The organism is Bacillus sp. LLTC93 (assembly GCF_002993125.1).
Taxonomy (GTDB): domain Bacteria; phylum Bacillota; class Bacilli; order Bacillales; family Bacillaceae; genus Bacillus; species Bacillus zhangzhouensis.
On sequence record NZ_PVME01000008.1, the window covers coordinates 57,672 to 98,735 of the forward strand.

General features: G+C 40.7%; 36 protein-coding genes and 1 riboswitch (1 of these 37 cut by a window edge). Of the genes, 16 read left to right on the plus strand and 20 right to left on the minus strand.

The window, feature by feature from the left end:
• From C6W18_RS17560 to C6W18_RS17575, 4 genes are all read left to right on the plus strand, one after another.
• A protein-coding gene (locus C6W18_RS17560; RefSeq protein ID WP_105928410.1) for a sugar ABC transporter permease crosses the window boundary here: on the plus strand, positions 1–220 show its 3' portion. It extends 623 nt beyond the left edge of the window; the window shows 220 of its 843 coding nt (coding positions 624–843); the start codon falls outside the window, past its left edge; the stop codon is at positions 218–220.
• Positions 221–231: 11 nt separating this feature from the next.
• The gene (locus C6W18_RS17565; RefSeq protein ID WP_105928411.1) at positions 232–1,440 is read left to right on the plus strand and encodes a glycoside hydrolase family 53 protein; all 1,209 of its coding nucleotides are present in this window, start codon (positions 232–234) and stop codon (positions 1,438–1,440) included.
• Between the two features lie 23 nt (positions 1,441–1,463).
• A complete protein-coding gene (locus C6W18_RS17570) occupies positions 1,464–3,530 on the plus strand; it encodes a beta-galactosidase (RefSeq protein WP_105928412.1) in 2,067 nt (688 codons plus the stop codon).
• A 296-nt stretch (positions 3,531–3,826) separates the two neighbouring features.
• Positions 3,827–5,155 (plus strand): CitMHS family transporter, encoded by a 1,329-nt coding sequence (locus C6W18_RS17575; protein WP_105928413.1) that lies wholly within the window; start codon positions 3,827–3,829, stop codon positions 5,153–5,155.
• A gap of 44 nt (positions 5,156–5,199) precedes the next feature.
• Here the strand turns inward: C6W18_RS17575 and C6W18_RS17580 are convergent, their stop codons facing one another.
• The 7 genes from C6W18_RS17580 to C6W18_RS17610 form a co-directional block, all read right to left on the minus strand.
• Positions 5,200–5,628: a DUF4064 domain-containing protein gene (locus C6W18_RS17580; protein WP_105928414.1), complete on the minus strand. Its 429-nt coding sequence runs from the start codon at positions 5,626–5,628 to the stop codon at positions 5,200–5,202.
• A gap of 24 nt (positions 5,629–5,652) precedes the next feature.
• Entirely contained in the window at positions 5,653–6,603 is a 951-nt protein-coding gene (locus C6W18_RS17585; RefSeq protein ID WP_105928415.1) for an ABC transporter permease, read from the minus strand.
• Positions 6,600–7,529 carry an ABC transporter ATP-binding protein gene (locus C6W18_RS17590; protein WP_105928416.1) on the minus strand — a complete coding sequence of 310 codons (930 nt, stop codon included), beginning with the start codon at positions 7,527–7,529 and terminating at the stop codon, positions 6,600–6,602. The genes C6W18_RS17585 and C6W18_RS17590 overlap by 4 nt, the downstream gene beginning before the upstream one ends.
• A gap of 329 nt (positions 7,530–7,858) precedes the next feature.
• Positions 7,859–8,197 (minus strand): zinc ribbon domain-containing protein YjdM, encoded by a 339-nt coding sequence (locus C6W18_RS17595; RefSeq protein ID WP_034323363.1) that lies wholly within the window; start codon positions 8,195–8,197, stop codon positions 7,859–7,861.
• Positions 8,198–8,290: 93 nt separating this feature from the next.
• A complete protein-coding gene (locus C6W18_RS17600; RefSeq protein WP_105928417.1) occupies positions 8,291–9,430 on the minus strand; it encodes a glycerate kinase in 1,140 nt (379 codons plus the stop codon).
• Between the two features lie 29 nt (positions 9,431–9,459).
• Positions 9,460–10,731, minus strand: coding sequence for a GntP family permease (locus tag C6W18_RS17605; RefSeq protein WP_034323357.1), 1,272 nt, complete (start codon positions 10,729–10,731; stop codon positions 9,460–9,462).
• A gap of 117 nt (positions 10,732–10,848) precedes the next feature.
• Positions 10,849–11,961, minus strand: a complete 1,113-nt coding sequence (locus C6W18_RS17610; protein ID WP_105928418.1) for a CdaR family transcriptional regulator — start codon at positions 11,959–11,961, stop codon at positions 10,849–10,851.
• A gap of 161 nt (positions 11,962–12,122) precedes the next feature.
• Between C6W18_RS17610 and C6W18_RS17615 the strand changes: the two genes are divergently transcribed.
• The 5 genes from C6W18_RS17615 to C6W18_RS17640 all read left to right on the plus strand — a co-directional run bounded on the left by C6W18_RS17615 (position 12,123) and on the right by C6W18_RS17640 (position 19,034).
• Positions 12,123–12,773 (plus strand): TetR/AcrR family transcriptional regulator, encoded by a 651-nt coding sequence (locus tag C6W18_RS17615; protein ID WP_034323352.1) that lies wholly within the window; start codon positions 12,123–12,125, stop codon positions 12,771–12,773.
• Between the two features lie 69 nt (positions 12,774–12,842).
• Positions 12,843–14,096 carry an MFS transporter gene (locus tag C6W18_RS17620; RefSeq protein WP_105928419.1) on the plus strand — a complete coding sequence of 418 codons (1,254 nt, stop codon included), beginning with the start codon at positions 12,843–12,845 and terminating at the stop codon, positions 14,094–14,096.
• Positions 14,093–16,420, plus strand: coding sequence for an FtsX-like permease family protein (locus C6W18_RS17625; protein WP_105928420.1), 2,328 nt, complete (start codon positions 14,093–14,095; stop codon positions 16,418–16,420). The genes C6W18_RS17620 and C6W18_RS17625 overlap by 4 nt, the downstream gene beginning before the upstream one ends.
• Before the next feature lie 13 nt (positions 16,421–16,433).
• Positions 16,434–17,195: an ABC transporter ATP-binding protein gene (locus C6W18_RS17630; protein ID WP_105928421.1), complete on the plus strand. Its 762-nt coding sequence runs from the start codon at positions 16,434–16,436 to the stop codon at positions 17,193–17,195.
• A 660-nt stretch (positions 17,196–17,855) separates the two neighbouring features.
• Positions 17,856–19,034 carry a Rap family tetratricopeptide repeat protein gene (locus tag C6W18_RS17640; protein WP_105928423.1) on the plus strand — a complete coding sequence of 393 codons (1,179 nt, stop codon included), beginning with the start codon at positions 17,856–17,858 and terminating at the stop codon, positions 19,032–19,034.
• A 94-nt stretch (positions 19,035–19,128) separates the two neighbouring features.
• On the opposite strand, the gene C6W18_RS17645 is transcribed toward C6W18_RS17640, so the two are convergent.
• The 4 genes from C6W18_RS17645 to C6W18_RS17660 all read right to left on the minus strand — a co-directional run bounded on the left by C6W18_RS17645 (position 19,129) and on the right by C6W18_RS17660 (position 24,550).
• Positions 19,129–19,977 carry a PRD domain-containing protein gene (locus tag C6W18_RS17645; RefSeq protein ID WP_105928424.1) on the minus strand — a complete coding sequence of 283 codons (849 nt, stop codon included), beginning with the start codon at positions 19,975–19,977 and terminating at the stop codon, positions 19,129–19,131.
• Positions 19,978–20,008: 31 nt separating this feature from the next.
• Positions 20,009–21,475, minus strand: coding sequence for a glycoside hydrolase family 1 protein (locus C6W18_RS17650; RefSeq protein WP_105928425.1), 1,467 nt, complete (start codon positions 21,473–21,475; stop codon positions 20,009–20,011).
• 4 nt (positions 21,476–21,479) lie between these two features.
• Positions 21,480–23,339, minus strand: a complete 1,860-nt coding sequence (locus C6W18_RS17655) for a beta-glucoside-specific PTS transporter subunit IIABC (protein ID WP_105928426.1) — start codon at positions 23,337–23,339, stop codon at positions 21,480–21,482.
• A 314-nt stretch (positions 23,340–23,653) separates the two neighbouring features.
• Positions 23,654–24,550: a hypothetical protein gene (locus tag C6W18_RS17660; RefSeq protein ID WP_034323329.1), complete on the minus strand. Its 897-nt coding sequence runs from the start codon at positions 24,548–24,550 to the stop codon at positions 23,654–23,656.
• A gap of 192 nt (positions 24,551–24,742) precedes the next feature.
• Between C6W18_RS17660 and C6W18_RS17665 the strand changes: the two genes are divergently transcribed.
• Both C6W18_RS17665 and C6W18_RS17670 read left to right on the plus strand, forming a co-directional pair.
• Entirely contained in the window at positions 24,743–25,294 is a 552-nt protein-coding gene (locus C6W18_RS17665; RefSeq protein WP_105928427.1) for a PadR family transcriptional regulator, read from the plus strand.
• Between the two features lie 4 nt (positions 25,295–25,298).
• Complete coding sequence (locus tag C6W18_RS17670; protein WP_034323325.1) at positions 25,299–25,781, plus strand: DUF4188 domain-containing protein; 483 nt, start codon at positions 25,299–25,301, stop codon at positions 25,779–25,781.
• An 11-nt stretch (positions 25,782–25,792) separates the two neighbouring features.
• Here the strand turns inward: C6W18_RS17670 and C6W18_RS17675 are convergent, their stop codons facing one another.
• The gene (locus C6W18_RS17675; protein ID WP_034323323.1) at positions 25,793–26,416 is read right to left on the minus strand and encodes an NUDIX hydrolase; all 624 of its coding nucleotides are present in this window, start codon (positions 26,414–26,416) and stop codon (positions 25,793–25,795) included.
• A 170-nt stretch (positions 26,417–26,586) separates the two neighbouring features.
• Between C6W18_RS17675 and C6W18_RS17680 the strand changes: the two genes are divergently transcribed.
• Complete coding sequence (locus C6W18_RS17680) at positions 26,587–26,793, plus strand: helix-turn-helix transcriptional regulator (RefSeq protein WP_034323321.1); 207 nt, start codon at positions 26,587–26,589, stop codon at positions 26,791–26,793.
• Positions 26,790–27,470 (plus strand): DUF3169 family protein, encoded by a 681-nt coding sequence (locus tag C6W18_RS17685; protein ID WP_105928428.1) that lies wholly within the window; start codon positions 26,790–26,792, stop codon positions 27,468–27,470. Before C6W18_RS17680 ends, C6W18_RS17685 begins: the two co-directional genes overlap by 4 nt.
• A 47-nt stretch (positions 27,471–27,517) precedes the next feature.
• Here C6W18_RS17685 and C6W18_RS17690 read toward each other — a convergent pair whose 3' ends face one another.
• Complete coding sequence (locus tag C6W18_RS17690; protein WP_034323315.1) at positions 27,518–28,864, minus strand: amino acid permease; 1,347 nt, start codon at positions 28,862–28,864, stop codon at positions 27,518–27,520.
• A gap of 162 nt (positions 28,865–29,026) precedes the next feature.
• A riboswitch (glycine riboswitch) is annotated at positions 29,027–29,106 on the minus strand.
• 273 nt (positions 29,107–29,379) lie between these two features.
• Here C6W18_RS17690 and C6W18_RS17695 point away from each other — a divergent pair.
• From C6W18_RS17695 to C6W18_RS17710, 3 genes are all read left to right on the plus strand, one after another.
• Positions 29,380–30,402: a LacI family DNA-binding transcriptional regulator gene (locus C6W18_RS17695; RefSeq protein ID WP_034323312.1), complete on the plus strand. Its 1,023-nt coding sequence runs from the start codon at positions 29,380–29,382 to the stop codon at positions 30,400–30,402.
• A 440-nt stretch (positions 30,403–30,842) separates the two neighbouring features.
• Complete coding sequence (locus tag C6W18_RS17705) at positions 30,843–32,024, plus strand: MFS transporter (RefSeq protein ID WP_105928430.1); 1,182 nt, start codon at positions 30,843–30,845, stop codon at positions 32,022–32,024.
• A gap of 19 nt (positions 32,025–32,043) precedes the next feature.
• The gene (locus tag C6W18_RS17710) at positions 32,044–32,946 is read left to right on the plus strand and encodes a quinate/shikimate dehydrogenase (RefSeq protein WP_105928431.1); all 903 of its coding nucleotides are present in this window, start codon (positions 32,044–32,046) and stop codon (positions 32,944–32,946) included.
• Positions 32,947–32,987: 41 nt separating this feature from the next.
• Here the strand turns inward: C6W18_RS17710 and C6W18_RS17715 are convergent, their stop codons facing one another.
• The 7 genes from C6W18_RS17715 to C6W18_RS17750 all read right to left on the minus strand — a co-directional run.
• A complete protein-coding gene (locus tag C6W18_RS17715) occupies positions 32,988–34,181 on the minus strand; it encodes an MFS transporter (RefSeq protein ID WP_105928432.1) in 1,194 nt (397 codons plus the stop codon).
• 335 nt (positions 34,182–34,516) lie between these two features.
• Positions 34,517–35,983 carry a glycoside hydrolase family 1 protein gene (locus C6W18_RS17720; protein ID WP_105928433.1) on the minus strand — a complete coding sequence of 489 codons (1,467 nt, stop codon included), beginning with the start codon at positions 35,981–35,983 and terminating at the stop codon, positions 34,517–34,519.
• An 18-nt stretch (positions 35,984–36,001) separates the two neighbouring features.
• Entirely contained in the window at positions 36,002–36,844 is an 843-nt protein-coding gene (gene licT, locus C6W18_RS17725; RefSeq protein ID WP_105928434.1) for a BglG family transcription antiterminator LicT, read from the minus strand.
• Between the two features lie 35 nt (positions 36,845–36,879).
• Positions 36,880–38,760 carry a beta-glucoside-specific PTS transporter subunit IIABC gene (locus C6W18_RS17730; protein ID WP_105928435.1) on the minus strand — a complete coding sequence of 627 codons (1,881 nt, stop codon included), beginning with the start codon at positions 38,758–38,760 and terminating at the stop codon, positions 36,880–36,882.
• Positions 38,761–39,118: 358 nt separating this feature from the next.
• Entirely contained in the window at positions 39,119–39,454 is a 336-nt protein-coding gene (locus C6W18_RS20130; protein WP_189318117.1) for a YxiF family protein, read from the minus strand.
• Between the two features lie 187 nt (positions 39,455–39,641).
• On the minus strand, positions 39,642–40,004 hold the full coding sequence (locus tag C6W18_RS17745; protein WP_105928439.1) for a hypothetical protein: 363 nt from the start codon (positions 40,002–40,004) through the stop codon (positions 39,642–39,644).
• Between the two features lie 26 nt (positions 40,005–40,030).
• A partial coding sequence (locus C6W18_RS17750; protein ID WP_223251736.1) for a pre-toxin TG domain-containing protein occupies positions 40,031–41,064 on the minus strand: 1,034 nt, incomplete at its 5' end.

Here is a 41,064-nt window from a genome sequence, read left to right on the forward strand (position 1 = left end):
CCCACTGGGTGATTTCATCATCTCAAGTGTCATTGTTCGATCACCCGAAATGTATACGCTCCCAATCGGTCTGTACAATCTTGTTTCGGACAAAATGGGTGCCAGCTACACGACCTTTGCAGCCGGGGCTTTACTGATCGCTGTTCCAGTCGCTTTATTGTTTCTTGTTTTACAAAAACAATTTGTATCCGGCCTCACACAAGGCGGGACAAAAGGATAAGGGGAGATTTGATGAAGAAATGGATGCTTGTCACTGTTGTCGTTTTCTTTCTTATGGGGTTAGGTATTCTGCCTGAAGCAAAAGCTGATACGATTTCTGTTAAGCCGATTAATGGATTGCAAGGTGATTTCATCAAAGGAGCCGATATCTCCATGCTTGCGGAAGTGGAAAGAAGCGGAGGCAGATACTACGATCAGAACGGACAGCAGGTTGATCCGCTTAAACTATTAAAAGATAAAGGCGTCAACTATGTGCGCATCAGACTGTGGAACCATCCATACGACAACCAAGGCCGTGCCTATAACGGCGGGACAAATGATTTAAACACAGCCATCGCTTTATCAAAACGCGCAAAGGCTCAAAACATGAAAGTGATGCTTGATTTTCACTACAGTGATTTCTGGACCGATCCTGGTAAACAGTTCAAACCGAAAGCTTGGGCGTCCCTCTCACAAAGCGATTTAGAAAAGGCGGTCGGCACTTACACAAGTGATGTATTAAAAACGATGAGAACGCAAAATGCTCTGCCGAACATGGTACAGGTCGGGAATGAATTGAACTCAGGCATGCTGTGGCCAAACGGCAAAAGCTGGGGTGAAGGCGGCGGTGAATTTGACCGGCTCGCTGCTTTGCTAAAGGCTGGCACAAATGCTGTGCGCTCTGTCGATTCGAACATGAAAGTGATGCTTCACCTTGCACATGGAGGGGACAATGGCGCATCCCGCTGGTGGTTTGATGAAATCACAAAACGAGGCGTCTCGTTCGATACGATTGGTTTATCTTACTACCCGTATTGGGACGGCGGATTTAGCGGTCTTACTAACAATATGAATGATATTAGCGCCCGCTATAACAAAGACGTCATTGTCGTGGAAACAGCCTATGGATTCACGACAGCAAATGGTGACAACCTAGAGAACTCCTTTAATCAAGACTCAGTCAAAACAGCTGGTTATCCAGCTTCACCACAGGGCCAGGCATCTTTTATACGAGATGTATCAGAAAAAATTTCTCAAGTGAAAAACAATCGCGGAAAAGGGTTCTTTTATTGGGAGCCGCTTTGGATTCCAGCGAAAGGCGCTCCGTGGTCTAGTCAATACGGGCTGACTTATATTCAAACAACCGGTACGGTCGGGAATGCTTGGGAAAATCAGGCGATGTTTGATTTCAACGGAAAAGCACTGCCTTCTCTTGATGTATTTAAACAAATGACACCGTAATTAAAATGATAGGACGTGACAAAATGGGAAAGCGTTACCCACTCGTTCACCCAAATGTGAAAGGCTTTATGCATGGTGGCGACTATAATCCAGATCAATGGCTTCATATGCCGGAGATCATTGACGAAGATTTTCGATTAATGAAGCTTGCACACTGCCAAACATTCTCCATCAACATTTTCGCATGGAGTAAGCTAGAGCCAGAAGAAGGTCAGTACGATTTTGCATGGCTGGATGACATCATGGACCGCTTGGCAGCGCAGGGGGCTCACGCCATTCTCGCCACACCTAGCGGGGCAAGACCTGCTTGGCTCTCGCAAGCATATCCAGAAGTATTACGCGTCGAAGCGAACCGCCAGCGTAACTTACACGGGCTTCGCCATAATCATTGCTTCACTTCACCAGTTTATCGTGAAAAAACGAATACACTCAATCGTTTACTTGCTGAACGCTATAAGGATCATCCAGCACTGATCATGTGGCACATATCGAATGAGTACGGCGGCGAATGTCATTGCGATCTTTGCCAAGAGGCATTCCGACATTACCTGAAAGACAAATACAACCATGACCTTGAAGCATTGAATCAAGCATGGTGGACGGGATTTTGGAGCCACACCTATAGTGATTGGTCACAAATTGAGTCACCTGCACCGCATGGGGAGCACATGATTCACGGCATGAACCTAGATTGGAAGCGCTTTGTCACAGCTCAAACGATCAATTTTTATCAAAATGAAATTGAGCCGCTGCGAGAATTGACGCCTCATATCCCAGTGACCACCAACTTTATGGGCGACTATCCGCATATGCGTCCATTCCTTGGGCTGGATTATCATCAATTTGCAAAGGTCGTCGACGTGATCTCATGGGATAGCTATCCTGCGTGGCATAGCGGCAGAGAAACAACTGCCGAATTAGCGTCAAACGTCGCCTTCGTTCACGATTTGTATCGTTCGTTAAAGGACGGACAGCCGTTTCTCGTCATGGAAAGCACGCCTAGCCTCGTAAACTGGCATGATGTGAATAAAGTCAAACATAAAGGAATGGCTCATCTGTCTGCTATGCAGGCGATCGCCCACGGATCAGACTCCGTGCTGTATTTCCAGTGGAGACAGGGCCGAGGTGCCTCTGAGAAATTCCACGGCGCAGTTGTGGATCATTCAGGACATGAACATACACGTGTATTTCAAGAAGTGGCTGATCTAGGGAAACAACTACAGCAGCTGCAGCCGGTTGTGGGCACATCCGTTCAACCTGAGGTCGCGATCATATACGATTGGGAAAACCACTGGGCGATTGATGATGCTCAAGCCTTAAATAATACAAACAAACGCTATGTGGAGGCTTGTCAAACTCACTATCGCAGCTTCTGGAAAAAGGGCATCCCTGTTGACATTGTCGGAATGGAAAAGGACTTCTCATCCTATCGAGTGCTAGTTGGGCCAATGCTCTACATGATCAAACCAGGCGTCGCAGAAAAGATTGAAGCCTTTGTCAAAGAGGGCGGCATTTTTGTAGCGACATACTGGAGCGGCATGGTCGACGAAAACGATCTCTGTTTCCTCGGCGGTTTCCCGGGCCCTCTCCGCCATGTACTTGGCATTTGGGCAGAGGAAATCAACACATTGGTGCCAGATGAACACGTTTTAATGTCCACTGGGAATGGACGCACCTACCATGTCGGCCAATATTGCGAATCCATTCATCCTGAATCGGCCTCTGTGTTAGGGCATTTCGAAAATGGCTCCTATGAAGGACAGCCAGCTCTTACTGTCCACCCATTTGGAAATGGAAAAGCATACTATATGGCTTCCGAAAATGAACAGGCTTTTTACGATGAGTTTTACGAGGATATCATCGCAGGAATTGGCATACAGCCCATCTTATCCTCGCCGATCCCAGAGGGAGTCAGTGTACAAAAACGAACAGATGGCACGCAGGAATATGTGTTTATGATGAATTTTACAGAACAGCCGCAAAACATTTCACTAGATTCAGAGGAAAGCTATGAGAATATGCTGACTGGACAGCATGTACCCGAGCAGCTTCAACTTGATCCTTACGAATACATCATCTTGAAAAAATAGATTGAAAGAAGCGTCCATTCATTGGACGCTTCTTGATTTTAATGATTCTAAATACCTATATAAATTATTTTAATTGTAGATATGCACTTGAAGTGTTATTTTTTATCTAAATTTTTTGACATGTTTGACACCGCGCCCTGACTGGATTGACCATCCTTTTTTACCATTGTGTAGGTATGAAAGCGGTTGCCTAATGCTCATATTTTTGATACTCTTTTTTTCAATGCAGCTAAGGGACTGCATTGTGTTAAAAAGAGCAAACAAATGTAAACGGTTTATTGTAGGGGGAGGGTCTTATGTTAACGTTTGTTGGATTGTTGATTATTTTAACGATTGTTGTATTGCTGATTTGGGGGAAAGCAAGTCCAATTGTCGCCATGGTCATGGTGCCTTTAATAGGGGCGCTCATTGCGGGATTTGGTATCAATGACATTCAAACCTTTTTTGAAGAAGGGATTATTAAAGTATTGCCGGTGGCGACCATGTTTATCTTCGCCATTTTATTTTTTGGCATTTTACAAGATACAGGGTTCTTTGAACCTGTAATTAAAGCGTTAATTAAGCTGACCAAAGGAAATGTTGTCACAGTTGCGATGGGAACTGCTTTGATTGGGGTCATCGCGCACTTAGACGGAGCAGGGGCTACGACCTTTTTATTAACTGTTCCTGCATTGCTTCCGCTTTATAAGAAATTACATATGAGTCCTTACTTACTGCTGCTATTAATCGGGACAAGTGCCGGATTAACCAATATGATTCCATGGGCCGGACCCACTGGACGGGCAGCAAGTGTCTTGAATATGGATCCATCTGAACTCTGGGTACCGCTCATTCCGATTCAGCTGATTGGGGTCGTGCTCGTGTTAGGGATGGCGTTCATTTTAGGAAAGAGGGAAGAAAAACGAATTCGAGTGAAAATTGCTGCAAACGAAGTAGCCGCTGTTCAACTAGAAGGCGCAGATTGGGATCGTGCCATCCAATCTATTAGTGAAACAGGTGACGCCTCTCTAAAGCGTTATCACCTCATCTGGGTGAACCTCATTCTGTTTTTGGCAGTTGTTGTCCTTCTCGTGCTTAACGTAATTCCTGCTAGTTATATGTTTATGATTGGTCTTTCACTAGCACTTTTGGTTAACTATCCGAATGTGAATTTACAAATGGAAAGAATCAAGGCACACGCACCTAGTGCATTGATGATGGCGGCTGTTATTTTCTCCGCAGGCTCATTTTTAGGAATTCTTGAAGGAACCGGTATGCTGAAAGCCATTGCGGTTGACAGCATTCATATTTTACCAGCTTTCTTACTGCCATTTTTACATATCATTGTGGGGATATTTGGTGTTCCGCTTGATATGCTGACAAGTACAGACGCCTATTATTATGCACTTCTGCCAATTGTCGAATCGATCACATCTGAGGTTGGCGTCCCGGGGACATCTGCGGCATATGCCATGATGATTGGAAATATCATTGGGACCTTTGTCAGCCCCCTTGCACCTGCTGTATGGCTTGCTATCGGTCTTGCAGGGGTCGATATGGGGAAACATATCCGCTATTCCTTCTTTTGGATGTGGGGGTTCAGTATCGTTTTACTCATCATCGCCAAACTGATTGGCATTATATAAAAAAGAAAGACATGCGCATATGTGCGCATGTCTTTTTCTTTGATTTATGAAGGATATTCACTCGTGTGCACTTCTGTTTTCGGTTTTTTAATCAGTGACATCAACCCAACGATCAGCAACAAGATCATCGGAACGAAGGCAAAACCAACGGTTCCAATTAAAAGAGTCACAGCCGAAACCAAGAAAAGAATACCAGAAAGCACGGCACGGCGGTCTGTTTTCAAGACAATCACACCAACAAGTGTTAAGACAGCCGCAATTGCGGAAACGACCATAAACTGAACACCAAAGGCATGAACCGAGGCCTCAAGTGTTTCAACTGGTAAGGCACTGCCTTCCTCTTTTAACACTTCATTCAATTCTTCATAAACTGCTGGGTCCACAGAGAGCATCAACGCCCCAAAACCTACACCAATCACGTTGAGGACAATACTAATAATCCCCATAATTTTTTCACCTTTACGCTTAATCATATAGAAACCTCCTAAAAAGTTAAATTAACCTGTTTTTACTTCTCGCTTTTGGAAGACAATTAAAGCAATCGCCAAGAAGATGGCCCAATAAATGACTAGGACGGTTAATGAGAATCCTAGAGACATGCCTTCGATAAAAGTAACCTGTTCCTTAAAGTATTGGGATGGATCATTTGCGAATAACAAATATTTTGTCCAATCAAAGAAGAGCATTAAAATACCTGTAATCGTTCCACCTACAATATAAGCTAACACACTAATGGCAATGGAGATAGCTTCACTTCTGAATATCGTTGATATAGCGAACGAAAGTGTCCCTAGCACAACAAACATTGCGCAATTAGCTAAATAATAAAAAACCATATTGGCAAACTGCGAACGTTCAATCACTTCACCATTTTGATACACCAAATTCACATAATCAGTGTTGAGTCCGAAGAAAATGGCACCCAATATGAATGACAAAATAAACAGTACCACAACAAGTAAAAGAGCATACAGCTGTACCGTAATATATTTAGATATTAGGATCTTTAACCTTGATGGTGGACGAATCAATAATAATTTAATAGTACCATGCTTGTATTCGGCCGAGACAATGGTGGAAGCAATAATGATCACAAACACACCTACAAGCTGAAGTAAATTGGCGTTTGTTTTCACATAATCCCATACACTGTCGCTAAACTGATCATCTGGCGGCAAGTTATGCTTAATTCGATAATCATTAATAGCGATCTCTTTTTCAAGGCTTCTTTTAAAGTAACCATTTTCTATTTCTTTGAGTTCCTTCTTGTTCTCAGTATTCATCATCTCTAGTTGGGCTTTCCAAGCTCCGGATGATTGATCTTCGTCATTTGTTTTAAGTGCAAAGATCAACGTTGCAATCATACCTAAAACAAGAAGTCCAACCATAATCCAAGTACCAACACGATAACTGATTTTCATCCACTCGTTTTGAATGAGGCGAATCATACGTCTGCCTCCTTTTTACCTGTTAAACTTAAAAACTTATCTTCTAGTGTTTGTTTTTCTATTTTGATTTCGTACAAATGAATAGACGCACCGCTCAAATGACGAATCAATTCCGGCATTTTTTCTTCTGGCATGGAGAAGAATAAGTACTGCTCCTCTTCCCTTACAGTGACGCCTTCCTCAAATGCACCAATAAGCTTCTGCGCTTCTTCAAGTTCTTCAGATGCGACCTTCATTCGATAATTGACCAAATCATCCTGCTTCGTCTCCGCACGCTGATCCTCAATGGCAATCAGCTTGCCTGTTTGGATAATGGCAAAACGGTCACACATCAATTCCATTTCTGACATGAGGTGACTTGAGACAATAACAGCTAGCCCTTCTTCCTTCGCAAGCCTTCTCAAGTAATCTCGTATCATACGAATTCCCTCAGGATCAAGTCCATTGGTCGGCTCATCTAAAATAAGCAGTTTCGGTCTATGTATAAGTGCCTGTGCAATGCCCAAGCGCTGCTTCATTCCTAATGAGAACGTACGGACACGCTTATGTTTCACATGCTGCAAACTGACTAGCTCTAACAGCTCATCAATTCGTCCTTCATCCACTTTTCCATTCATTCTGGCAAAATGAACAAGATTTTGTCTTGCCGTTAAATGATTATACATTTCTGGATTTTCAATAATCGCACCGACATCTTGGATCGCATGCTGATAGGAGGTTTGAATACTATGTCCATTAATCAGAATGTCACCAGATGTAATCGGAGAAAGTCCGACCATCATGCGAATGGTTGTCGTTTTCCCTGCGCCATTCGGTCCTAAAAAGCCAAAGACTTCGCCCGCCTGAACAGAAAAACTCAAGTCTTGAACAATCTTTTTCCCGCGAATATGCCTAGATACATTATGCAGTTCTAAAACGTTCGTCACGTTACCTCTCCTTCTTTGTCTAAGTATCATCTATCATCTATTTCCTGATAAACACCATGATCCGTCAAAAATAGAAGAACACTTCCATATGGTACAGCAATGCCCAAAAATTGTGAAGGGAATTAGCCGAAATTTAGCGAATCATCTGCCTTTTTTAAGGTGGAGTTAAGAAAACTGCGGGTTTTTATGTGAAAAGAGGCTTGATTTTTTAAAAAATGAACCTTTTTCAACAGGTATATATGTATGGAATTCTGTTTAAGATTATTCCTTTCACCTATAAATAATGAAATGAAAAAAGAGGCCTCTTAACGACAGCCTCTTTTCATTCTTTATACCTTTTTCACAAACTCTGATTTTAGCTTCATAGCGCCAAAGCTAGGAATTTTACAATCAATGTTATGGTCGCCTTCGACTAAACGAATGCCTTTGACCTTCGTTCCTATTTTTAAGACCGAAGAAGAACCTTTCACTTTTAAATCTTTAATGACAGTGACCGTGTCGCCATCGCTTAACAGGTTCCCATTCGCATCTTTGACAACAAGCTGCTCCTCAGCCGCTTGTTCTTGTTCTAGTGACCATTCATGCGCACATTCAGGGCAGATAAGCAGACTGCCGTCCTCGTAAGTATAGGATGAACTGCACGAAGGACAATTCGGTAGATTAGACATTTGTGTTTCCCCCAACTTTCTATTTCATTTAATACGATTTTACCACATTTCTATAGAAAGGAATGTGATAGAAAAGGAAACATTTTTCAGCATTTACTTCTCTCTTCCAAATGTCATCACAGCCGCAATATTCCGCGCAGTTCTCTCTACGTAAAGAGCCGCATCTTGCATCGCATCAGAAAGAGAGGTGACACCTGGAACAATACTAAAAAGTGCATCAATTCCATGATCATGTACGACTGTACTGTCTTTTGAGAGGGAGCCTGCGATGCCAATCACAGGTAGGTCATACTGCTTTGCTGCTTTGGCTACACCGATCGGCGTTTTTCCATAAATGGTCTGCCGATCAATCCGTCCTTCGCCAGTAATGACAAGGGTTGCCTCCTTGATGACGTCATCAAAATGAACGGCCTTCAGCACAATATCGATTCCTTTTTGCAGATCGGCCTGTAAAAAGCCTAATAAACTCGCACCAAGTCCTCCCGCTGCTCCTGCACCTGCTGCATCAGCAAAAGATACATTCAGCTGCTTTTCTGCTACATGTGCAAAATGAGATAGGTTTTTGTCTAACACTTGAACCATTTCTTCATCCGCTCCCTTTTGCGGGCCGAATACGACAGACGCCCCTCTCTCTCCCGTTAAAGGATTATCCACATCACAAGCTACCTCCAGCCGGACGAATTGCAGTCTCGGGTCAAGTCCAGATAGATTGATAGAAGCTAATTGATTCAGTGACCCACCGCCCGGCATAAGGTCTTGTCCTGCTTTATCGAGGAAAGCTGCACCTAACCCTTGCATCATCCCAACGCCGCCATCATTCGTTGCACTTCCGCCAAGCCCAATGATCAAATGATTCGCGCCCTTATCCAGTGCCGCAAGCATTAATTCTCCTGTTCCTCTCGACGTTGTGAATAACGGATTCCGTTTTTCTGGCGGGACAAGGTGTAATCCTGAGGCTGCAGCCATCTCTATGACAGCGGTCTGACCATCACCCAACATGCCAAAAAAAGCATCCACAGGTTCGCCAAGCGGACCCGTTACCACTTGATTAACAATGTGCCCGCCTGTCGCATCAACCAATGATTGAACCGTCCCTTCTCCTCCATCTGCCATTGGAAGTTTGATATACTCTGCGTTTGGCAAAATAGAACGAAATCCTCGTTCAATGGCACTTGCTGTCTCATAAGCAGATAAACTTTCTTTAAATGAATCTGGTGCAATCACAATTTTCACCCTAAAACCCCTCGTTTCTCATCATGTCCTCAGCCGAACAGCTGGAAAATACCAAAGATAATGGTCGATACAACGGTTAAAGTCAAACCAATTAACGATTCAAAGGGCATTAATTTCAACCGTTCTTTGATGTCCATTTGAACACTTCCTGCTGTTGCATGAAAAAAACTCCCGTGCGGCATATGATCAAGCACCGTTGCGCCAGCATGAATCATGGCTGCGCCTGAAAGCGCAGATACGCCAAGCCCAATCAGTGTACCGCTAAATACTCCACTGGCGACCGCCGTTCCTGCTGTTGTCGAAGCAGTTGCCGCTGACATAAAAATTCCCGACGTTGGTGCAAGCAAATAGGGAGGCAGTCCCGAAGCATCAAGTGCTTGAATAAAAACCTCTTTCAAGGAAGAATTGGATACGATTCCTGCTAATGTGCCTGTCCCTAATAACATAATCGCTACACCTGACATTTTATGAAGCCCTGACATCGCATAATCATTGAGAAACTTTCCTTTTTTCATGAATAGAGCGCCTACAATGCCCCCAATCGGTAAAGCAATCATTGGATCTATATTGATTTGAAACAACGGCCTTAAGGCCAACAATAGAATGGTGACAACCGGACCCACAAGTGCTTGGAAAAAAGCAGGCACTTGAACCTTGCTTTGATCAGCTTCCTCTTCAAGAACGGGTGTCCCTTTATTTGCGAGCTTTTTGGCTAACACATATGTGACAGCTAATCCAAATACAGCCGGAATGACACCTGCGGCCATCATGGAAGTAAGGGGTACACCAAAAGCATCAGAGGCTGCAATCGCATTCGGATTCGGCGACATAATATTTCCTGCCTTCCCGCCGCCAATCATGGCAAGTAAAATTCCTGTTTTTGAAAGCTTTGCCCGTTTGGCAATGGCAAGCGCGATTGGCGCTACCGTGATAACTGCTACATCTACAAAAACGCCCACCGTTGTTAAAATCATCGTTGCAAGTGCGAGTGCTAAAAGGGCCCTCGCCTCTCCAAGCTTTTTCACGATAGCCTCAGCAATAGCTAACGCTGCACCTGACTCAATCAAAACGCCAGCCAGTACACCTGCGGCCATAATTCTAAGAACAGCCGGAATCATGTCCTTAGCTCCATCCATCATGACATTCACAGTCTGCACGATATCTACGCCGCCAACCAAACCGCCTATGAATGCACCTGCCAGCATGCCATATGCAGGTGATACCTTTTTTAAAATGAGAACAATAGCAATCACAAGCGCCATCATGGCTCCCAGTGTACTTACCGTCACATCTCCACTCATTCTCGATCCCCCCAAATTGTCTTTTCTCAATTGTAAGCGTTTACCGAGTGGGATCGAGTTGTGAATCTAGATGATCTTTTTTTATTTATCACTTTATTCAATTGTGCAAATGCACAATCAAGGTAGTTGACTGATCAACTGCGCCATGTAGAGCTCCATCAACTGTTTCACATGACGAGGGTCTTTTCCGGTGATTGCTTGTATTTTATCTAAACGATATCGTAGTGTATTGCGATGAATATATAAACGATCCACGCATCTTTGCAAATCGCCCCCCTCTTCAATGTAAACCTTTAACGTATGGACGAGCTCCGTTTCTTGTGTAAGTGACTTGTAAAAATCAGTCCATCTTTTTTCCTCCTCTGCGGTTCCTGCTTTCATGAATAAGCTTTCCAGCTGATACGATTCAAAGAAAAATATACTTTCACCTGAATCAAGAACCTTCCCCAACCGCAGAGCATCCCCCGCCTGCTGAAAAGATAGAGGCAATAGGCTCATGTCGTCAGCGACAGTCCCTACACCTACAAGCACTTGCCTACCTACTGCTCTCACCATCGCTCTCTGTAGCTGCTCGACCACAAGCTTCAGATTTTGTTCAGGAATAGGTTGCCTTAAAAGAATCAATTCATGAAGGAAGGTCATGCCTAGTAAATCAGCCTCGTTCTTATCATATTGAATCGCATGCATCATTTTGTGCACAGTGTCCTCGGAGGATGGAACTGGCTGAAAAATAATCGCCATTCGGCGCTTATCTAATTCCATCCCCAGCCAGGTCGCTCGATTCTTTAGCTGATGATCACCCACGTCAGAATCAGAAATCAACTGATTGACAATTTCACTTTCTATTCGCTGCCGCCACTGAACTCGTTCAAGCAGAAAAGATTGTTCTAACACCAGCTCAGCTGCCATTTTCACCAGCTCTGCATGATGCCGAATGTCCTCTGGCTCACCAGTAATCCCAATCACACCAACTACTTGTTCACGAAAGCAAATAGGCAAATTGATTCCGGGCATCACTCCCTTTAAACGGAAGGATTTCTCCTGGTCAATTTCCACACTGTTCCCGCTCGTCAGTACAAGTCGTGCACCATCATGTTTCTGTCCAATCCTTTTTCGTTCACCAGAACCAATAATCACACCATCTGCATTCATGACATTGATGTTTTTATGTAAAATATGCATCGTACGTTCAACCATTTCTTGAGCCAATTCACTGGTTAAAAATTGCATGCAGCATCTCTCCTGAAGGTGTTTTCATTCAATGTATCATAGTGTTATTGCACAATAAATGCAAAGTTCTCAAAAAACAGCCGTTGACAAAGGTACGGTGAAAAGTGTTTAATCAAAACAAGGAACCGACCGACAGTCTAGTTAAAAGAAAGGATGGCTTTATGAGAACCGTTAAACATCCTGAAGAACGCAAAAATGACATCTTAAACGCAGCAGAGGTGCTTTTCTCAACCAAAGGCTATCAGCAAACAACGATTATTGACATATTAAAAGCTGTTGGCATTGCAAAAGGCACATTTTATTATTACTTTACATCCAAAGAAGAAGTGATGGATGCCATTATTGATAGGATCATCAAAACAGATATCATCGTGGCAAAGCGTATTGCGGCTGATCCAGACCTGCCAGTCGTCGATAAACTATTTCGTATCATCATGGAGCAGTCTCCTAAACAAGGAAGCAACAAACAAGGCATGATCGAACAATTTCATCAACCTTCGAATGCAGAAATGCATCAAAAAAGCTTGATCAAAGCCATAAAAGAACTATCACCAGTATTGGCAGATGTCATTCAGCAAGGTGTAGAAGAAGGGACGTTCCAAACGAAGTACCCGCAAGAGACGATTGAATTTCTTCTTGCTTCTGCACAGGTCATTTTTGATGAGGGCCTATTTCAATGGACCGCAGAAGAAAGTATACAAAGAGCTCTAGCTTTTATCGATCTCCTCGAATCCTCGTTACATGCAGAAAAGGGAAGCTTCTCCTTCCTTCTCAAGCGATTAACTGGAGAGGGAGATGAAAATAATCAGTGATTGGTCACTTCAATACCAATCCTGCATACATTATAGACTGACGGTCGGTCTAAAGGGAGAGTGATATTTATGTTTTTGTTATCCAATAGAGGTTCCAGCCACTTTATGTACCTTGTTCTCGGACAGATTATTTCCGTTTTCGGGTCTTCCTTGATTCGGTTTGTTTTATCTTTACACGTGCTGGATATGACACAGCGTGTTGACTTATATGCCTTACTTTTCGCTTTATCCAATGTCCCACTCCTCCTTTCCCCATTAGCAGGGGCAATCGCTGATCGGTTTAACAGAAGAAACTTGATGATTTTATTTGATGTCCTCACTGGCATCATGATTCTGGCCTTTTATCTCTGGTTATTTTCAGGAAATGATTCACTTTATATCATCGGAGCCGTCATGATACTTCTTGGTGTGATGAGTACGTTCTATGCTCCTGCTGTGATGTCCAGCATTCCTCAGCTAGTGAAAGAAGAAAAATTAGAACAAGCAAATGGCATCGTCAATGGTGTGCAGGCCCTTTCAGGTGTTCTCGCTCCTATTATCGGTGGAGTTCTGTACGGACTTATCGGGAGTCAATCTATCATTGGGGCTAGTGCCATCATATTTTTTCTATCCGCATGTATGCTTTTACGGTTAAATATTTCTTTCTCACCTAGCCCGCTAACGGAGTCCATGACCAAAGTGCTCATGAAAGATATGAAACAAGGATTTTCTTATATTGGCACCCAGCCATTTTTAAAAAGAGCCATGCTGCTCGCAGCAATGTTAAATTTCATCCTCACACCATTTTTTATCGTTGGTGGTCCAATCATCTTAAGGGTCACAATGAAAAGTAGTGACATCATGTATGGGATTGGAATGGGCTTGATTGAGTTTGCTGTCATCGCAGGGGCCCTGCTAGTTGGACTTGTAGCAAAGCATTGGCGCATTCCTACTTTATATCGCTGGCTGCTCGTCATCGCAATCATTTTAATGCCTGTGGCTTTTTCAACATCAAAAACGGCCCTTCAATTTGGCACATATCCAGCGTATTTTCTCTTTTTAGCAGGGTGTCTTCCAATTGCCATGCTGCTCACAATGATTTCAATTGTTGTCATCTCACATGTCCAAAAGAAAACACCAAATGCTCAATTAGGAAAAGTCATGGCCAATCTGACAATGGTCTCCCAATGTGCTGCTCCGCTCGGCCAAATGATGTATGGGTTCTTGTTCAACACTTTTTCAGCCAACATGTATGTGACCGTGTTAATAGTCAGTATCTTGATGTTTGCACTTGCCTTCCTAACAAAAAATATGCTTCAACCTGAAGGAGAATCAGCCTCATGAGATTGACGTTTATAAAGAAAGACTTAACCCGCCACCGTCTCATTTCAATCGGCTTGACCCTTTGCATCATGATGACATCATTTTTAGCAACTAGCGCCGCGCAAATGACGGCACAACTGAACGGTTCCATTTCAGATCTACTTCAATCTGCCAAAGCGCCAGACTTTGTCCAAATGCACGATGGCAGCCTAGATGAACAAGCGATCGAAATATTTTCAAGCAAACAGCCCCTGGTAAAAGCACATCAAATTGTCCCAATGATTCCAATTGAACATACCAGCATCAAGTTCGGACATGAGCCTGCAAAAGCAGGTGTGATGGATCATTTATTTGTAAAACAAAATCGTTATTTTGATTTTCTTTTAAACGAACGAAATGAAAAGCTAACTGTCAATAAAGGTGAAGTGGCTGTCCCTATTTATTTTCAACAAAAGTATCACCTCAAGATAGGTGAAACGTTAATGATTGAAAAAGGTTCGCATCAATTCTCTTTTCAAATCAAAGCGTTCTTACGAGATGCGCAAATGAACCCCAGCCTTGTCAGTTCAAAAAGATTCCTCCTTCATGACGAGGATTGGGACGCACTGAATCACGAGTTTCAAAAAAAGGAGTACTTGATCGAATTTTTACTACATGATGCTGCGCAGGCAGATGCTTTTCAATCACTCTATCAGTCATCTCAGCTGCCACAACAGGGACCAGCAGTCACATTGCCCCTGCTTCACATGCTGAATGCACTGACAGATGGCATGGTCATTGCCATTCTTCTTCTTGTCTGCTTTCTGCTCATTAGTATTTCCCTTCTCTCCCTCCGTCTTGCTATGACTGCTGCTATAGAAGAGGATGAACGTGAGATTGGGATACTGAAGGTGCTAGGGATTCCTTTATCAAAAATTAAGCAATTATACGTTGGGAAGTATGCTGTGCTTGCATGTGCAGGGTGTATAGCAGGATATGTGTTAACGCTTATATTTGGTGATATGTTTACAGCCAATATTCAGCGATATATGGGGAATTACTCTTCTTTTGCTCAATGGCTGATCCCGCTTTTCGTTTCTATTTTGACGGCAATGATCGTCATCTCATGTAGCTATGCTGTCCTAAGAAAGTTTGGTCAAATATCGGCAGCTCAAGCACTTCAAGATGGCGTCACTTCACCAAATCATAAAAAACAAATACCAATGCACCTCAAGAGAAACAGGTTCCTCCCCATCAATATATGGTTTGGTTTGAAAGATCTGATCTCCCGAATGAAGTTGTATACAACGATTGCCTGTATTATCGCAATTTGTACATTTTTAATGCTGATGCCTATTCAGCTATGGCATACTTTACAATCACCGGATTTCATCACATATCTTGGCTCTGGCAAAAGTGACCTTCGAATTGATATACGGCAAGGACATGATTTAGAGAAAAGTACAAATAAAATCGAGTCTACGATTCACGAAGATCTAGACATTCAAACATCTGCCGTATATGAAACAACTTCTCTCCAGTCCAAAACAAAGGAGAATACATTAGAAACAATCTATTTAGAAACAGGTGATCTCTCAGCATTTCCTCTCACCTATTTACAAGGGCGACAACCTTTAAAGGATGAAGAAATTGCCTTATCAGTGCTAAGTGCAGATTCACTTCAGAAAAAGGTAGGAGAAAGAATCACTCTCGTAACAAATGGGCATGAAATCCAAAGAATGGTCACTGGCATTTACCAGGACGTCACCAACGGAGGAAAAACAGCAAAAGCATTATCACAACCTTTTCCTCAATCAGTCCTTTGGAAAACCATTCAAATTCAACTGAAACAAGGAATAGATATTGCAGAAAAAAAGGCAGCATTTGAAACAAGTATGTCTCCTGCAAAAGTGACAGATATGAAAGAATACGTTCATCAAACCATCGGCAGCACAGCATCTCTAGTAAAGCTGATTGCACTATTCTCAACAATCGCTGCTTTTGGAACAGCCAGCTTGATGTTAACGATGTTTCTGCACATGTTAAAGGCGAAAGATGCAAGTCGTAACCACATGTTAAGAACGATTGGATATTCTATAAAGGATTTAACAAGTCAATACTTAACAAGTTTTATCGTGGTTCTCTCTTTTGGCACCTTTATTGGAACAATCGCTGTCCATTCCATCGGACCGGCTTTGATGAGTGTAGGCGGGGCATCTTTAGGGGCATCAAGCCTTCAGTGGTTAGCACCACAATGGGTGTCAGTCATGTACCCTCTCTGGCTGTTTATTGTGAGTTTAGCTGTAACCTTGTGGTTATTGAAGTCGTTTTTTCCTAGTAAAACCAGCCGTCATACACTTTCATAAGGAGATGTTTCACATGGAACACTTAATTGAAACGAAGCGATTGTCTTTGCAAATCGATTCATTAAAAGGGCAGAAACAAAACATTCTTAAAGATATCCATTTATCGATAAAGCCTGGGGAATTCGTGACCATTATGGGACCTTCCGGGTGTGGGAAAACTTCTCTGCTTTATCAGCTTAGCGGTATAGAAACAGCCTCAGCAGGAGAAATCAAATATAAAGACCAATTACTGTCAAAAATGACAGACAAGCAGTTAACTGCTCTGCGCTTAACAGAGATGGGGTTCGTCTTTCAACATAGCCACTTATTAAAGAATCTCAATCTATTTGATAACATTATTGCTGCAGCTTACTTAGCGAAAAAAAAGCCGAGAAAAGAAGTAAATGAACGAGCTCAATATCTAATGGAGAAACTTGAAATTGATCATTTAGCAGATAGATATTTGTCAGAAGTATCTGGTGGACAGCTCCAAAGAGCCTCTATCTGTCGAGCTCTTATGAATGAACCAGACATTCTTTTCGCCGATGAACCAACAGGTGCTCTTAATTCCAGTACCACAAAGGAAGTCATGAATATTTTTTCACAAATCCACTCTGAAGGAACAACTCTACTTCTCGTCACACACGATCCAAAAGTGGCTCTTTGCTCTGAAAGAATTTTGTTTATGATTGATGGAGAAATTGTTGCCAATTTAAACTTAGGAAAATATGATCGCTTCACCACTGACAAACGAGAAACAGTATTAAACAAGTGGTTACAAGATTTAGACTTTTAATTGGAGTAAAAACGGGCAGAAAGCTGCCTGTTTTATTTTTGCTTACACTCAAACGAATAATCCATAGACAAACTATTTGTTTCTAATATGATTTTGCCATCTGCTTGTTGACAAGATTCTGTCAGCAACTTAATTTCTTTGCTATAAAAGTATCTCTTTGACATATAAAGAGTCTCTAAAACGATTAAAAGCGTCGTGATCATCACTGTGATTTGCCAGTTTAAGATTTGAAATCTTTTTTTCATTTCAACGTCCTTTCTAAAAGGCTAGAGTTTGTGTTTTGGTATTCATCTTTGTCTGCATCTATCAGCTTCTTTTCTAATATGATCTAGCAACATCATAACTGATTTTCTTTAATAGATCGACCTTCCATTTTCCGTCTTCCATGCCTAAAATTGCTTTACTTCAAATATACGGGTGATATTTTCGAACATCATCATAAAATCGATTGTAGGTATCACTTTTTTAGACTTCCAAAAAAAGATTTTATTCATTTGTACAAACAATCATTCATCGTTACAATATCGTACATCACATGACCTAAGGTCCTTTTTATTACCTCTTGTCAATCACCTCGCAGAAACGATTATATTTTACCAAAAATTGTGATATCGTTTTTTAGTGAAACAGGCGAAAGGATCTTAAAGAGGTGAAATTTTGATGACTATCATTTCAGCTGAACAGGTGGGGAACCGTTTAAATGATTGGCGAATTTCGATTCGTAAGCATGATGTACAGAGTGCAAAGGAAATGTACACAGAATTAAAAGAATTACTTCAAGAAATGGAAGAGAATCAGGAGGTCTTGACTTATTATTCATTGCTAGAAGGCAAGTATAAACTCATGTTATATGAACGAAGAGGTAAAAAACTGAATGAACAGACAGAGCTAGATTGCCCCTCTAAAACAAACGACTTAATTGAATACTATTTTTACCTTTACAAAGCCCTTTACGCTTCATATAAAAGAGACTATGCATCAGCGATCGGACTATTTAAAATTGCCGAGAAAAAACTACAAAACATTCCTGATGAAATAGAAGTAGCAGAATTCCATACGAAGATTGCAAACTTATATATGCTGCTTCGTCAAAGTCTGATTTCACTTCACTATATTCAGAATGCTATTGATATTTTTAAAAGTCATGAAGGGTATGAAAGAAGACTGGCTGCAGCCTTTGTGATCGCCGCTGCTAATTTTATGGATATTGGCGACTTCAAAAGAGCAGAGAACTACTACAAAGAAGCATTATACATCGCAAACAGTCTAAACGATCATTTTCTAACTTCACAGCTTTATCATAATATCAGCATTCTGTATGCAGAAGCTGGAGAATCAAAAAAATGTATCGATGCCCTAGAAAAGGCTCTTAGCGATGATGACTACCTTTCATCGTGTTATTTCCCTCACTCCATGTTTATGTTAATAAAAGAGCTGCTCTCCATCGATGAAAGAACACAAGCTCTCTATTATTTCGAATTGGTCAAACAAAAATATGCAACGGAGAAAAACCCCATCTATACAGCAAAAATGAATTTGCTTTATCATCTATATTTCACTGAAGATATGGCCAAAAAAGCTCAAACCTGTTTCGATGAAATCAGCATTTTGAAAGAATTAAAAGATGCTGAGGGTGCCCGTGAATTAAGTGCACTGGCTGCCAGACACTTTGAAGAGTTGGGAGCAATTCATCAAGCCTATCTCTTTTTAAAGGAAGCCTATCACATGGAACACCTTATACTTGACTGGAGGAATTCTGATGAAAAAAATGAGTTTACTGATTTTCACTTTAGCCATCGTTGTTTTCGGACAAACAGTGTCTTTCAATACGTTAAATGATACGAATCCTGGTACAACAGAACGGCCAATCGGAACATAAACTGGCGCAATACAAAGAACCACTCGCCTCATCACAAGGCAAGTGGTTCCACATTTATTTTAATTGTTGATAAGACATGAGGCGGTGTATATGCACCGCAAGATAAGTAAGCTCATCATTAGGAATGACGATACTATGCACCTGTTTAATATAATCTTTGATTTTAAAAGCAACATCCATCGCTTGAGGATACAAGTGTGCAATTTGTTCAAATAACTCATTTTCTTGATCTGATAATAATTTATTTGCATAAAATCTTTCTACAAAGAATTTCACATGTGTAATGAACCGACTGTAATGAATATTCTCTTGATCCATTTTCATATTTAACGTATATCGCACGAGATTGACAATACTCCCGATCATCTTGGCATATTTCATGCCATCTGTCGAATCGGATTGTTCACCTAATGCATTAATTAAATGAAAGGCGATATTGGCCGCTTCTTCTTTTGGTAATTGAATGCCCAATGTATCATTGACTAACTCAAGTGCGTAATTCCCTACTTCAAATTCTTCAGTATAGTAATTTTTAATTTCCCAGTACACGCGATTCGTAATATTAATATTCTTTTTATGTCGTTCGACTGCAAAATTCAAATGATCCATTAAGGTAAAATAAACACCTGAATTTAGTTTTGAGTTTAAACGTTTTTCTGCATATTGGACGATGTGCTGTGTTAAATCTATAAACTCATGAGGCATTGAATCTAACAGTTGAAGAAATTCTTTTGCTCTCATGTTATCGACTGACATAAAGACTTGGTCTGCTTTCTTCTCTTCTATCATTTGACCCGGTTTCTGTCCATAGCCAATCCCTCGGCCGAACAAAACCATCTCCTGTTGGTTCTGATCTTCAGCCAGGACCACACTCGAGTTTAAAACTTTTTTGATTTTAAACATCGTCATCACCTGTTTTCATGATTGTGGTTTTTCAATCAAGCGATTCACCATTTGTTTCAATGACCTTTTGGTACCAATAAAATGAGTCTTTCCTAGAACGTTTTAATGTACCATTTCCATCGTCATCCTGATCTACGTGAATAAAGCCATAGCGTTTTGACATTTGTGATGTACCTGCACTAATAATATCAATTGAGCCCCAGCTCGTATATCCAAAGAGATCGACGCCTTCTTCAATTGCTTCTCTCATTTGACGGAAATGCTCTTTGAAATAGTTAATACGGTAGTCGTCATGGATAGATCCATCACTTTCAACAACATCCTTTGCACCCATGCCGTTCTCTACAATAATGAGAGGTTTTTGATAACGATCATACAATTCTATCAAAGATATTTTCAGACCAACTGGATCAATCTGCCAGCCCCAATCAGTAGATGGAAGGTAAGGATTTTTGACCCCACGGATCGTATTTCCATCGGTCTTTTCTAACCCTTCATCGGCTGACTCAGTTAAAGACATATAGTAGCTAAACGAGATGAAATCTACTGTGTTTTCTTTTAAAATGGCAAGGTCATTTGCTTCCATTTGGATATGAATATTTTTTCTCTCAAGCATGCGCTTGATCAGTGGCGGGTATTCACCAAATACCTGTACATCTGCATAGAAATAGTTTTCTAAGTTTTGTCTCAAAGCTCGTTCCACATCATTCGGATGACACGTATGCGGATACGTTGTTAATTTTGTCAGCATACACCCTACTTGACTGCCCGGTATGATGCGATGGCAATCTGCTGTTACGAGAGCAGATGCGACAAATTGATGATGCAGTGCTTGGTAAACCATCTCTTCCTCTTTTCCTTCTGGACAACGATCAGGAATAATTCCTGCTGTAATGAAAGAATGGCGGTGAATACTATCAATTTCATTAAAGGTGAGCCAATATTTCACATCATTTTTATAGCGTTCAAAACACACATTGGCGAATTTAACAAAAAGATCAATGACTTTTCTTTCAACCCAGCCGTTATATTTCACACTAAGTGCTAATGGCATTTCATAATGAGACAGCGTCACGATCGGTTCTATGTTGTGTTTTTTCATTTCTGCAAATACACGCTCATAAAATTGCAGCCCTTTTTCATTCGGTTCAGTCTCTTCACCAGTTGGGAAAATGCGACTCCAGGCAATTGAGATACGAAGTGTTTTAAAGCCCATTTCAGCAAAGAGAGCCAAATCCTCTTTATAGTGATGATAGAAATCAACGCCTCTACGTTTTGGGTACTTTTTATCGTCTGGATCTTTAATGGCACGGTCTATATTTTCAGAAGAAACTGCTAGGTGTCCTTCATAATCTTCTACACTCAAATTTGAACGGTACATCGCAATATCTGCAACAGACGGGCCCTTTCCATCTATATTCCAGGCGCCTTCTGCTTGGTTTGCGGCAATTGCGCCGCCCCATAAAAATCCTTTTGGAAAACCTTTAATTGTTGTCATATGATTAGCCTCCTAATTGTGTTACAACCATCAATGTATCTTGACGATTGACCTCTTGTAATGGCTGTACTTTAATATCATATTGATCTGTATTTGTGATCACAGCAAGTGTAACTGGATCATATCCTGCTTCTATGATTTTTTCTAGATCAAATTCAATTAGTAAATCTCCTGCTTGAACACGATCTCCTGCCTGTACTTTCGGATCGAAATGCTGACCTTCCAGTTGAACGGTGTCAATGCCAATGTGGAATAATACTTCAACCCCTTGATCCGTTCTCATACCAAGTGCATGGTTTGTTTCGAACAGCAAGGTGACCTCACCATCTACTGGTGCATAAAGTGCTCCTTTTGAAGGCACAATGGCAATTCCTTCTCCCATAACCTTTGAAGAGAAAATATCATCTTTCACTTCAGATAGGGAGATCATTTGACCAATGACAGGGCTTTTGAATGTTTCACCTGCTCCAATTTGTTCAGCAAATGCCGCTTGGTCATTTGTCTTTTCTTCTACTGTTCGATCTTTACCTAAAACAAAAGCAGCGATAAATGCAACAACAAACGAAATGACAGCTCCAATGACAGCAAACATAAGATTTCGCGGGAGCTCGTCTGATATGAACATCGACATACTTGCTAATCCAGGGCCAACAAGCACAAAGGCTTGTATACCAACTAATCCAATGAAGATCCCGCCAACAAACGAACCAATCATGACACTCCCAAGGACTCGCTTATTTTGAAGTGTCACACCATATAAAGCCGGCTCTGTGATCCCAAAAAATGCTGAAATTCCTGCCGAAATGGCTGTTGATCTGAGTACTTTATCTTTTGTCCGTAGTGCAACAGCGAAACATGCTCCACTTTCCGCAATATTATGCGCAAGTGATGCTGGTAGATAAAGCGCTTCTTTGCCAAGGTTCCCCATCGTTGTGACCGCATAAGGAACCATCGCTTTGTGCATGCCTGATGCCACCATGAATGGAAGAACTGCTGCTAAAATAGCGACAGCTACCCAGCCTACTGTATTAAACATTGCAAGAATGAGAGATGAAAAACCTTGTCCTGCTGTAAAACCAAGCGGCCCTAACAGAAGTAACGTAACTGGTACTGTAATGACCAATGACATCATTGGTACGAAGAAGATACGAATCGGTTTTGGTGAAAATCGAGTAAAGAATTTTTCCATCTGTGCGTAAAGCAATACAGATAGGATTGCCGGAAATACTTGATACGCATAGGCTATATTTTTTACGTCAAACGACAGTAATTGCGCTCCTTCAGTGAGCATTGCTGTCATATTCGGAAGAAGGAGTGCACCGACTGCCGATAGGGCAACGAGTGGATTTACTTTTAATTTATTTGCAGTCGTGACGGCAACTAGTAAAGGCAGGAAGTAAAGAGGTGCGTCACCGACCATGTTTAGTATTTGATATGTTTGACCCTTTGCATCCACCCAGCCTAATAAAGAGAAAAGGAGAAGAAATGATTTCAAAATCCCTCCACCTGCGATAGCTGGAACTAGCGGTTGGAAGACACCGACAATGAAATCTAACAGCACTGCGCCTGCTTTTCTTTTTTCTTTTGGCTGATTGGAAGGCACTTCTTGCCCTGATGAGCTGCCCCCCATTAAACTTGTAACTTTTTGATACACTTCGATGACATCATTCCCAATGACTACTTGGCATTGACCTGACATTCTGACAGCTATGACACCTGGTGTTTTTTCTAGAGCCGGTACATCTGCCTTCTTCTGATCAATCAGTGTGAAGCGAAGTCTTGTTGAACAGTGTTCAAGATGAGCAATGTTTTCTTTGCCACCTACATGCTGTAAGACGTCTTTGGCAACCTGTGTATAATCCATCTTTTCTCCCCCTTTTCTCATACATGAGACCTATATTTTGGCAATAAAAAAAGGACCTAAAACGACAAATTCAAGAAATTCATCGTTTTTAGATCCTGCCTGCATGACCAGTCACATGTCTAATTTATCAATATTGGATTTGTTTTTAGTATATATTGAGTTAATGTAAGCGTCAACATATATTTTTGAATTTAAAAAATATTTTTTTATAAGTCTAATGTCACCAGAACGACCTCGTTTTACTTTAGAGGAAATTGAAATAGAAAAAGTCAGATAGTCTTATATGTCCTATCTGACTTGATTGAATGTTATCTTTATTTTTTCTTTGCTTTTTTCTTTGCGGCTTTTTTAAATGCTTCTACTTGCTTTTTATATTGTTTCTTATTCACAGCTTTGAGTTTCATTTTTTCATTCTTTTTCCAAAACGGCAACTCAATATAGGCAGCTTTTACATCAGATGATCCGATCATCTTAGACAGGCCACCCTTTATTTTTGGTGTGGGATAGACCCAAAAGCTTTTAAAGCCTGTGATTCCATCTGCTTGATATTTTTCTTTTTTCAATGGCTTGCTTTTCTTCCCTGTGGCTTTGGAGATTGTAATAGCCCCTGAAAATTCCCCTTCAAAAAGGGCTTCTTCAATATCAAGAAAAATTTGATATGAATTGTTTTTTGCTGTATACAGATAGCCGTAGGCTTTATTTAAATTATCTGTGTATTTCCCTATGATCTCATAGTAACGGTCTTCTGCTGTATCCACGTACTCATCATAGCGCTTATCAATGGCTTTTTTGTATTTTTTTAATTTCTTCTCATCAACAGCTTGATAGCGTTTACTTTTCTTTGCTCCTTGCTTTTTGACCATGAGATCTTTTCCAGAAAAATAGATGTCATATACGATTGTTTTCTTCTTTTGTTTGACTTTAAGTTTGTATCCTTTTTTGGTGGTTTTCCCCGTTAGTTTGTATTTTGTTTTCACCATAAACGGTTCAATTGGATCAATCTTCACACCCTTACCGTTTAGGTAACCCGTGACCTTGCCTTTCTTTTCAGTCACCTTCAGCCAACTGACATTGTCCTTTGTTTTATAGGCATATGCATAAGATTGATTCAGTGATTCTTTTTTAGCAGATGCTTTGTTTCCTCCAAAACTTCCAACACCAATCAATAGTGCAACAATCATGAACAATATTCCTATGTTCCTCAACTTCATTTGTACACCCTCCATTCTTTTATGAATAGATGCGCAAGCTCTTTACACATCAAGTATATATTACCATATTTATGATTTATCTCCTGTATTTCAAAAATATAAATCTACCAATTATTATTTTCTTGCTTTATATTCATTTCAAATTTATTATATATCTAAGTGATATATCTTTTAGATAGGTGTGCTGATGTAATGAAAAAATACAATGATACGACGTATGCGATTTTAGGTATTTTAACGACAGATTGTAAATCAGGTTACGAAGTGAAGCAATTAATTGATAAGAGCTTGCATCATTTTTGGAAAATTAGTTATGGACAAATTTATCCAGCTTTAAAGTTTATAGTCGAAGAAGGACTTGCTGAGGTTTCACCCGCTTCTACATCTGGACGTTCAGACAAGCGGGAGTATCATCTGACGGAAAAAGGACTGAACACGTTAAGGCAATGGCTGGCGCAGCCGCTCGATCAGTTACCAGCAGAACGAAATGAAGTGTTATTAAAGTTATTCTTTGGACAATATCTTTCGTTTGAGAAAAAGCTGGTGCTTCTACAGGATTATGAGAGGGGGCTCCGTATCCGTTATGAGACATACGTTTCGATTGAACAAAACATCAAGGAGCTCTATCCAGATGAAGCTGATGCGAAGTACTGGCTGTTTACTTTAGATTATGGAAAAAGAGTGGCTCAAGCAGGAATTGATTGGTGCGTGGAAACATATGAACAGATGAAGAAAGAAGGGTGAACGAATGAAAAAAGACATACGTGCTGGCAGGTTTACAACAGACAATTCTGACTCGATTGTTGTGTTCATCATCGGAATGAGGATCAACAAACGCTGGGCCATCCACCAATGGCTGCCTGTGTTCATGGCGATGCCTGGCATGATCAAAGAACTGTATACCCATCAAGACGAGCTTGGTTTCCTCGGGACAGAAAATTACTTCGGCTTACGCAATACAGCCATGATCCAATATTGGAAGTCAACAGATGACCTCCTTGCCTATGCCAAGATGGAAAAGCATTTGGCGGCTTGGAAGGCATTTAACCAAAGAGCACGGACCAATGACGCAGTGGGCATTTATCATGAAACGTATCAAGTTCAAGCCGGCTCGTATGAATCTGTCTACGTGAACATGCCTTCCTACGGACTGAGCCAAGCGAGAGCTCCTATTCCAATTGGTAAAGGAAAACAAACAGCGAAAGAACGTCTGGATACAACAAATTCCTAGAGAGCGATTCTCTAGGAATTTCTTTTCGCAACGGTCACAAAATGCTTTAATATACGGGCTGTTAATCCCCAAATGGTGTAGTTTTCATAATCATAAAACCATTCCTCCATCGAACGACTTCCCCAGCGGTACTTCTCACCATTCATGATTTTTTCATAGGGGAAATCCTCAGCTGGTGTTGGCTGAACGGACACATGATGTAAGTACGGCTCATATTGGCTGAGCCATGATAAAGGTACAGTAAAGGTCTCCTCCACTTCCTCTTGATTAAACGAGTGCTTTACCTTTTGCTCATCAATGATGCCGACATATGGATAGACCACGAAGGATGGAGAAGCAATGTAAGGGCTGAGCTGCCCAAGGATCTCGACTGATTCAGGCGGAATGCCTAGTTCTTCATGTGTTTCGCGCAGTGCAGCTTCTTGTGCTGTTTCACCACCGTCGAGTTTGCCTCCAGGGAAACTAATATCACCAGGCTGTTTTCTCATGGTTAGCGATCGTACCTCAAATAATATATGCCATTCTCCGTTTACTTGCACCAAAGGGACAAGGACTGCCGCTTTAAACGCTGTCTCTTCTCCAATAAACAACGGCTGTGATTGATGTAAGTCATTTTTTAATTGATCAATAAACACGGGCCTCACCTGTTTTCTGTTTCTCTTTCCTTTAGCGTATCATTGTTCACCTTTTGAATAAAGATGATCTTTCTGACAATTATTTTTATCATTTTGACAACTTTACTTGTCAAAATGAATATCATGCTTTACAATCAAGGAAAGATTTCGATCAAAGTTGAGGTGACAGAATGAAAAATCGGCTAAAAGAGCTTCGTGCACGTGATGGTTTGAACCAAACTGAGCTTGCAAAGCGTGCAAAGGTTTCTCGTCAGACCATCAGCTTAATGGAACGAGATGAATTAATGCCGTCTCTCTTGCTCGCTGTTAAGCTTTCACGCATTTTTCAGGAACCCATTGAACGTATTTTTCTATTCGAGGAGGATGAACTCACATGAAAACTGTATATAAAATGCTCTTAGGTGCTCTCCTTGGCTTTCTCGGCGCTTACTGTTTGCTGGCGGCCGAATTTGAGTTGGCACTTCTAGATGCTGCGTTTGAAGCAACGCTTGTGATCACTGGCTTGACGATCCTATTCATTATTTATTGTTTTTCAGGAATTTCACGTATGAAGAAAAGAGTCTCTCTTTCCGTGTCTGGTGATGAGGAGGATGAACTCGAGGCAAAGCAGTACCGAACTTTTACTGATTTAACGTTAGCCAATACCGTGAGTACGATTTTATCCATTGTTGCTATTGGAATGGCCATTGTAACCGAGCAACCAATCTGGCTGATTGTTGTAAATGCTGCTTTATTTTTGATCACCATTATCCTTTCTTATACGGCGATCTCTGTCCTAAAACTCGTCTATCCGAATCGCAATCTACCAAGTCCATCCGACAAGGATTATGGCAAAAAACTGCTCGCTATTTCTGACGAAGGTGAAAAACATGTGATGCTCGACGGGCTATTTCATACCTATCAAATGATGAATATTTTATTGACTGGTGCCATGTTTATTATGATTTTGTATTCCCTCGGAGCCAATCACTCTCAGCTCTTCTCCATTATCGTCATTGGACTTGTTTTAATCATTTTAAATGCATATTATATGTTGAAAATTAGAAATCGGTAAATAAGCAAAAGCACAGCCATTTGAAAAGGCTGTGCTTTATACGTCCATTATGCTGAACGGCGTTTCTTTCGTGCATAAATGAAGAATAGGAATCCGAACCATACGGGTGTCAATAGCAGTGCTGGGCGTGTTGCGTCAGCGAATAGCATAATGACAAGAATGGCCGCAAATAGCACAAGGACAACGATATTCACAAAAGGAGTGAATGGCGCTTTAAAAGTAGATGCCTCATGCAGTTCAGGCCGAGTCTTCTTATATTTCAAATGACAAATGAGAATAATACTCCATACCCAAATGAAACAAATGGCACTGATTGTTGTGACAATGCCAAAGGCTTGTTCGGGAATCAGCTTGCTTAAAAGAGCCCCGACCGATACCACAATCGTTGAAACAAATAGTGCATTGCTTGGGACAGCGTGCTTATTTAGACGGCCAAAGGAAGATGGTCCCTGCTTTTGATGACTGAGATTATACAAAATACGGCTCGTCGAGAACATGCCGCTATTACAAGCGGAAGCCGCAGAAGTCAGGACGACAAAGTTAATAAGCCCTGCTGCTACTGGTATACCAATCAGTCCAAAGGTTTTCACAAAAGGGCTTTCTGATGCACTGAGCTCGGTCCATGGGTTGATACATAGTAATACAAAGATGGCACCCACATAGAAAAATAGAATTCTTAATGGAATTTTATTAATCGCAGACGGAATGTTTTTTTGAGGGTTTGCTGTTTCTGCTGCGGAAACACCGACAAGTTCAACTCCCACATACGCAAAAATCACCATCTGGAATGACAATAAGAAGCCTGTGACACCATTTGGAAATAACCCGCCATGTGACCAAAGATTCGTGACCGTCACAGGCCCGGCATCTGTTTGAAATCCAATGATTAATAGGACAATCCCTACGCCAATTAACAGTAGAATCGTAATGACTTTAATCAGTGCAAACCAAAATTCCATTTCTCCAAAAAGCTTCACCGTTAATAAATTGAACCCTAGTAAAATCAACAAACAAATGATTGCAGGAATCCATTGTGGAATGTCAAACCAATACTGCACATACACACCGACCGCAATGACATCAGCCATCGCTGTCATAATCCAGCAAAACCAATACGTCCACCCTGTCACAAAGGAAGCCCATGGGCCAAGATAGTCCTCTGCAATATCGGTTAATGACTGATAGCCCGCCCTTGATAAGAGCAATTCTCCAAGTGCCCTCATGACAAAAAAGATGGCCATTCCGACAATTAAATAGGCAAAAATGATCGACGGACCTGCCAATTGAATGGCCTTTCCAGAGCCTAAAAACAGCCCTGTTCCGATGGTTCCGCCAATTGCAATCAATTGAACATGGCGGTTTGATAAATCTCGCTTTAACTCTTGTTGTGCCAATTTCAACGCCCTCCTACGAGACGATATTATACTGATATAATGAACCTTCAAAAAGTCCATAAAAAAAGAGATTGGATGCGCTCCAATCTCATGGTCATAAAAGAATAGCAAAATAGAGAAAAGCAATACATGGCATCATCCATGCATCACAAATACAATATTTCGTACTCTTCTGTCCTTTTGCCTGAGATTGTGAACCCTTCGGCGCCGCACATACATGCGGTCTCTCCAGAAGCTGCTCCTGCCATAGTGTGACCCACAGCAATCATAGCCTTCGTTATTTACTTTAAATGTTGCTATTTCTGAATAATTTTATATTTTACGCCTCTAGAAGAAAGCTGTCAATGGTAATCTTTTAAGATTTTATTCCCTCCCTATCTGACGTAAGATGACATCACTTCATCAACACACCTGATTAAGGTATAATAAAACAAAGAATGTTCGGCTCGTTTGATGGAGAAATCCATCTTGATCATGAACCAAGTTAGGCAATCCTTTGAAGTTGGTGAAGACAAATGAAAAAATTGAACAAACAACGTGTCACATTACAGGAAGTCGCCCGGCATGCCGGTGTCTCGACCTCAACGGCCTCACTCGTTGTTCGAAACAATCCTAGAATCTCTGAAGCCACTCGAAAAAAAGTACTGCAATCCATGGAGGATTTAGGATACGTGTACGACCGCGTTGCTGCAAACATGCGGTCAAAAAGCTCCAATATTGTCGGTGTTATCGTCACGGATATTTCAAATACCTTTATTTCTGAGTTTTTAATCGGCGTGCAAACCACACTTGAATCACTTGGCTATACCGTTTTACTTGGTACAACCTTTGACAGTGTCGATAAGCAGGAACGGCTCATTTCTACAATGATAGAGCACCGAGTTGGCGGGATTATTTTAAACCTAGCTTCGAAAAGCTCAACTCGGACGGTCAAACAGTTAAATCAAATTCGCACCCCAAAAGTACTGGCAAACCGTGAATTAGCGGATGTGCATTGTGACTATGTCGGCGCTGATTATGAACAAGGCACTTGGATGGCGGTACATCACCTTCTTCAAAAAGGACATCGACGTATTGCCTTTTTAGGCGGCATCAAATCCTCATCGACTTGGATTGAACGCATGAAAGGATTCAAAAGAGCCCATGATGAGGCGAACCTGACGATTGATGAATCTCTTATTATCGATATGGTACCTACTCGTGAAGGCGGGAAAGAAGCCCTTACCCAAGTCATCGACCAGCCTGAGCCTCCTACTGCTATTTTTTGCTTTAGTGACTTAGTCGCGTTTGGGGTCATTCAGGAACTGGCAGCTCGTGACATCAAGCCTGGTGAAGACATTGATGTTGTTGGATTCGATAACATCCCTGAAGCGGAGCTATATCACCCGCCGCTCACCACTGTCTCATCATTCCCACGATCCATCGGGGTAAAAGCAGCGAACCTTTTATATCAAAAAATGAACGAGCAGGATGAAGAGCTACAGCGAGTGATCTTAAAGCCTCAACTTCATATTAGAGAAACCTCTACATCATCATGAAAGGGAGAATTGCGTGCAGCAATTCTCTTTTTTTATTGATCAAGTCAACCATTTCTTTATTTCATTTTTATTTTTTTAAATCACAAAGTCATAAACTTGACACATTTAAAACGCAGGAGTATATTTATCTCGTTGCTTCTTTTAGTATATCGTTATACCCATCTCATCAGATCGTTATTTTTATTCAACAACAGTTAAAATTGATCATTTCTGATTCTGATCAAATCATGAAGATCCACTTTCTTATTAAGACTGTTATTATTTTTTATATTTATAGTAGAACGATGTACTTAATTGAAGAACAGATGAATATTCATTATTTTTTCATCAATCACACAAGGGGTGTTGTGATGGGCATAATATTATTTACTTTTAAGGAAATAACAAAGGGTGTACAAAGAATTTGACCCTAAAGGGGTTTCAAATATAGGAGTGGGAACATGAAAAATCCTTATATTAAATCGTCACTTGGCATGTATTTAAACTACTTCATGCTCGGCATGATCAATATTATTGTGGCATCCAACATGGACAGCTTATCTGAACGCTACCATGTGGATATTCCGAAAATCAGCTTGCTTGTATCGGCGATCGGAATTGGTAAACTGGTTGCTCTCTTTTTCTCAGGCCGGTTAGCAGACCGCTGGGGACGTAAGCCTGTCATTATTACAGGAAACTTTCTTTATTTATTATTCTTAATCGGTATTCCAACAACAACGAGTTATACACTGGCATTTATCTTTGCGATTTCTGCTGGGATTGCAAACTCATTACTTGATTCGGGAACATATCCTGCTTTGACAGAATCGTTTCCTAAAAAGGCAAGTTCAGCTTCTGTTTTAGTGAAGGCATCCGTTTCAATTGGAGCGACTGTTCTTCCATTTATCTTGGCGTTCCTTATTGCACATGACATCTTCTGGGGCTGGGCGTTCTTTGGGCTAGGACTTCTTTATTTACTCGTAGGGATTTACTTAGTCTTTATGCCGTTCCCCAACCATAAGCAAGTCTCTTCACCAGATGATCTTCCAGTACAGGAGCAATTGAAGGAAGAACCTAAAATGATTGGTGAAGGCTTAGCTGTTGTGCTCATGGGGTTCACGTCTACTGCATTGTTTGTCGTATGGCAAACGTGGCTTCCACAACTTGGGTTGAAATTGATTGGGCTTGGCACAGAACAAGCGACACAGCTTCTTTCTTATTTTAGTATTGGTGCACTTGTGTCTGTTCTATTGCTTTCGATCGTATTAGATAAATTCATTTCACCTATTATGGTGGCAATCATTTATCCAATTGGAGCATTTCTTGCGATGCTTGCATTATTCCAAATTGAAACATACGGCATTGTGATTGTCAGCACCTTTTTCTTAGGATTATTTACAGCAGGAATCTTCCAGCTGGCCATGAGTATTATGATGAAATTATTCCCTACAAACAAAGCAACGGCTTCATCATACGTCAACATTGCAGCAAGCTCAGCGTTTATTCTTGTGCCACTCATTACAAGTGGGTTGGTCAGCACGTACGATATTAAAATGACGTTATTTTTCGATATGATCATTGCGGTCATTAGCGTATTGTTAGCAGTCTTTGTTCTTGGACGTATGAAAAAATTATTTAGATAATTAAAGGAGATGTCAATCGATGACAAACATACATGAACGTAATATTGATGGAAAAACAAAATTAGTCGGTCTTCTTGCTACACCAATTGGACACAGCCTTTCACCACGGATGCATAACCTTGGCTATACATTAACAGGCATCAACTATGCTTACTTAGCATTTGAAGTAGGAAATGATGAACTAGAAGCAGCAGTAAACGGAATGAAAGCGATGGGTGCAACTGGATTTAACGTATCCATGCCAAACAAAATGAAAGTATTGGATTACTTAGACGAACTAGACGATTCTGCCAGATATACTCGCGCAAGTAACACCGTCGTGAACAAAGATGGCAAGCTAATTGGCTACAACACAGATGGTCTTGGCTATGTGAGAAACTTGATTGAGCATGGCGTTGAATTAGCGGGACAAAAGGTGACACTGGTTGGTTCAGGCGGTGCCGCTACTCCGATTGCGATTCAACTTGCACAATCTGGTATTCGTGAAATTAGTATTTTCGCTCGCAATGATCAATACTTTGTTCAAGCTGAAGAAAATGTGACGTACATTAACGAAGAAATGAAATCATTCGGTGTCAAAGCAAACATTTTCCCACTTGAAGACAAAGAAGCTTTCCGTCGTGAAGTCGCTGAAAGTGCGATCTTAGCAAATGGGACAAGCCTTGGTATGAAACCATTAGATCAACTCAGCATCATCGATGATACGCTTGATGTATTGCGTAAAGATTTAATCGTGACAGATGTCGTGTACAACCCGCAAAAAACAAAGCTCCTTGCTCAAGCACAGGAAGCTGGCGCAAAAACCATTAACGGTCTTGGCATGATGCTATGGCAAGGTGCTCTTGCATACAAACTCTTTACTGGTGAAGATATGCCAGTTGATCAAGTGAAACAGATTCTTTTTGAAAACGACCGTTTCTAAACAAAAAAAGACGACTTCCTGAGCGGAGGTCGTCTTTTTTTTTATTCATGTATCATGATTTGACGGTATCGATACAGAATATACATCGCACCGATAATCGCCACGACAGCCACAACCGCATCGAACATAAAGATTTGTAAAATGGTCGAGTGGCTTTCAATCAATCCTGTTACGACCGGGATGACAATAGCCGATACCCCGCCGGCTGTTGAGATAATTCCTGTCATCGTTCCTTTGTTCTTCCAAAAGAACTCAGCCATCACTGTTAACGTCAGCTGGAAGACACCGGCTGTTGAAAATCCCAATACAAATGCATTGATGGTTCCTAAGACTGGGGATTTCACGACCAATAGCACACAGATAGAAGCCAGTGTAATGATTGGATAGATCAGCAGTACGGTCACCGGACGGACAAAGCGGCGTAAAAGAAATGCGAGCAATAAGACAGACAGCAAACCACCCATGCTATAGTAACTAAGCAGTTTCACTGCACTGCCAGAAGCCATCCCCAATATGGCCTCACCGTACGTAGGAAGCCAAATTTGCGGCAAGGCATAAAGACCATTTGACGTAAAGCTGATTACAATGAGTGCGACCCCTTCTCTCCAAAATGTAGGCTCTGACGAGAAGCGCGGAAGTCCATCATGCTCCGTCACTTGGACTTGCTCTACTTTGCGATGATTCGGAAATGGCAATGTCCAGAGCATCAAGACATTCACCAGATAGATCAGAGCAGGAACAAAAAACGCAATTCCATAAAACAAATCATGCTCCGCTAATAAGAAAATAGCCAGTGGCAGAATGGTCGCCCCAATCGAAATAAAAGCCTTCACCATCACATTCGCAGAGCCCGAGTTTTGCGGAAAAGCCTCCATTAAGGCTGGATACGTTCCTGCATCCATCGCTGAATTCGCTACCCCTGCCAAAATCGCAAACGCAAAGGCGATTTGATAATTTGGAGACAATGGGATCCCGATGAGGAACACCGCCATCAGCACACCTGAAACCAAAATCACCGGCTTTCGGCCAAACTGATCTGACAGCACGCCTGATAGACCATACGTGAGCACCCTGCCAATGCCGAGTGCCGAGATCATATAACTAATTCCCGCACTATTGGTATCTAACTGCTTGATTAAAAATGGCATATTTGAAGCCAATATAATATTGACCATACCTAATAAAAAATAATTCATATAAAGACTAGAAGCCGTTTTCACATACGGATTCCTCATGCTGACACACTCCTCAACACCATCTCAATGAAGTGACAAATAATGGTTACGCTTACAAGATCTCATGTGTGAGGAGAAACCGCTTCGCAACCTTCACGTGCAAACATCTATCATCTCATACAGCTCACAGCTTACATGTCCTTCATTTATCAAGCATCTCTTCAATTTTTCACTAGCTCTTATTTTATATGAATGTGAAAGGTAATGATAGTGAATTGCTTAAATTTTAGGGAAATGCATATCCATATTTATATCTTTTCTTTTACGAGCTGAAACATTCATCAATAAAAAATAGGAGTGGGTATACACCACTCCTTAAAAGATTTCTGACACATCTATTCCTTCATTTCCAGTCCATTTTGACGAATCACATTCTGGTACCAGTAAAAACTTTTCTTAGGTGTTCGATTTAATGTTCCGTTTCCATCGTTATCTTGATCAACATGGATAAACCCATATCGCTTATCCATTTCAGATGACGAGTAACTAATTAAATCCAGAATTCCCCAGCTGGTGTAACCTATTAATTCGACTCCATCCTCAATGGCTTCCAGCATCTGCTGGAAATGCTGCTCATGATAGCTAATACGATAATCATCATTGATCTTTCCATCTTCCACCTTATCGTATGCACCTAACCCATTCTCAACTATAAAAAGTGGTATTTGATAGCGATCGTATAAGTCATTTAAAGAGATGCGAATGCCAATCGGGTCGATCTGCCAACCCCATTCACTCACTTCTAAATAAGGATTTTTCACGCCACCTATTGTATTGCCGCTGACCGTTTCCATCCCTTCACTGTTTTCAGTAGCAACAAGTGAATTGTAATAACTAAAAGAAATAAAATCGACGGTATGAACCTTTAATAACTCGTCATCTCCTAGCTGTTTCTCAATGTGAATGTTTTTTTCTTTGAACAGTCGATGTATAAAACGTGGATACTCTCCGCGCACCTGTACATCTGTGAAGAACATATTGAACTGATTGTTCTTTGATGCCTTTAGAACATCTTTTGGATTACAGGAATACGGATACGTTGTTAATTTCGTCAGCATACACCCTATTTTTGCCCCCGGGATCATTTCATGACAAGATTTAACTGCCAAAGCACTTGCAACAAATTGATGATGCAGCGCTTGATAAACAGCCTGCTCTACATTGTCAAAGCGCTCTGAAACGATTCCACCACTTGTAAATGGATGTCGAACAATGCTATCAATTTCATTGAAAGTCAGCCAATACTTGACTTTATCTTTGTATCGATCAAATACCACTCGACTAAATTTCACAAAGAAATCAACGACAATGCGATGAGACCATCCTCCATATTGATTCACTAAATATAGCGGCATTTCATAATGAGATAACGTAACGAGTGGTTCAATATCATGTTCCTTCATTGCATCGAATAAACGATCGTAAAACAATAATCCCGCCTCATTTGGCTCTTCTTCATCACCGTTTGGGAAAATACGTGTCCATGCAATCGAAACACGTAACGTCTTCAACCCCATCTCTTTGAACAGCGCCATATCTTCAGGATAGCGATGATAAAAGTCTACACCCCTTCGTTTCGGATAACCTTCAGCGGTATCTGCACACATCGCTTGCTGAATTTGTTCTTCATCCACTTTATTGTGCTTTTTATAGTCAGACTTACTGACACCTTTTTTAAAGATCGCCACATCAGCAGTCGATAGCCCTTTCCCATCTACATTCCATGCACCTTCTGCTTGGTTTGCTGCGATGGCGCCACCCCATAAAAATCCTTCTGGAAATTTCCTGATTTGATTAGACATGTTTCTTCCTCCTCAAGATTATGCGTTATTTCTTTGAACAACTCGATTGACATGAATAATTAAGTACATTTTTTCGTCATTGGATATCGTGTAATCCACATTTGTTTTAATATATTTCTCGATTTTCTCCACACATTTTACTTCTTCAGGATACTTCCTCATGATCTGATCCATTAGATCGTGATCATCTGTTTTGAGCATTTTGTTCTCAAGTAAACGTTGAACAAAGAACTGTAAATGTGTTAAAAACCTGGAATAATTAATCGTATCTGTTGGAATGTCAATCTTATAATGCATTTTGATAATATTTAAAATGTCTTTGACCATATTGGTCATCATCACGATTTGATTCAAATTATCTTTGGTCTGCTGTGCATTTACTAAATGAAATGCAATATTCGCCGCTTCTTCTTCAGGCAACTGAATACCTAATTGTTTTTCTATCAGCTCTAGCGCATGCATACCAATACTGAATTCTTCGGGGTAAAATTTCTTTACTTCCCACAGCAGGCGATTTTGTATCGTTAAATTTTCCTTAAAGCGCTTCGTAGCCATAAAAAGGTGATCGGTTAAAGAAATATAAAGATGCTCATTTAGGTGTGTAGATAAACGGCGCTTCGCATAGGATATAATTTCATCCGTCATGATTAAAAATTCCTCTGGGGTCTCCCTCATAAGCTCAGCTAAGTCATTAGACGTGCTTTGATCTTCTAGCACATAAATCTTTTGAATATCAGACTCTTGAATAAGACTGCCTTGCTTATTTTTAAACCCAATCGCCTTACCCATTACGATGATTTCCTTACCGTCATCTCTTTTCGCGAGAACCACACTGGTATTCAGCACTTTTATAATTTCCATACCATATCACCTTCCTGGTTACATTCAAAATCGATTTATAAGACAGTTAAAAGTGGCTGCTGATGACCAGAAACAGGATTCATTTTTCCCTCTTGGGGTAATATTTCTAAATAATCAGCTGTATTTGTAATAATGACTGGTGTTGTTGTGTCATAGCCAGCCTTTTGTATATTCTGTTGATCAAATTCAATCAGAAGTTGACCTTGTGTCACTGTATCACCTTTTTGAACATGTGAAGTAAAATATTTTCCATTTAAGTTAACAGTATCAATACCAATATGAATCAGAACTTCCACACCGAGGTTGGACTTTAAACCAATCGCATGATTTGTATGGAAAATCATTTCCACTTGCCCGTCAAAAGGAGCAAATACTTCCCCTTCACTAGGTTGAATCGCTGCCCCTTTCCCCATCACTTCTTCAGAGAATACTTTATCATTCACTTTTGCTAAAGGAATGATGTCTCCTTTAATCGGTGCATAAATGACTTCGCGATTTCTTGTGCCTTCTGATGTGGAGACCGGCTCATTTTTCTTCTCGATGTTTTCAGTTTCTGCCTCTTTAAAGCCGATCATGTAAACAGCAATAAACGCGATGACCGCTGAAATGACTGCACCAATAATAGCAAACGTAAAATTGGAAGTCCCTTTCTCAATAAATATCGGCATTGTTGCAATTCCAGGTGAAACCATGACAAATGCTTTCAGCTTAATCAATCCCACAAATATACCTGAACCCCCTGCTCCAATCATACATGCGAGTAATGTTTTCTTAAGTTTTAAATGAACGCCATATAATGCAGGTTCTGTTATCCCAAATAAAGCAGAGATTCCTCCGGACATTGCAATTTGTTTTAACTTAGGGTCTTTGGTTTTAAATGAAACAGCCAAAGCACCTCCGCCTTGCGCAAAGTTAGCCGCTAGCATAGCCACCCCGATGAGAGCGTCGTATCCTGGTGAAGCAAGGGAAGCGATAACAACTGGATAGAACACCTTCTGCATCCCAAACATGACGATAAAAGGTAAGAAAATGGCTAGAATTGCAACGGCTGCCCATCCTGCAGTTTGCTGGATCCATAAGACCCCTGCGGCTAAGCCTGCACCAAGATACATACCAAGCGGCCCTAAAAACAGTAAGCCAATCGGAGCAACAATGATCATTGTGATTAAAGGAACCATAAAGATTTTGACCGGTCCCGGTGATAATTTATCTGCAAGCCTTTCAACATAGGACATAAGCCAAACAATCAATATAATTGGAATAACCGATGCGCCATAAGATACAGCTTTCAATGGTATTCCAGCAAAGACAACTGGATCACCACTGCTAAACAGGGCTGTTAAGTTAGGATGCAACAATACCCCTGCCAAAGCCATCGATACCATAGGGTTTGTACCAAATTTTTGTGAGCTTGTATAGGCTAACAAAATAGGTAGGAAGAAGAACGCTGCATCTGAGATGATTTTCAATACCAAATAGGTCTGGCTGTCTTCTTTCATCAAGTTCAGCATCGGCAATAAAATCAGTAAAGCTTTCAACATCCCTGCCCCGGCAATTGCAGGGATAATCGGTGCAAAAATGCCAGTGATCAAATTGGCAAAACGATTGAAATATCCTTTTAAGCTATGATCTTTATTCTGAACAATTTGCCCGCTGCTTGCTTCTGGGTTTAGATCAATCAGTTTTGCAAACTCCTTATACACATAACCAACATCATTTCCAATAATAATTTGATACTGACCTGCTGTATCTGCTACTTGAATGACGCCATCAAGGCGACTAATTTCTTCAGAGTTTGCGCGTGAGGAGTCTTTTAAAGTCAGCCTTAATCTCGTCATACAGTGGATGGCATTTTGAACGTTTTCACTTCCACCAATATGTTTTAGAATGTCTTGGGCTAAATCTTTGTGGTTCATTAAAGTCACCGCTTTCATTTTTAATTATAGGAGCTCAGGCAACAAAAAAAGACCTGGATTGGGTGGGAATATACAAATACAGATATCCCATCCAATCTAGGTCTTGCCTGCCGAACAGTAACACGCCTTATTGAATGTACGCATTATTCTATTTTTAACTTTCATCGTTTCATGAAACCGCTTTTAACATGTTAATATCTTTATAGTAATTAATTATCTTCACAAAAGCAATGTTTTTCTCGAAAAACAAATAATAAATTCATTAAATATAGATCAAAGAGCACTATTATATCATCTAATCGTACCTATTGAAGATGAATGGTATTGTCATGCTCTTTCAAATAAAGACAGTCTAAACTCAAAGTCTCCAAGTACTTAACTCATAAAAATATTCCGTTCGCTCTATGCATAATCCAAAATGAAAATCCTCTGTGACTAACATAAAATCTCCATACCCACTTGAAAATTTAGTATGCTCAAGAATCTGGATTAAATGACTAAAAACTTCATTCACGTTTACTAAAAGAGCTTCAATTTCATGCTCTCGAAAAAACATGATTCTAGCTACTTGGGGATAATGTTCTGCATTCTTGGCCAATTCCTTTAACATTTGTGTAGACTTTTCAATATGTTCTCGATAGCTATCCCCATGTATTTGAATCTTATCTTCTCTTGCATAAAGGAAAGCAAACACCCGTCATCATACCATGAATCTACTGTTGTATCAGCAGATAAAAGGTTATCTAATTCTATAAACATATTGATTCCCTTAATTATGAAATTACCCTGAGAACACATTCGAGTACCTATGGCAAAAAAACTGAGCTCATAACTGAAGAAACTAGTGATGTTAATTTGTTGGTATTTAAGTACATACTATATTATTTCCACCAGTTAGATGTAATTTCTTTCAAATGAAATTCTATAAAATCAATCACTTTGGTATAGTCATCCGAGCTGAACTCCTGAATAGGATTATCCCAATCTGTATTTTGAACTATTAGAACAATATAGTTACCATCTGGTGATAAATCGGGGTACCACCCTAAATCCAATGTTATTGATGATTTCTCATGATAAAGTTGCAACAAACTTTCAGTGAACATAAACCATCTATCATCTTCTGTTTCTAACTTTTTAGGGTCAATTTCCCAAAAATTATTATAATGGACATTCCAACCTTCAGTTATTCTTAAAGGATGAATGTTTACTTCGGGAACATCAAGTTTCACATATTTTCTCATCATCATCTGACCTCTTTATTGATTTTCTATTTTATTCCTAATTTATTTAAATACTTATTTAATCTGTCTCCTGCAATCGGATGTCCGTGATACACATTCCCACTCGTCAGTTCTCCTCTAATCCAACTAGTAGGTTTACCATTATCATAGCCAACAACTTTACCTGTATCATAAATGAAATAAAAATTATTGTTACCATTATCAATGATATGCCCTTTTTGAAGAGCTTCTTTTTCTATAGCTTTATTATTTATTTCAGGCAGGTATTGAGCATTTCGTTTCCCTGTTTCACTAAAACGTTTGGCTTCTTCAACATTTCTAGCCTTTAAATGTTTATTATCATGGTGAGAATATACTGCACCATTTATCTTTGTTCTAAAATCTTTTCTACCATAATAACTTTTATGAGCAATTTCATCATGCCTTTTTGAGATATTAGGTATACCAGTATTCTTTACCCCCATCTTCCCATGAAACCCTTTCGCCCCAAACGGCAAAAGCATTCCCAGCGCCGCGTTCATACTCGCTTCCTGCTGTTCTTTCGAGACTTTGTTTCCAAACATGTCACGACCCGTAATCGCTTCGCTGAAGCCGTTAGTTGCGGTGAGACCATATAAGCCTTTTTGCGATGTTTTTAAGGCATCAAATGACTTTTGCGACGTCTTGTAAATGTCGACTGCCCTGACTGCGGCTGATGTCGCTTGGGTGGTTTTATAGACGGCTTTTCCGCCTTTGAAAATGCGCCCTGCCCAGCCGACAATTGGGATGTAGCCTGCTGCGGCCATACCGCCTGCGGCGACTCGCTGGCCTGCGGTGAGTTCTTCGCCTGTGATCGGATCAACGCCCGTTGCGGCGCGTTTCGCATCGTTCACACCTGTCAGTTCATTGACGATATTTCCGCCATAATCGAGTGCTTTTTCATACCAAGGACGTTTGGCGAGTGCTTCTTGTTCCTTCGCAATCTCGCGGGCTTCTTCTTGTTCTTTTTTAATGTTAAGATATTCAGAAGTTTGCTTCTCAATATCGCTTTTCGCCTTGTAGATTTCACTATTTTGATACG

What these genes read in the sequence shown, in the direction of transcription:
- C6W18_RS17565 (WP_105928411.1), top strand. Translation starts at nt 232, where the DNA reads ATGAAGAAATGGATGCTTGTCACTGTTGTCGTTTTCTTTCTTATGGGG.
- C6W18_RS17570 (WP_105928412.1), top strand. Translation starts at nt 1,464, where the DNA reads ATGGGAAAGCGTTACCCACTCGTTCACCCAAATGTGAAAGGCTTTATG.
- C6W18_RS17575 (WP_105928413.1), top strand. Translation starts at nt 3,827, where the DNA reads ATGTTAACGTTTGTTGGATTGTTGATTATTTTAACGATTGTTGTATTG.
- C6W18_RS17580 (WP_105928414.1), bottom strand. Translation starts at nt 5,628, where the DNA reads ATGATTAAGCGTAAAGGTGAAAAAATTATGGGGATTATTAGTATTGTC.
- C6W18_RS17585 (WP_105928415.1), bottom strand. Translation starts at nt 6,603, where the DNA reads ATGATTCGCCTCATTCAAAACGAGTGGATGAAAATCAGTTATCGTGTT.
- C6W18_RS17595 (WP_034323363.1), bottom strand. Translation starts at nt 8,197, where the DNA reads ATGTCTAATCTACCGAATTGTCCTTCGTGCAGTTCATCCTATACTTAC.
- C6W18_RS17605 (WP_034323357.1), bottom strand. Translation starts at nt 10,731, where the DNA reads ATGAGTGGAGATGTGACGGTAAGTACACTGGGAGCCATGATGGCGCTT.
- C6W18_RS17610 (WP_105928418.1), bottom strand. Translation starts at nt 11,961, where the DNA reads ATGCAATTTTTAACCAGTGAATTGGCTCAAGAAATGGTTGAACGTACG.
- C6W18_RS17615 (WP_034323352.1), top strand. Translation starts at nt 12,123, where the DNA reads ATGAGAACCGTTAAACATCCTGAAGAACGCAAAAATGACATCTTAAAC.
- C6W18_RS17620 (WP_105928419.1), top strand. Translation starts at nt 12,843, where the DNA reads ATGTTTTTGTTATCCAATAGAGGTTCCAGCCACTTTATGTACCTTGTT.
- C6W18_RS17625 (WP_105928420.1), top strand. Translation starts at nt 14,093, where the DNA reads ATGAGATTGACGTTTATAAAGAAAGACTTAACCCGCCACCGTCTCATT.
- C6W18_RS17630 (WP_105928421.1), top strand. Translation starts at nt 16,434, where the DNA reads ATGGAACACTTAATTGAAACGAAGCGATTGTCTTTGCAAATCGATTCA.
- C6W18_RS17640 (WP_105928423.1), top strand. Translation starts at nt 17,856, where the DNA reads ATGACTATCATTTCAGCTGAACAGGTGGGGAACCGTTTAAATGATTGG.
- C6W18_RS17645 (WP_105928424.1), bottom strand. Translation starts at nt 19,977, where the DNA reads ATGTTTAAAATCAAAAAAGTTTTAAACTCGAGTGTGGTCCTGGCTGAA.
- C6W18_RS17650 (WP_105928425.1), bottom strand. Translation starts at nt 21,475, where the DNA reads ATGACAACAATTAAAGGTTTTCCAAAAGGATTTTTATGGGGCGGCGCA.
- C6W18_RS17655 (WP_105928426.1), bottom strand. Translation starts at nt 23,339, where the DNA reads ATGGATTATACACAGGTTGCCAAAGACGTCTTACAGCATGTAGGTGGC.
- C6W18_RS17660 (WP_034323329.1), bottom strand. Translation starts at nt 24,550, where the DNA reads ATGAAGTTGAGGAACATAGGAATATTGTTCATGATTGTTGCACTATTG.
- C6W18_RS17665 (WP_105928427.1), top strand. Translation starts at nt 24,743, where the DNA reads ATGAAAAAATACAATGATACGACGTATGCGATTTTAGGTATTTTAACG.
- C6W18_RS17670 (WP_034323325.1), top strand. Translation starts at nt 25,299, where the DNA reads ATGAAAAAAGACATACGTGCTGGCAGGTTTACAACAGACAATTCTGAC.
- C6W18_RS17680 (WP_034323321.1), top strand. Translation starts at nt 26,587, where the DNA reads ATGAAAAATCGGCTAAAAGAGCTTCGTGCACGTGATGGTTTGAACCAA.
- C6W18_RS17685 (WP_105928428.1), top strand. Translation starts at nt 26,790, where the DNA reads ATGAAAACTGTATATAAAATGCTCTTAGGTGCTCTCCTTGGCTTTCTC.
- C6W18_RS17695 (WP_034323312.1), top strand. Translation starts at nt 29,380, where the DNA reads ATGAAAAAATTGAACAAACAACGTGTCACATTACAGGAAGTCGCCCGG.
- C6W18_RS17705 (WP_105928430.1), top strand. Translation starts at nt 30,843, where the DNA reads ATGAAAAATCCTTATATTAAATCGTCACTTGGCATGTATTTAAACTAC.
- C6W18_RS17710 (WP_105928431.1), top strand. Translation starts at nt 32,044, where the DNA reads ATGACAAACATACATGAACGTAATATTGATGGAAAAACAAAATTAGTC.
- C6W18_RS17715 (WP_105928432.1), bottom strand. Translation starts at nt 34,181, where the DNA reads ATGAGGAATCCGTATGTGAAAACGGCTTCTAGTCTTTATATGAATTAT.
- C6W18_RS17720 (WP_105928433.1), bottom strand. Translation starts at nt 35,983, where the DNA reads ATGTCTAATCAAATCAGGAAATTTCCAGAAGGATTTTTATGGGGTGGC.
- licT (WP_105928434.1), bottom strand. Translation starts at nt 36,844, where the DNA reads ATGGAAATTATAAAAGTGCTGAATACCAGTGTGGTTCTCGCGAAAAGA.
- C6W18_RS17730 (WP_105928435.1), bottom strand. Translation starts at nt 38,760, where the DNA reads ATGAACCACAAAGATTTAGCCCAAGACATTCTAAAACATATTGGTGGA.
- C6W18_RS17745 (WP_105928439.1), bottom strand. Translation starts at nt 40,004, where the DNA reads ATGAGAAAATATGTGAAACTTGATGTTCCCGAAGTAAACATTCATCCT.